The sequence below is a fragment of the Enterobacter cloacae complex sp. IR5401 genome, assembly GCF_049238425.1.
Classification (GTDB): Bacteria; Pseudomonadota; Gammaproteobacteria; order Enterobacterales; family Enterobacteriaceae; genus Enterobacter; species Enterobacter hormaechei_C.
The window spans coordinates 1-57,671 of record NZ_JBMKHN010000009.1 but is presented as its reverse complement, the minus strand read 5'-3'; the positions used below and the strand labels follow the sequence as shown (position 1 = coordinate 57,671).

Below are 57,671 nucleotides of genomic sequence, written 5' to 3'. Positions count from 1 at the left end.
TACCCGGCAGTTCGACCACGATACGGTCTGCACCCTGACGCTGTACCAGTGGCTCAGCCACGCCCAGCTGGTTTACACGGTTACGCAGAATGTTAATGTTCTGCTGAACGGCGTATTCACGTGCTTCACTCAGACGCGCGTCGGTCATTACCGCACGCAGCTGATTGCTGCCCTGAGAGGTGATAACCAGATCGCGGTGACGCTGAGACAGATAGGTCACAGCCTGATCGCGTGCCGCGCTGTCGCGGAACGTGATGCTCATGCCGTAGTTATCTTCTTTACGTACGGTGGTGTACGGAATGCCCTTATCGCGCAGATCGCTGCGCAGGCTGTCGATATTCTGTTCCTGTAGCTTGCCGAGCGCGGTATCCATATCCACTTCCATCAGGAAGTGAACGCCGCCACGCAGGTCAAGACCCAGTTTCATTGGCTCTGCGTTCAGCGCAGCCAGCCAGCGTGGGGTTGCAGGAGCAAGGTTAAGCGCCACGACATATTTATCACCCAGCACGCCCATCAGCGCTTCACGTGCGCGGAGCTGCGTGTCGGTGGTGTCGAAGCGAGCAAGAATTGCGCCCTCTTCCAGTGCCACAGACTTAGCGGTAATTTTTTCTTCTTGTAACGTTTTCTGGACCTGGATCAGCGTTTGCTCACTGGCGGCGACACCGCGCGCGCCAGTGATTTGAACGGCCGGATCCTCACCATACAGGTTGGGAAGCGCGTACAGCAGGCCGACGATAATCACGACGACCAGCATGATGTACTTCCACAAAGGATAACGGTTTAACACGGCAGTTCCCTTTGGGAAAAGTTGGGATTACAGCGCCTTCATGGTGCCTTTCGGCAGAACGGCAGCTACGAAGTCACGTTTGATAACCACTTCAGTGGTGTCGTTGAGGGCGATAGCAATGTAGCCGTTTTCCGCTACTTTGGTTACGCGACCCACCAGGCCACCATTGGTCAGGACTTCATCGCCCTTCGCGATGGAGTTCATCAGGTTTTTGTGCTCTTTAGTACGCTTCTGCTGTGGACGCAGGATCATGAAGTAGAAGATCAGACCGAACACAACCAGCATCAGAATCAGAGACATCGGGCTGCCCTGCGCTGGTGCACCCGTTGCTGCTACCGCATCAGAAATAAAAAAGCTCATTCAAATTCCCTCATTATTAAAATTAATCAACGTTCAACGGTGGAACATCCCGCCCCTGACGTTGGTAGAAATCGGTCACGAAGCTCTCTAATTTACCCTCTTCGATAGCCTTACGTAAACCAGCCATTAAGCGCTGATAATAACGAAGATTATGAATGGTATTGAGACGCGCCCCCAAAATCTCGTTGCAACGATCGAGATGATGCAGGTACGCGCGAGAATAATTGCGACAGGTATAGCAATCGCACTCGGAATCGAGCGGGCTGGTGTCACTCTTATGCTTCGCGTTACGGATTTTCACCACGCCATCGGTAACGAACAGATGACCGTTACGCGCGTTTCGGGTTGGCATAACGCAGTCGAACATATCAATGCCGCGACGTACGCCTTCCACCAGATCTTCTGGTTTACCCACACCCATCAGGTATCGTGGTTTATCCGCCGGGATTTGCGGGCAGACATGCTCCAGAATGCGGTGCATATCTTCCTTCGGCTCACCCACAGCCAAACCGCCGACAGCGTAGCCATCAAAGCCTATCTCTACCAGACCTTTAACCGAGATATCGCGTAAATCTTCGTAAACGCTGCCCTGGATAATGCCGAACAGCGCATTTTTGTTTTGCAGGGAGTCAAAACGGTCGCGGCTACGCTTCGCCCAACGCAGGGACATCTCCATAGAACGCTTGGCGTAGTCCCAGTCCGCCGGGTATGGCGTACATTCGTCGAAGATCATTACGATATCGGAGCCGAGATCGTACTGAATCTCCATGGATTTTTCTGGATCGAGGAAGATTGGATCGCCGTTGATCGGGTTACGGAAGTGTACGCCCTGCTCAGTGATCTTACGGATATCGCCCAGGCTGAAGACCTGGAAACCGCCGGAGTCGGTGAGGATGGGGCCTTTCCACTGCATGAAGTCGTGCAGATCGCCGTGGAGCTTCATGATCTCCTGGCCTGGGCGCAGCCACAGGTGGAAGGTGTTGCCGAGGATAATCTGTGCGCCAGTGGCTTCAACTTCTTCCGGCGTCATTCCTTTTACGGTGCCGTACGTGCCCACAGGCATAAACGCGGGGGTTTCTACCACGCCGCGATCAAACACCAGACGACCGCGACGCGCGCGACCATCGGTGGTATCGAGTTCAAATTTCATTTTTTCTCCGACGTCAGAAAAACAGTCCAACGTTGTAACACAGTGCCGCGGACTTATTCCCCGACACGCTCATTCAAAGCCTGCGGATTGTACGTGATAAACATCGCGTCACCGTAGCTAAAAAAGCGATATTTTTGTTCTACCGCAGACTTGTAGGCGTTCATCGTATGCTGATACCCCGCAAACGCGGAAACCAGCATAATCAGCGTCGATTCAGGCAGATGGAAGTTGGTCACCAGCGCATCAATGACTTTGTACTGATAGCCCGGGTAGATAAAAATCTGCGTATCGCCAAAGAACGGTTCAATCAGCTCGCTTTTCGCTGCCTGCGCGGCGCTCTCAAGGGAACGTACCGACGTTGTACCGACGGCCACGACGCGGCTACCGCGCGCTTTCGCCGCCAGCACCGCATCCACAACCTCCTGCGGCACTTCGGCATACTCAGAGTGCATGATGTGATCTTCGATGCTGTTCACGCGCACCGGCTGGAAGGTCCCCGCGCCGACGTGCAGCGTCACGAAGGCCATCTCAATGCCCTTGGCGCGCAGCTTTTCCAGCAGCGGTTCATCAAAGTGCAGGCCCGCCGTTGGCGCCGCCACCGCACCCGGCTTCTGGCTGTAGACGGTCTGATACAGCTCGCGGTCGGCCTCTTCGTCCGGGCGTTCAATGTACGGCGGCAGCGGCATGTGGCCGATGGCGTTGAGGATATCAAGCACCGTGCGTTCGTCGTTGAACTCCACCTCGAACAGCGCGTCGTGACGCGCGGTCATGGTCGCTTTGATGCTCTCGTCATCCCCCAGCAGCAGCTCCGCGCCCGGCTTAGGCGCTTTGGAGGCGCGAATATGTGCCAGAATACGTTTATCATCGAGCATACGTTCGACCAGCACCTCAATCTTGCCGCCGCTGGCTTTACGGCCAAACAGACGCGCCGGGATCACGCGGGTATTATTAAAGACCAGCAGATCGCCAGGGTTGAGCTTGTCGAGCAGATCGGTGAAAGTACCGTGCGTCAGCGCGCCCGTTGGCCCGTCCAGTGACAGCAAGCGACAGCTGCTACGCTCAGGCATGGGGTAGTGAGCAATCAGGGATTCAGGTAGTTCAAAGGAGAAATCGGCGACGCGCATGACGTATACTCGTGACTTAAAAACAGGCGGCATAGTCTAGTGCTCACACCCTTTTGCTGCAACAACTAGCCGCCACCGGACAACGAAAACGCATGAATTTTCTCGCTCACCTGCATCTCGCTCACCTCGCGGACAGCTCCCTCTCCGGCAATTTGCTGGCCGATTTTGTACGCGGCAACCCGGCGGAAGAGTATTCCCCTGAGGTTGTCGACGGGATTTTTATGCACCGCCGCATCGACGTGCTGACCGATAACCTGCCGGAAGTGACGGAAGCCAAAACCTGGTTCCGCCCCGAAACGCGACGGGTGGCGCCGATCACGCTCGACGTCATGTGGGATCATTTCCTGTCGCGCCACTGGCCGCAGCTGTCGCCTGATATGTCGCTGCCTGAGTTTGTGCGCTACGCCCACGCGCAGGTGTCGATCATTTTGCCGGACTCCCCGCCGCGCTTTGTGAATCTGAATAACTATCTCTGGTCTGAACGCTGGCTGGAGCGATACCGCGAGATGGATTTCATTCAGAACGTCCTGAACGGCATGGCGAGCCGTCGACCGCGTCTGGACGCGCTGCGCGACTCATGGCATGACCTGGATGAACATTACGATGCGCTGGAAACCCGCTTCTGGCAGTTCTACCCGCGTATGATGACGCAGGCGAAAAATAAAGAACTGTGATGCCGGTATGATTGATAGGTAAAAGCTGGTGGAACGATTGTTACCACCTCTTTGTCTTATTCCCGTACTGCCTCTATACTGGCCCGCGTTGCGTTCCAAATAACCTTAGTATCTACAGGAGAATCATATGGTTCTGGTAACTCGTCCGGCTCCGGATTTTACAGCTGCCGCCGTTCTGGGCAATGGTGAAATCGTTGAAAACTTCAACTTCAAACAGCATACCAACGGTAAAGCGACCGTTCTGTTCTTCTGGCCAATGGACTTCACTTTCGTTTGCCCGTCTGAGCTGATCGCGTTCGACAAACGTTACGAAGAATTCCAGAAGCGTGGCGTGGAAGTGGTTGGCGTCTCCTTCGACTCTGAATTTGTACACAACGCATGGCGTAACACCCCTGTCGAAAACGGCGGCATCGGTGCAGTGAAATACGCGATGGTTGCGGACATCAAACGCGAAATCCAGCAGGCTTACGGTATCGAACATCCGGACGCTGGCGTTGCACTGCGTGGTTCTTTCCTGATCGACGCAAACGGCATCGTTCGTCACCAGGTTGTGAACGATCTGCCGCTGGGTCGTAACATCGACGAAATGCTGCGCATGGTTGACGCGCTCCAGTTCCACGAAGAGCACGGTGAAGTGTGCCCGGCTCAGTGGGAAAAAGGTAAAGAAGGTATGGCGGCTTCCCCAGACGGCGTAGCTAAATACCTGTCTGAGAACGTATCCAGCCTGTAATCGGCACGGTTTACGAAAAAACCCGCGAATACGCGGGTTTTTTTATGGCTTATGCTGCGCCGTCTTTTTTTACCTCGCGCCAGATGCGCCATGCCATACCCGCAAGCACCATCCCCCCCGCAATCAGTACGCCCCAGACCATCAGCGTTTTCATTCTGCTTTCCTGCTCAGCCGCAGACGTCGCGGTTAAACGCGCCTCGCCACCCAGCGGGACAGGTTCCAGCGTATCCGCCATCGGCAGGGCTGCCAGATCGTAGGTTTTACGCAGTTCGGTCGGGATCAGCATATCCGTCTCCACGCTCGCCGGTTTCGCAGCCCCGTTCCCCCACGCGAGCAGGTACGGCCCCTTCCCCTGCGCGTTAAACACCAGATCGTAGCGCACGCGCTGCCCTATCACGCCTGGCAGGTTCTCGGGCAGTCGCGCATTGAGGGTCTTAATTTTTACCGCCTCGACCAGCCCGCCCGGGAGCGGAACAGGTTCAGCCGTTTTGCCGCCGAGCTGGTAGATCACCTCTTTTTTCAGCGTATGCCATCGATCCTTGTCCGCCCCCCGCCAGGCTATTTCTGCCGGGAGAACGCCGTCGCCATTCAGCATGAAGGCGATCGCACTCAGAGGCTGCGGATGTTTCCAGCGCCACACGGCTTCGCTTTCGGATAACCGCTCCCCCTCTCCCGCCAGGCTAATGTGCTCTGATTCCAGCGGCGCAGGCGCGTTAATCGCGTTGACGCCGGTTAACGTCAGGGCAGAACGTCCCGTGTTCAGCACCAGCAGCAGATAGCGATTCGCCTCAGGTGATAACACCAGATCGGTATCGATGCGGTCGAGCTTCAGGCGATCCTGTCCACTCATCACGTCCAGCACGGGCATCTCTTCGCGCAAGGTATACCAGTTTTTCAGATCCTCGCTGTAATAGACCGATGCCGTCCCCTGCCACGAGCCCTGCGGCGTGTCCCAGAAAAGCTGGAGCTGAGAGAGCGGAACCTCCGTCGCGTTTTCCGGCAGGGTCAGCAGATAGTGCTGTCCGGCAGCCGCAGCGTGTTGCCCTTCCAGTACAATTTCCACGCCGTTTCTGGCCCGTAGCATAATTTTATCGCCGCTGTTCTCTTCCCCGCCCGGCGAGGCGTTAAGCGCAAAAAGGCGCAGCGCCGTGGTGGTCGGTGCCGGCTGCGGACGCGTCGTAGTAACCAGGCTGAACGGTACAGGCTCGCCCGACTGATTAAACACGCGCACGTCGCGCAGATCGGGCGATGTGCTCTGCTGATAAATCGCCAGCGGCAGCATGACCCGATACCACGGCGAAGAGGCAGAGGTATCAAGGGACAGGCCGTAGGCATAATCCCGCGGGGATTCCGCTGGCGCGCCCTCGCTGAATGCCGGACCGGCCATGGCCAGCAGTGCTGCACAAACAACCGCATTCATCCATTTCATTTTTCTTCTCCTGCTTTAGGCGGTAGCGGCGAGAAATAGCCCACAATCAGGACCAGGATCGCCACGCCAATAAACGCGACGGCGCGCGCCAGGCCGCCACCGCCCGCGCTGTCCACCAGCATCAGTTTGAGCATCACCACCCCCAGCAGCGCCGCACCGCCAAGCCACTGCTGACGGGAGGCCTGACGGGTGGCGCGGATCATCACCACCAGCGCGCAGAACATCCAGAACAGGGCAAAGGTGGTCTGAATAAGCCGCGAATGCCACAGCGATTCCATGTTCCAGGCCACCTCGCCGTACCACGCCAGCGCACGCAGCAACGCGCCGTTGAGCCATCAGAAGCCAAGCGCCATCAGCACAACGGCGGGCCAAGGTCGGGACTGCGCAAGCGATGCCGGATAGTAGCGATCCACTGCCCGATAAAATACTACCAGCCCCAGCAGCGCGAACGCCGCCCCTTCCTCAAGCGGGTTCACCAGCGGCAGCCAGGTCTGTCGATAGACCACACCGTCCTGGAAATTGGTCACGACCAGCAATACCACCAGCGCCACAACCACAGGGATCGCGGCAAGGCAGGCGTAGAGCGCAGGCCATACCCGGAAAGGCCACCCGCGACGCCGTACGGCCGCGGAGAGCGCCATAATCACCCCACCGCCGACAGCCATCGCAATGCCGCTTCCCCAGGCCGCCATGCCCCATGGCAGGGAGCGGGCAAACCAGTAAAGCTCGGCGGCAAGGGCGAGTAAAATCATCCACAACAGCGACAGATGCAGCCCCATTGAGATGCGCGGCAGAAGTTTATCTTCGTCGCGCCGCAGCAGCATCAGGGCGGCAGGCAGCGCGATAGCCCAGGCCAGATTTGCCCAGCCGGCCGCCAGAATCTGCTGGTGCGAGACCTGATACAGCACCATCAGCAGCATCACCGGCCACAGCAGCCATTTGCTGGCATCCAGCTCCCACCATGCCAGACGAGCGGCAGCCTGCCGCCATCCCCAGGTCGACGCCGCCGTCAGCGCCAGCACGCCTGCCAGAAGCGATAACTCCTGCTTCAGGAACAACTGCGACGCGCCCAGCAACGCCACTAACCAGAACAGCAACCCACCGGCCAGCAATGCCCAGCTGCCCGGCAGCGCGATTTTCTGCCACAGCCAGGCCGCAGCCAGCCAGCAAAGACTGAGCACTGCGAAAATAAGCAGGAGGCTCAGCGAAGTGACGCCGTCCATTTGCGCCCATATCGCGCTGCCGAGCGCCAGCACCAGCAACGCCGTCCCGCTATAGCTCATGCGCCGCTGCTGCTGTTGCACGCCCAACCAAAGAATACCCAGCCCTTCCAGCGCCCAGGCCATCGCCGTCCAGCGCGCTGAAAGCGCCAGCGGAATGGCAAGCGTGGCAAACCCGCCGCCGATCGCCAGCGCCGCCATAACCAGCGGTCGTCCGATGGAGGGGTAACGCCGCAGCGCGAGAAACGCCAGCGAGAGGTAAAACGCACCATAGCCCAGCGCGCTTAGCGCCGGGCCGTACGTCCAGTGAGACGTCATGCCATACTGCATCCCAAAACCAATCAGCGGCGGAGCAAACAGCAGTACGCCGTCAATAATCTGTTTGCCTTTTTCCTGCGCCGCAGCGACAGCGCCACGCTAAACACGCCAAAAATAAGCGTATTGGCAATCAGGAACAGCTGACAAATAACATAGTCTTCCGGCTGGTAGTCGCTCAGTCCCCACACCCCGCCAACGCCAAACGTGAAGAGCAGCCCGAGCAGGTTGAGCTCGCGCCAGTGCTGCCAGATGCTGATGACGAGAATGCCGATGGACAGCAGGAGATAGAAGGAGAATAGCGCCACAAAGCTACCGCCCCCGGTAGACAGGAGCAGCGGCGCAAGATATCCGCCGAGGCTCGCCAGCATGGCAAGGCTCAGCGCCTTTTGCAGCACGGCCAGCCCGACGCTCGCCGCGCAAATCACCACCAGCAGCGCAAACGCCAGCGTCATCGGCAGCATCTGCCACAGCCGGAATGCGCCAAAGACGGTCAGATAAAGCACGCCGGTCGCTCCGCCCTAGAGGATCAGCGCGTAGATCCGCTGCCTGTGCCGCAGCCGCCATCCAACGGCCAGCAGAACCATGGCAAACAGCGCCGTGGCGGCAAGACGCAGCTCAAGCGGAAACAGTGAATGTTCAACGGTATAGCGCAGCAGGAAAGAGAGGCCGAGGAAGAGCAGTACAATCCCCAGTTTTGCCAGCGGATTGCCCTGCATAAACCAGCGCGTCAGCGAGGACAGGATGCCGCCAAAGGCGGAAGGACGTTTTGCCGCCGGTACAGGCACAGGCTCTGCTTCAGTGACGGGCGGTTCGGGACGCCAGGGATCGACAGGTGCGTTAACGGCCTCTGACACCGGCGCTGGCGTCTTCACCGGCGCGGCGGTCTGCACCTGCTCCGGTGCTTTCTCAGCCACACTACGCTGCTCGAGCGCCTCAATGCGCTGGCGAAGCCGGGCGATCTCCTGCCGCGCCGCCGTGCTTCGGTTAAAGCCTATCACCGCGAGCACGGGTGCCACGACCAGCGCAAAAACCAGGAACAAACAGCCAAGGATGTAAAGCTCGTCCATGTTTCCACCTTCACCGTAAACGATCCGTTAAGATTGACACAAATCGTTGCATTTACGCCATCTTAAAAGGTGAAAACCATTCTGCCTGCGCTTAGCTGCCGAACCAGACCGCAGCGGAGATCGCTGGCAGCGTGAGCACGCTCCCCTGGAACGTCGCTTTACCCTCTTTGCTCTTCCACATTTTACCAGCCAGCAGCGGTGAATCTTCCAGCACGACTTCACACGCCTCGCCCCGGTTGATCGCCACCAGCACGCGCTGCTGGTTATAGACGCGGACAAACACCACCACGTTATCGTGGGCGTACATCACCTGACAGCCCCCGTATCGCAGGGCCTGGCTCTGCTTGCGCAGCGTCGCCATGCGCTGGTAGAGGCTGAACAGATCCTGATCCTGCTTTTCAGGCTCCCACGGGAAGGTTTTACGGCAGAACGGATCGTTGTTGCCGTCCAGCCCGACTTCATCGCCATAGTAGATGCAGGGTACGCCCGGCCAGGTAAAGAGCCAGGTCACCGCCAGCGGCAGACGCGCCACATCCTTACCCAGCAACGATTTAAAGCGTGCGGTATCGTGGCTGTCGAGCTGGTTAAACATCCGCAGCTGCTGCTGATGCGACAGGCCAGCGCGATAGTTTTCCATCCACGCCATGCAGGTTTCGGCGTCAATATGCTGCGGATCGTAAGAGATATCGGTGTTAGCGAGGAAACCCCACAGCGGGAAGGTGAAGCCGCGATAGTTCATCGCCGCGTCTTCTGCATCAGCCTGCAACCACTGACGCGCGTCGCCAAAGTGCTCCCCGAAGACGAATGCTTCCGACCGGGCCGCTTTTGCCGACCGGGTAATGGCGGCGACATGCTGAAGGTTATTCCGCGCCCCGCCTGCTTCACCCAGCATATGCACCACGTCCAGCCGCCAGCCGTCCATGTTCCACGGCGCTTTCAGCCAGTGGCGCACGATGCTGTCGTCGCCGCCGTAGATCTCATTCACCAGCGATGGCGACTGGAAATCAAGCTTCGGCAGGCTCGGGTAGCCCAGCCAGTCCAGGGCGCGGCCATTCTCGTCAAAACTGTACCAGTCACGCTGCGGTGAGTCCGGATTATGGCATGCGCCGCCCATCGACTGATTGTGACGGTCAAACCACGCATGAGAATCACCGCTGTGATTGAACACGCCATCAAGGATCAGGCGCATACCCTCTTTTTGCGTGTTGTGCCGCAGCCGCAGCAGCGCTTCGTCACCGCCAAACTGCTCGTCAACGTGGCGGTAGTCCTGCGTATCGTATTTGTGCACGCTTGGCGCTTTAAACACCGGGTTCAGGTACAGCGCCGTCACGCCGAGCTTTTTCAGGTACGGCAGTTTTTCGCTGATACCGTCGAGATCGCCGCCGTAAAAGGTCGATCCCCCCGCCTGGGCGGTCAGCGGCTCGTCCCATTTTTTCAGAATGATGTCGTGACCGACCGCATGATGGTAATAAACCTTGTCCTGATCGACGGTGCGCTTTTCACTGCGCGCAAAGCGGTCCGGGAAAATCTGGTAAAAGACCTGATCGTTAACCCACTGCGGGCCGTTATCCGGGTGATCCACGGCAAACTGCTCCAGCCTGGCCGGAGGGAAACGGCTGAAACCCTGCGGGGTAAACCACAGCTGGCGGTTGTTCCACAGCAGCTTGAAGCCGTAGCGGCGACGCGGTTGCCCGCTGCGCAAATCGATATTTGCCCGCCACGCCGTGACGCCCGGCTGCGGCTGGCTGCGCACTTTGTGCATTTTCAGCGACGTTTCTTCGTTATCCACTTCGGCGCGCAGGGTCACACGTTCAGGCTGATTGTCCCCTGCCAGCCAGAGCGTAATCACAAGGTTGTCTTTGTTTTGCTTAACAAATGGGGCAACCGGAAGGTGCCAGGCGTTTAACATCACGAATCCCCTTTGATGAAATTGACGTCACCTTGCCACAGGGTGATTAAGGATAGCTCACCATGATGGGATTTATTGGGGGAGGAGGACGGGGGAGGAGGCATCAGTGCAGCCTGATGCCCTCACCCTAACCCTCTCCCACGGGGAGAGGGGAAAAGAATGTTACTGTGCTTCCGCCAGCTGACGATCGCGGCGACATTTAAACATCCAGCCCACCAGCAGCAGGACGATCCACGCGAAGCCCACGTACAGGGAAATACGGGTATCCGGATGATAACCAATCAGGCCAATGATGAAGACCAGGAAGATCAGACCGACAATGGTCGTTGGCACGCCGCCCGGCACTTTAAACTTCAGCGCTTTGGCCTCTTCTGGCGACAGGCGGCGACGGAACGCAATCTGCGACAGCAGGATCATGATCCACACCCACACGGTGGCGAAGGTCGCCAGTGACGCAATCACCAGGAAGACGTTCTCCGGCATGATGTAGTTCAGGTAAACCGAGAATAGCAGCGCCACGGTCATGACCAGCACCGTTACCCACGGGGTGCCGCGACGCGACGTTTTGGCAAACACCTTCGGCGCACTGCCCTGCTCCGCCATGCCGTGCAGCATACGGCCCACGCCGAACACGTCACTGTTGATGGCCGACAGCGAGGCGGTCAGCACCACAAAGTTGAGAATGCTGGCGGCAAACGCAATGCCCATATGCTGGAAAGTCAGGACAAACGGGCTGCCGTTGGTGCCCACCTGGTTCCACGGGTAGATGGACATAATCACAAACAGCGTGCCCACGTAGAACACCAGGATACGCATCGGCACCGAGTTGATGGCGCGCGGAATAGACTTCTCCGGATCTTTCGCTTCCCCGGCGGTGATGCCGATAATCTCGATTCCGCCATAGGCGAACATGACCATCTGGAGCGACATGACCATCCCGAGCCAACCGTTGCTAAAGAAGCCGCCGTTGCTCCACAGGTTATGGATGCCGGTTGGCTGCCCACCGTTGCCGATACCCCAGATGATGATGCCGAAACCGGCGAGGATCATGATGATAATGGTCGCGACCTTGAAGAAGGAGAACCAGAACTCCAGCTCGCCAAACACCTTCACGCTCATCAGGTTAACGGCGCAGATAATCAGCACCACGCTCAGCACCCAGATCCAGTGCGGCACGGCAGGGAACCAGACCCCCATATAGATGCCAAACGCCGTCACATCGGCAATGGCGACAATCAGGATTTCAAAGCAATAAGTCCAGCCAGTGATAAACCCGGCCAGCGGGCCTAAGTTCTCTTGTGCATAGCGTGAAAACGAGCTGGCAGACGGGTTGTGAACCGACATCTCCCCCAGCGCACGCATGATGATATAGGCCGCGGCACCGCCGATGATGTAGGCCAGCAGAACGCTTGGACCGGCCATTTTGATGGCATCTGCCGAGCCATAAAAAAGACCGGTGCCGATAGCCGAGCCCAGCGCCATAAAGCGGATGTGGCGGGTGCTCAATCCACGTTTAAGTTTGTTAGTGCTTTCCATTAAAATCTTGCCATTCAACACGAAAAAAACAAAAAACCACGGGGCCTTAAGCCCCGTGGTTAAACAATTTGTTGCCGTTGATTAATGGGCGTTGGATGTCACCTGACGCCCGGCCGCACGGTCCCAGATAATCGCAAGAACCAGCGCTACAACGGAAGGCATCAGCCAGGCCAGGCCCTGCTCGGACAGCGGCAGACGCTGTGTCCAGGCTGGCAGAATTTCTGCAAATGCTGATGCTTTGATCCCGTCAAGGATACCAAAAATCAGGCTGATAAACATGGCCGGCGCAATAATTCGCGTCGAGTTATGCCACCACGGGCGGGTGAAGCTCAGCACCACCAGCACGATACATGGCGGATAGATAGCCGTCAGCACCGGAATTGACACCTGGATCAGGTGGCTCAGACCGAGGTTTGAAACCGCCATGGAGAAGATGCCGAGGATAAACACCAGCGTGCGGTAAGAGAGCGGCAGATACTGAGCGAAGAACTCCGCGCAGGCGCAGGTCAGACCCACAGCCGTCACCAGACAGGCCAGGAAAATCAGCGCCGCCAGCAGCATGCTGCCTGCACCACCAAAGGTGTGCTGCACGTAAGCATGCAGGATCGCCGCGCCGTTTGCGCTCTGATCGACCAGCGTTGCGCTATCTGAACCCAGACGGAACAGCGCCAGATACAGCAGCGTCAGGCCGACACCGGCCATCAGGCCAGCCCAGATAGTGTAACGAGTCAGCAGGCGCGCTTCGGTCACCCCACGGGAACGCGCGGCGTTAACGATAACAATACCAAACACCATCGCGCCAAGCGTATCCATCGTCAGATAGCCGTTCACGAAACCGTTTGAGAACGCCGCGTTCTGGTAGGCGTCCATCGCGGAGCTGATGGGCCCCGCAGGCCAGACAATGGCCGCAACCGCCAGCACAATCAGCGCCACAATTTTCAGTGGTGCCAGGAAGTTACCTACGGTATCCAGCAGTTTGCCCGGATAGAGAGAAACCAGAATCACGATGGAGAAGTAAATGAGGCTGTAAATAAACAGTGGCATCGCGCCGTCACCGGTCAGCGGGGCGATACCCACTTCAAAGGAGACGGTCGCCGTGCGCGGGGTCGCGAACAGCGGGCCAACGGCCAGATAGCAGACGGTTGCCAGCAGAACGCCAGCCACTTTGCCAATCGGGGTGCTGAGGCTGTCCACACCGCCACCGACTTTCGCCAGCGCGATAACGGTCAGTACCGGCAGGCCCACGGCAGTAAGCAGGAAGCCAAACGCAGCCGTCCAGACGTGTTCACCCGCCTGTAAGCCAACCATTGGAGGAAAAATGATATTACCTGCGCCAACGAACAGCGCAAATGTCATAAAGCCCAGCGCGATAATGTCACGCGATTTCAAGTGATGGGTCATAAAACCTTACTGCCTGTGGATGTGGTGTTGAATACGTTGAGATTTTCGCCATCCCTGATGGGACGATACAGCGGAAAATTTGCTCAATTTCAGCGGGATATGCTCCCGTCCTGGCGTGGCGAAGAATAGTTTTTCGATTTACCACGCAAATACAGTCGGTCTGACAGTATATGGGGGGCAATTTAAACGCTTATAACGTTTAAAGGCAAGAAGGGATCGTAAAACCAGAACAATATGCCAGCATGAAAATCCAGACCAACATAATATGCCATGTATAAGAAAAACTCATGGCTAATCATGCGAACAAAAAAGCACCAGCCGTATAATATTCATCCGCGTTTCGCTTGACTGCAAAGCAAACGGGCCAGCAACGCTGGCCCGTGGAAAGGTAGCCTGACACACACGCTGTCAGGCGCTTTTTTTGGCAATTAATCGTTCCGGAATCACGAAGCTAAAGCGCGTGCCCTTACCGAGGGTGCTTTCGATATTGAGCCGGCTTTCGTGGTGGCTGACGGCATGCTTCACAATTGCCAGCCCCAGTCCGCTTCCGCCGGTCTGCCGCGAGCGCGCCTTATCCACCCGGTAGAACCGTTCAGTGAGACGCGGGAGGTGTTCAGGCCCAATCCCCGGCCCGTTGTCCTCGACGCTAAACTCAGCGCCCGCCGGGGTATGCTGCCAGCGTACCGCGATATGCGTCCCTTTCGGGGTATGATTCACGGCGTTATAGACCAGGTTTGAGATAGCGCTTCGCAGCTCATCTTCACTGCCGAGCACTTTCAGCGTGTTATCAACGTCAAAACTCAGGGTGTGCTGATTATGACTCAGCGTTTGGGCTTCGCGCTCCACCACCCGCAACATCATCGGCACATCAATGATGTCATTTAGCGCCAGCGACGGGGCTGCCTCAATTTTTGAAAGCGTCAGCAGCTGTTTGACCAGCCCTTCCATGCGGAACGTCTGCTCCCTCATGGTATGCAGCGCTTTCTCACGCGGCGCCCCCTCAAGCGTTTGCTCCTGCATCATCTCCAGGTAGCCCTGAAGCACCGTCAACGGCGTACGCAGCTCGTGGCTGACGTTGGCAAAGAAGTTACGTCTCGCGCCCTCAAGCTGGTGCATCTGGGTAACGTCCCTCGCCACCATCAGCCACTGCCGATCGCTGTAGGGCATCACGCGGATCTCCAGATGGCGACCGTTATTGAGCTTCAGATTGTGCGGGCGCGAAAAATCCCGCTTTTTCAGATACAGCGTGAACTCGGGATAACGCAGAAGGTTCAGGATGTTCTGACCATTATCATCCGGCCAGCGCAGGCCCAGCAGCTGTTGCGCGAGGCCATTACACCAGAAGATTGTCCCTTCTTCTGTCGTCAGGATCACCGCGTCCGGCAGCGACTCCGCACCGCTACGAAAGCGTTTGATCAGGCTTCCCAGCTCACGACGGCGCTTTTTATTACGCATCTGCATCTGGTGCAGGCCGTAGAGTAGCGGTTCCCAGCTCCCGCTTCCCGGCGGGGGTGTCATACTTCTGTCGACCCACAGCCACCAGGAAAGACGCAGTAAATTCCAGAAATGCCAGACGAGCAATCCCGTCACGGCCACCAGTAAAAACCACGGCAGATAGCCAAAGATAGCCCCCAGAATGAGGGCCGGAATACAGCATAAGATCAGTTCAAAGACGAGCCTTTTCCATGACAGACGTTCCAGCACGCGTCACACTCCTGTCATTGTTCAGAAACGGGTCGAGAAGCGATAACCCGTGCCGCGGACCGTCTGTACCATGCGATCGTGGCCGCTCAGTTCCAGTGCTTTACGCAGGCGGCGAATATGGACGTCAACCGTTCGGTCTTCGACATAGACGTTAGTTCCCCAGACGTTATTCAGCAACTGTTCGCGGCTGTAAACGCGCTCCGGGTGGGTCATAAAGAAGTGCAGGAGTTTAAATTCGGTCGGTCCCATATCGAGGGGATTTTCGCCGGTCATGACCCGGTGTGAGGTAGGATCCAGGCTCAGCCCCTGCATCTCAATCACCTCTTCCACCGCCATCGGTGAAATACGGCGCATCACGGCTTTGATACGCGCCACCAGCTCTTTCGGGGAGAACGGTTTGGTGATGTAATCGTCCGCGCCGGTTTCCAGACCGCGCACGCGATCCTCTTCCTCGCCGCGCGCCGTCAGCATCACCACCGGGATATCACGGGTCATCGCCTCGCGTTTGATATGCTTGATAAACTGTAATCCGGAACCGCCAGGCAGCATCCAGTCCAGCAGGATCAGATCGGGCCAGGGTTCATTCAGCTGGTTCACCGCGCTGTCATAATCTTCCGCTTCAACCGGCTGGAAGCCATTTTGTTCAAGCACGAAGCACACCATTTCACGGATCGGAGCTTCATCTTCTACGACCAGAATACGTCTCGCCATACTTTGCCCTGTCTTATCGTATTTAAGTTACAAGTCTGTAATGCGGCGTCATTATGCGTCAGATTTATGACAGATTTATGAAAAACATTACCACTATAAATGGCAAACTGTTGTTTTATTACAGCGGTTATTTTCCGTTCCACGAAAGTTTATAATCCTGCTTTCTTATTATTGCCACGGATCTTTTATGCGCATACTTCACACCTCAGACTGGCACCTGGGTCAAAATTTTTACAGCAAAAGCCGCGCCGCGGAACATGAAGCGTTCCTGAACTGGCTGCTGGAGACGGCTCAGGCTCACGAGGTGGACGCGATTATTGTGGCGGGCGACATTTTTGATACCGGATCGCCGCCGAGCTATGCGCGTGAGCTATACAACCGTTTTGTGGTCAACCTCCAGCAAACCGGTTGTCACCTGGTGATTGTCGCCGGAAATCATGACTCGGTGGCGACGCTGAATGAATCCCGCGATATTCTGGCGTTCCTCAATACCACCGTGGTGGCCAGCGCCGGGCACGCGCCGCAGATCCTGAAAAAACGCGACGGCACGCCGGGCGCGGTGCTGTGCCCAATCCCGTTTTTACGCCCGCGCGATATCGTGCAAAGCCAGGCGGGTCTGTCCGGCAGCGAAAAACAGCAGCATCTGTTGCAGGCCATCACCCGCTATTATCACCAGCAGCATACGGAAGCCTGCGCCCTGCGCGGCGATCAGGCCATTCCGATCATTGCCACCGGACACCTCACCACCGTCGGAGCCAGTAAGAGTGACGCGGTGCGCGAGATCTATATCGGTACGCTGGACGCGTTTCCGGCGCAAAACTTCCCCCCCGCCGACTACATTGCCCTCGGGCATATTCACCGGGCGCAGATCATCGGCGGCTGCGAGCATATCCGCTACTGCGGCTCGCCCATTTCGCTCAGTTTTGACGAAACGGGCAAAGCCAAATCCGTGCATCTGGTGAGCTTCACCGAAGGCAAACTTAGCGCCGTTGAGACGTTTGAGGTGCCGGTCACCCAGCCGCTGGCGGTGCTGAAAGGCGATCTGGCCGCCATTACCGCTCAGCTTGAGCAGTGGCGCGGCGCAGCGCTTAATCCCCCCGTCTGGCTCGATATCGAAATCACCACCGACGACTACCTGTACGATATGCAGCGTAAAATTCAGACGCTGACGGAAGACCTTCCCGTGGAAGTACTGCTGGTACGCCGCAGCCGCGAGCAGCGCGAGAAAATTCTGCTCAACGCCCAGCGTGAAACGCTTAGCGAACTTCGGGTTGAAGAGGTGTTCGCGCGGCGGCTTGCGCATGAAGAGGTGGACGAGGCCAGACGCACCAGGCTTAACGAGCTGTTTGCCCAGACCCTGCATTCTCTCCATGACGAGGACGAAAACGCATGAAAATTCTGAGCCTGCGTCTGAAAAATCTGAATTCGCTAAAGGGTGAATGGAAAATTGATTTCACCGCGGAGCCGTTCGCCAGCAACGGGCTGTTTGCCATCACCGGCGCAACCGGCGCGGGTAAAACCACGCTGCTGGATGCCATCTGCCTGGCGCTGTACCACGAAACGCCGCGTCTTAATAAGGTCTCTCAGGCGCAAAACGACCTGATGACGCGCGATACCGCTGAATGCCTGGCGGAAGTGGAATTTGAGGTCAAAGGCGTTGCTTATCGCGCTTTCTGGAGCCAGAACCGCGCCCGCAACCAGCCGGACGGGAACTTACAGGCACCGCGCGTAGAGCTGGCCCGCTGCGAAGACGGCAAAATTCTGGCCGACAAAGTCACGGATAAGCTGGAACAAACCGCCACACTCACCGGGCTGGACTATGGTCGCTTTACCCGCTCGATGTTGCTCTCGCAGGGGCAGTTTGCCGCCTTCCTGAATGCTAAACCGAGCGATCGCGCTGAGCTGCTGGAGGAACTGACCGGCACGGAAATTTACGGCCAGATTTCCGCCATGGTTTTTGAAAAACACAAAGCGGCACGTAACGCGCTGGAGATGTGCGAAGCGCAGGCCGCAGGGGTTGTGCTGTTGAGCGAGGAACAGCAGCATCACTTGCAGCAAAGTTTGCAGGCGCTCACTGACGAAGAGAAAATCCTGCTGGCACAGCAGCAGAGCCAACAGAAAGATTTTCAGTGGCTTACGCGTAACGACGAGCTGATACGTGAGCAGCAGCGCGCAGCCGCTTCGCAGCAGCAGGCGCAACAGGCTCTGACGGACGCCGCGCCGCAACTGGCGAAGCTCCAGCTGGCGCAACCCGCCGCCCAGCTACGTCCGCTATGGGAGCACCAGCAGGAGCAGACCGCCCGCCTGTCGCAAACCGCAGAGCGAATTGTCGAAGTAAATACTCGCTTACTCGACAGAGCGGCACAGCGCGCGCGTATCCGCAACGGTGCGCAGCGCAACCGTGAACAGTTGCAGACAGAGCACACGGCGCTGACGCAGTGGCTAACCGAACACGATCGTTTCCGTCAGCGGGGACAGGAAATTGCCGGCTGGCGGGCGCATTTTACGCAGCTGAATCGCGATAAAAATCAGCTTGTTGCCCAGGCAGCGCGCATGGCTGAGCTTCGTCAGAAGCTGGCTGAGCTGCCGGAGAGTACGCTGACGCTGACGGCTGAGGATCTCGCGACGGCAATGGAGCAACAGGCACAATCGCGGGCGCTCCGCCAGCGTCTGACTGCGCTTCACGCTCGCTATCAGCCGCTGCAAAAACGGCTGCGCCAGAATGCGGAAAGCGTGCAGAAAGCGCAGGCTGAGCAGGGTAAGCTCAATGAAACGCTGATCCTGCGGCGTCAGCAGTTCAAAGAAAAAAATCAGCACTATGCCGACCTGAAAGCGCTCTGTGAGCGTGAGGCGACAATCAAGGATCTTGAGAATTATCGTGCTCAGCTGGAAGCGGGTAAGCCTTGCCCGCTCTGCGGTTCACGCGAACACCCGGCAGTTGTGCAGTATCAGGCGCTTGAACTGACTGACAATCAGCGCCGCCGCGACGCGCTGGAGAAAGAGGTTGCCGCGCTAAAAGAGGAAGGATTGCTGGTGCTCGGGCAGGTGAATGCGCTGACCCAACAGATCCAGCGCGAGACTGAGGAAGCACAGGCTCTCTCTCAGGAAGAACAAGCACTCACTAAAGAGTGGCTGGAGGTCTGCACCTCCCTGAACATAGCGCTGAATATTCAGGATGATATAGCACTCTGGATGAGCGCACAGGAGCAGTATGAACGCCAGCTGTATCAGCTCAGCCAGCGTCTGACGCTGCAAAACCAGCTCATTGAACAGGAAGGTCAGGCGCGCCAGTACCAGCAGCAGCTGACGGCGACGCGTCAGGCGCTGGCGGCCTCGCTAGAGTCGCTGTCGCTTAGCGTGCCCGATGAAGGGGCCGAAAGCGCCTGGCTGAGCGCGCGCGAAAGCGAATATACCCTGTGGCAGGAAAAACAGGCCCAGCACGGTACGATTCAGGAACGTATTAACGCCCTGATGCCAATCCTGGAGACGCTGCCGGTTACCGATGATACAGAAGCCGACGCGGTTATACCTGAGAAGTGGCGCGGCATCCACGACGAATGCGTGTCGCTGCAAAGCCAGCTCACCACCCTCCAGCAGCAGGAGACGCTTGAGCGAGAACGGCTCCAGCAATCACAGGCTCAGTTCAACGCCGCGCTGACCGCGAGCTGCTTTGCCGATCGGGAGGCATTTCTCTCCGCCCTGCTGGATGAAGCGTCGATCCGCCAGCTTGAACAGCAAAAGCAGACGCTGGAAAACCAGCTCCAGCAGACCACGGCGCTTTCGGTGCAGGCAAGCCAGCAGCTTCAGGCGCATCAGGCACAGCGCCCCGAGGGGCTGGAAACCGATGCCGCAACGCTTCAGGCGCAGTTACATCAGCTGGCGCAACAGCTTCGGGACAACACCACGCATCAGGGGGAGATCCGCCAGCAGCTCAAACAGGACGCCGATAACCGTCTGCACCAGCAGGCGCTTATGCAGCAGATTGAGGAGGCGGCGCGTCAGGCCGACGACTGGGGCTATCTCAATGCGCTGATAGGCTCCAGCACCGGCGATAAATTCCGTAAATTCGCCCAGGGGCTAACGCTGGATAATCTGGTGTGGCTTGCCAACCAGCAGCTCAACCGTCTGCATGGCCGCTATCTGCTTCAGCGTAAAGCCAGCGACGCGCTGGAGCTGGAAGTGGTCGATACCTGGCAGGCCGATGCGATACGCGATACCCGTACCCTTTCCGGCGGGGAGAGTTTCCTGGTCAGTCTGGCGCTGGCTTTAGCGCTTTCCGATCTGGTCAGTCACAAAACGCGCATTGATTCGCTGTTCCTGGATGAAGGGTTCGGCACGCTCGACAGTGAAACGCTGGACACCGCGCTGGATGCGCTCGACGCACTGAACGCCACCGGGAAAACCATCGGCGTGATCAGCCACGTTGAGGCGATGAAAGAGCGTATTCCGGTGCAGATCAAGGTGAAGAAGATCAACGGGCTGGGGTATAGCAGGCTGGACAGGGAGTTTGCGGTGAATTGAATGGGGGACGGTGCGGTCTGATGCCCTCCCCCTGGCCCTCTCCCTGTGGGAGAGGGTACAAACATCATAAACGGCAACGCAAGTTGCCGTTTTGCGTTTATTCCGGCCACAGCCACGCCGCGCCTCGCACGCCGCTGGAGTCACCGTGGACGGCTTTGCGGATCGGCGTTTCGCACTCGCCGCCAAATACCCACTGTTTCACCAGCGTTGGCACCGTGGCGTAAAGTCGGTCGACGTTGCTCATGCCGCCGCCCAGCACAATCACGTCCGGATCGAGGATATTGATCACATGCGCCAGTGACTTAGCCAGCCGCATTTCGTAGCGGCTGAGCGCCAGTTCAGCCACCGGATCCTGCTCCTCAACCAGACGCATAATCTCGTTACCTTTCAGCGGCTGGCCGCTCAGACGATGATAATCGGTGGCAAACCCCGTACCGGAGATAAAGGTCTCTATACAGCCCTGCTTGCCACAGTAGCACGGCACTTCGGCGCGGTATTTGAGTTCATCTTCATCCATCCACGGCAGCGGGTTGTGCCCCCACTCGCCCGCGGTGCCGTTGCCGCCAATATGCGAGCGCCCTCCGAAGGCCACGCCCGCCCCGCAGCCGGTGCCGATAATTACGGCAAATACGGTCTGCGCGCCAGCCGCTGCGCCATCCACGGCCTCAGACACCGCCAGGCAGTTTGCGTCATTCGCCAGACGCACTTCCCGGTTCAGGCGTTGACTTAAGTCTTTATCAAACGGCTGACCGTTGAGCCAGGTGGAGTTGGCGTTTTTCACCACGCCGGTATACGGCGAAATGGAGCCAGGGATCCCCATCCCGACTGTGCCCGTCTCGCCCGTTGCCTGCTCTGCCATATCGACCAGGCGGGCAATCGTCTCTATGGTCTGGTGATAATCATCGCGCGGCGTAGGCAGACGGTGGCGAAACAGTTGCTCCCCCTGCTCGCTCAACGCAATGACTTCTGTTTTGGTGCCGCCCAAATCAATCCCAATACGCACAAGACACTCCTCATTATTTTGATTATCAACAGAGTAGAAGCCCGCTTCCCGATTAGCAATGCAAGCGATGCGACAATTCGTTATCATGCCCGCTGATTTAACGACAAGGCCGTGGAAATTATCATGCTGTGGTTCAAAAATTTGATGGTTTACCGTCTCAGCCGCGACGTTTCGCTGCGTGCAGAAGAGATGGAAAAACAGTTAGCCGCTTACTCCTTTACCCCTTGCGGTAGCCAGGATATGGCAAAAACCGGCTGGGTTCCGCCAATGGGTTCTCAAAGCGATGCGCTGACCCACGCCAGCAGCACGGGGCAAATCATCGTTTGCGCCCGCAAAGAAGAGAAGATCCTGCCGACGCCCGTGGTTAAGCAGGCACTCGAAGCGAAGATCTTCAAGCTGGAAGCTGAACAGGGCCGTAAGCTTAAAAAAACCGAAAAAGATTCGCTGAAGGATGAAGTGCTGCACTCGCTGCTGCCGCGCGCGTTTAGCCGCTTTAGCCAGACCATGATGTGGATCGACACCGTTAACGGGCTGATCATGGTGGACTGCGCCAGCGCCAAAAAAGCCGAAGATACGCTGGCGCTGCTGCGTAAGAGCCTTGGCTCATTACCGGTGGTACCGCTGGCGCTGGAAACGCCGATTGAGCTGACCCTGACCGAGTGGGTGCGCAGCGGGACTGCCGCGCAGGGCTTCCAGATCCTTGATGAAGCAGAGCTGAAAGCGTTGCTGGAAGATGGCGGCGTGATCCGCGCGAAGAAACAGGAACTGGTGAGCGACGAAATCGCCGTGCACATTGAAGCGGGCAAAGTGGTGACCAAACTGGCACTCGACTGGCAGCAGCGCATTCAGTTTGTGATGTGTGATGACGGCTCCGTGAAGCGCCTGAAATTCTGCGATGAACTGCGCGATCAGAACGAAGATATCGACCGCGAAGATTATGCTCAGCGCTTTGACGCAGACTTTATCCTGATGACCGGCGAGCTGGCGGCGCTGATTCAGAACCTGGTGGAAGGTCTCGGCGGCGAAGCGCAGCGCTGACAGGCAAAACGTAGGCCGGGTAAGCGAATGCGCCACCCGGCATGCTTTTATTTCAGATAGCGGCACAGATAAGAGGTTGGCTCTGCAACCTGTAAATGGAACTCGCTGTGGCCCGGCACGTTGAAGACCTGCCCGGCACTATATACTTTCCACTCCGTTTCACCCGGCAGCAGGACGTTCAGCGCGCCGCTGACCACCGTCATCTCTTCCGCTTCTGCGGTGCCAAAGGTGTATTCCCCTTCCGCCATTACGCCGACACTGGCGCGGCCAGTGCTGCTGCTGGTAAAACCAATGGATTTCACTTTACCGGAAAAGTATTCGTTACTTTGAAGCATGAACTGGCCCTTATATTTATAGAGAAAAATCCACTATAGGGGCCATGCTCATGACCTGTCACGCAAAATCTTTACACCAGTAATTCTGACGCCAGACGCGCCATCAGGACGTTAGAGAGCAGCACCGGAACATCCAGCGCCTTTTGCAATAAATCACGATGCCGCTGATGGAAGCCCAGGCAGTCGAGCATCAGGACATCCGCCCCTCTGTCGATCAATTCCTGCCCAGCCGCAATCAGCTTCGCTTCGCTGTCCCAGAACGGGTTAGCCAGCGCGTACAGCGGGGTGTGCTCCAGCGCAGCCCACTTCACCGTCTGGTTATCCAGCAGTTCCTCAACGGGAACGATGACCCCAACCTGATGACCATCAACAATAGAGGCCACCAGCGGGGGGATAATCCGCATCGGTTCGAGCAGAATGGCATTACGCGCGCTGAGTCCTTTAACGGGTGCCGTGCTCATCAGCAAAATGACGTCATAGTCCTGATTGTCGAGCACTTCGATCACGCCCTGTAGCGCGCGCTCGATTTTCTGGCGCGACACATGCGCCAGTTTACCGTCACTGAGTAACGTTGCCAGGGGATCTTCCCCCTCTCCGACCGCGTAGTCTTCCATGACCTCTTCCCGACTGAGCTTCCCTAACAGACTGAGATGCGTAATTTGTTGTTCAGAGACATGCTCGGTTAAGAGCGGTAATACTTCGCTTACAGGCACCACACCAATCGTGAGGATCGCCAACGTCGCCTTCATTTTGATCGCCTTCCGTTACTACCACAACTGCCACACAGGTGCAGGCTCACTACGCTGCACTGTTCATTTATTCAACAAAACAGCACCAAGCGTAGCAGGGGATCTCAACACCGTAGTGTAAAGATCGACTGGCCTTTCCGAATCCACCTGTAATAACTAAATATTAACTGCTGCTTAACATCAGCGATAAGTTAAAAGTGTGATTCAGGCACGGTTGTAACGAATTCGGATTCCTGTCAGGACTTCTCAGGATCCTCATAGCGCCGTTTCGCATCCAGCGCTTCCTGTTCGGTTTCATGTTCGCTGATCAGCGAATCAGGTTTAGGGTGATCGGCACGCAGCTGGTACCAGGTTACGGTTTGATCACCATTACCTTTTTCAACGGTAACGATGCGGGCTTCACGTGGATAGGGAGGTCTGGTTGGCATAGCTCATCCTTTTTTTATGTCTGAGCTATGAGTATAGACGGCTGTTAGCTGGCGCAAGCCAAACGCAGGGCGGTAATAATCTGAATCGCAACTTTTTCGGGTGACGCCGACGCATCCACAACGTGGTGTGCCGCCTCGCGGTACAGTGCATCGCGTTCGGCGAGGACCTCGCTGACCTCTTCACTCAGCGGTTTCGCGGTCAGCGCCGGGCGCTGCCCCTCTTCCGGAAACGCCTCCAGCCGCCCCACCAGCGTAGAGACCGGGGCACAGAGGTAGATCACGACACCCTTTTCGCGCATAAACTGGCGGTTATACGACGCCAGGATAATGCCCCCACCGGTCGCAATCACGGTTGACGGCGCGGTCACCGCTTCCAGCGTGGCCGTTTCACGCGCACGAAAGCTCTCCCAACCCTCATCTTCAACGATATCGGCGATAGTCTTACCCGCATTCTCCTGAAGCCAGTGGTCAGTATCGACAAACTGACTCTGGCACAAACGCGCCAGCTCCAGACCAACGGTGGTTTTCCCACAGCCGCGAGGGCCAACTAAAAAGATGGGTGGGTTCATAACCAGGTGTTCCCCTTGCTGCCGGATAACTGAAGGCTGTAAAGAAATGATTGCAGTAGATGTTGCGCTAACTTTACTGCAAAGCGGTACGGAATGACAAGCCTGTGGAAGCCACACTGTACCACAAAACCGCCTGGAGGTGGGCTACGCCGGGCGGCGCTTCACTTCCAGCAGCCATTTATCCAGCTCGGCGGCAAACTGCTGGCGATCGCGCTGCGACAGGCTGTCCGGCCCACCGGTTTGCACGCCGCTGGAACGCAGCGTATCCATAAAATCACGCATGGTGAGCTTCTCCCGGATCGTTGCCGGAGAGTAGCGCTCGCCGCGCGGGTTAAGCGCCGCGGCCCCCTTCGCCAGCACGTCGGCAGCCAGCGGGATATCCGCCGTGATCACCAGATCTCCTGCGTCACACAGGCGTACTATCTCGTTATCCGCCACGTCAAACCCGGCCGGAACGCGCAGAGATCGGATGTATCTGGAGGGCGGCACGCGGATATTCTGGTTCGCCACCAGCGTTAGCGGCATCTGCACGCGCTCGGCAGCACGAAATAAAATCTCTTTAATCACATTCGGACACGCATCCGCATCAACCCAAATCGCCATCGTCTCTCCCCATTATGATTCTGGCGACTATTGTCGCCTGCATTTCGTTGTTAAGCTATCAATGAGAGATAACAACGCATAATAACGGAGAGACGTGATGGATAAGAAAATCGGGTTTATCGGCTGCGGAAACATGGGCAAAGCTATCCTCGGCGGACTGATTGCCAGCGGGCAGGTGCTGCCGGGGCAGATTTGGGTCTATACCCCATCCCCGGATAAAGTCGCGGCGCTGCGTGATGAGTATGGTGTCAACGCTGCCGAAAGCGCGCAGGAAGTGGCTCAGGTGGCGGATATTGTCTTTGGCGCCGTTAAGCCGAATATCATGATTAAAGTCCTGGGCGAGATCACCTCCAGCCTTAACAAAGAGACCCTGGTGGTGTCGATTGCCGCAGGCGTGACCCTCGATCAGCTCGCCCGCGCGCTGGGTCACGACCGTAAGATTGTTCGCGCCATGCCAAACACCCCGTCGCTGGTGAATGCCGGTATGACCTCCGTTACCCCGAACGCGCTGGTCACATCTGAAGACGTGGCAGATGTACTGAATATCTTCCGCTGCTTCGGCGAAGCGGAAGTGATTGCCGAACCGATGATCCACCCGGTGGTCGGCGTGAGCGGCTCTGCCCCGGCGTATGTTTTTATGTTTATCGAAGCCATGGCCGATGCTGCCGTATTGGGCGGAATGCCGCGCGCGCAGGCCTACAAATTTGCAGCGCAGGCGGTGATGGGCTCGGCCAAAATGGTGCTGGAAACGGGTAAGCATCCGGGCGAATTGAAAGATATGGTGTGCTCGCCGGGGGGCACAACCATTGAAGCCGTGCGCGTGCTGGAAGATCGCGGATTCCGCTCCGCCGTGATCGAGGCGATGGAAAAATGCATGGAAAAATCAGAGAAGCTCAGTAAGTCCTGATGCGCTACGCCGGGCGTCAGGCGGCCACTTCGGTGCGGCCCCGTCCGGCATTTTTGGCTTTATAGAGGGCCACGTCCGCCGCCTTTAGCCATTCACGATAGTGGGTGAACTGCGCCCCCCAGGGGGCAACCCCAACGCTGATACACAACCTCGCCGTTGGTGCTCCGTGCAGCGGCATGTTGACCAGCCGTTCATGGACGCGCGACATCGCTGCAATCGCGCTGTCGGCAGGCGTGCCGGACATGATCACCGCGAACTCATCCCCACCAAAGCGGCCAATATAATCGCCTGAGCGCAGAGTCAGCTGAAGCTGGCGCGTGATGGCAACAATCGCTTCATCTCCCACGTCATGCCCCCAGGTGTCGTTGATCGCCTTGAAGTGATCGATATCAATGAGCAGTATCGTCGCCTGTCGATGGCTGCGACGGCAGGCCTCAAATTCGTAACGCAGCAGCGTTTCCCAGTGACGGCGATTGAACACGCCGGTCATTCCGTCGCGGGTACTCATCAGCTCAAGCCGACGCTTATGCTCTGCCAGCCGGATCGCCGTGCGGTGGCTGAGCCATGCAAACAGCATGGGGTAGACCACCAGCACGGGGAGCGTCAGCCACAACGCCAGCGGTGCAGAGGTCAACAGCACAGGAGTACCCGTGGATTGCACGGTGAGCAGAGCAGACAGGGCAAGCAGCGCCAGTCCTGTCAGAAATAAGCGACATCCCCCCGATCCCATCATATTCATGCCGATCATCATGATCAGCGCCGCCGTTGGTAGCGCATTGAACCCTGTTAGCCCCATCCAGACACCGGCAAGAATGGCATCGATTTTCAGATTAACAATTTCACTGCTGTGGGGTTCAGCCGAACGAAAAGCCAGCTGCCAGGCCAGATGGGGCCAGACAAAGACCCAGCCCACCAGCAATAACCACCAGACGCCGGAAAGAAACTGGCTCACCAGAACGCTGGCAAGCGGAACAAATATCGCCGCCAGACCAACGATGCGTGCCAGCCGTATTCGCCGGGCAAATCGCAGACCGGAACAGTATGAATCATCCTGAGAAAGCTGCTGGTGCCACGCTTCCCGAATGTTCTCGTGACTGTCATAAAACTCATCATTCATCATCTTTGGGAATATTCTGAAACATTTTCCCAAATTATAGAGAGGGGGATAGCGGGGAAAGTATGAAATTTTGGGTGAGCCACAGCCGTGACTCACCCGTTAGCACTACGCCTGTTTTTTCAGGCACGCGCTCATGAACTTGCTGCGATCGTCGCCTTTCAGCATCTGCTGTGTCGCCTGGGCATTGCACTCGCGCATTTTTTGCTGCTGCGGGGTCAGGCTTTTTTCACCGGGTTTTGTCGCACCATTTTTTAGGCAGTCGCTCATGTACGTTTTACGGGCATCCCCTTTCAGGCTTTGCGATGTCGCCTGTTGGTTACAGGTCGTCATGCGTTGCTGCTGGGGCGTCAACGTTTTCTCTTCCGCATGTGCTGATGCCATCAGACACAGGCCAGAGAGCAGGGTAATCAGTATTGTTGTTTTCATTGCACCATCCTTTATGTGAAGTTCCACGTTAAGTCTGGTTCGTTACGAAAAAAAAACCACCCTGCGCACCTGATTTTCGCCGGGCTTCGCGGTTATTTCAGCCCTGTAGCGGCACAATGATCATTATCCGGTTTCGCCGGCAGGGAGGCGGTAATTAATAGCAGAAATTATGCGGTGAAAACTGTGCTCTGTCTCAATTTAATTTACCCTGAAAAATGTGTAAAAATAAAAACAGAGCGACGCCAGGCATCCTGCATGACAATTCTGTGGCATGTCATTTCACCTCTGGCCGGTTAACTGCGAGGATGCCTCAAAAGCTTTTTTACGTATTGCTGAAGCAGCTCCGCATCCTCTGCGGGAACCTGTGAATCAGGGCGAGCTTTTTCCAGCGCGCCTTCAACGTTGTCGATCAACGCCTCCTGCTCTGGTTTTGCCATCTGTCGCAGCAGCGCCGTCACAACGATTTCCAGCGCCTCGACCTGGGCAACCAGCTCTTTCGACTCTTCTTCCTTTTGGGCAAGCTTAACCAACAACTCAGCAATGAGATTTTTCATGGTGCTATTTCCTTATGTGATTTCCCCTGAAATTAACACCCTCACTGAATAATGAAAAGCATGGATTGGCTTTATCTTATGCAAAAGTGACATCGCTGCCAAAAAAGATATTTCGGGGAGAAAGCGAAACGTTTTTCTAAAAGAAAGACGCCGCATTTCGTTATATAAAAATGCGGCGTTCATAAGAATAAATAATATATTATCGTGTTTACCGGGCCGACTTTGCCTCAGCGATTCGCCTGCGACGGCGTAAGGCAAAGGCCAGTTGAATAATATTCAGCAGTACCACCACCGCCGTCGCGGCAAATACCCAGCGGAAACCCGCCATCGCCGAGACCGAGGCGCCAATAAGCGGGCCCGCTACGTTGCCTAAATACATGAACGACTGGTTGTAGCCAAAAATGCGGCCGGTTACCTGGTCACTGGAATATTTCACCAGCAGCGTCTGAACAGCGGGCAGCATGGCGCCATCCGCGAAGCCAAGCAGGAAGCGCAGGATGCCCAACTGAAGAGGTGTGGTGACGAATGACATGGCAAAGAAAAGGATCACCGCAATGATGAGCGTTGCCATCAGAATACGTGCCGTACCGATCCTGTCGCCCAGTTTCCCCAGGCGCGGAGCAGACATCAGCGCCGACACGCCCGGCACGGCGGCAATCATCCCGCTCAGAAACGCAATGTTGCTGCTGTCCGGCGCCATCGACTTGATAAACAGCGCCAGAATCGGCCCCACCGAGCCGTTACAGAGCTGGATCACCATCGTCGTCACAAAGAGGCTAATCATCAGGCCAGGATAAGGCAGCGAGGCGAAAACCGCTTTTCCGCTCAGGCGTTCGGATTTGCTGACAACAGGCCGCCCGCCCTCTTTAATCAGAAAAAGGGTGACCAGAAAGCTAATCGTCAGCAGGATCGCAGTAATGATAAAGACCGCACGCAGCCCGACATGGTCCGCCAGGAAGCCGCCGAGCAGCGGGCCGCCAATGACCCCGCTGATCTGGGCGGTGGAAAGCGTGCTGAGCGCCCAGCCGCTTCGCTCACGCGGTACCTGTGAGGCCACCAGCGCCATGGCATTCGGAATGTACCCGGAGGTCAGCCCCATTATCGCCCGCAGAATAAACAGCTGCCAGACGTTGGTGGCGAAGGCCTGGAGCAAAATGGCTATCGCCATCCCCAGCGAGGCGCGGAGCAGCATCAACTTGCGCCCCTTGCGATCTGCCAGGCTACCCCACATCGGCGACACAATGGCGGAGACCAGAAACGTCACGCTGAACGTCAGGCCGGACCACATGGAGAGCGCTTCATGGGAAGTGACCCCCAGCTGCGACACATACAGCGGCAGGAAGGGCAATATCTGGCTGATAGCCAGTCCGGTGAAGAAGCAGCCGAACCAGACTGAAATGAGGTTAACTTTCCAGGATTCCATAACAGAAATAGTCTTCATTTTTAGGCGAATTCGCCGACAGATTAGCAAGTTACGCGCAATGACATAGCGCCAGAGATGCGGCCTTGCAGACTTTGGTGTTTTATCTTCCCAGTCATCATATTTGTGAAATAAGTCACAATTTATCCAAATTTCGGCGGAAGATTATGCTTCATCGACATAATCCATATCCGCGCATTCCCAGATGGAAATGGTTGGCATGGGCGGCATTATAGTCCGGTCCCAGACCGTTACCGTAATAACCACAGCTTGCCGAGAGCAGCGCCTGTAGCCAGGGCTGCGTCTTTTCCGCTTTCCAGCCGTTTAGAACGGTAACACGCTGTCCGTTTGCCAGCCTGAAAGCGCTGATATCCAGCGCATCCGCCGTGGCATGTTCGCTGCGCCGCGCATCCGGGCGGCTGTAGATATTGCGGCAGGCAAAGCTGCCCAGATGTTCAATACGCGCAAGCTCGCTTCCCGTCCAGGTTTTGGTGAGCGGCCGGGCCTGCTGGCTGACAAACAGCGCCGAACTTAACGCCAGCGGGCAACTGGCAAGAAAGCTGCTGTTCAGACTGACCGGGCCAAAATCACGTACGCGCACCACGTTACTCAGTGGACACTCCCCGGCGCTGTCAGCGACCGCCTGGGTACGGATAAGCCGACGTTGGTTCGCCTGCGTTAACAGGCTTTCGCACGCCTGGGGGGTTAAACGCCGAAGTTTAAACTGGGTTATTTTTCCGGGCGGATCGTCAAGCGTAAGCGGCACGAAAGGGTTGTACTGCGACGGCAACCAGCGGTAGCCCACCGTGACGATCCCGGCAATAACAATAAGAATAAACAGACCTTTTCCTTTCACGCGCCCCCCTTCAGCATCCCTCAAAACATTATGGCAGAAGGCCGCGAAACCCGCCGGGCATCGTGGTATGTTATTGGCTTTTCGTCAGACTGGAAGAGAGTGAGATGGCAAAGCAGCGCGTAGGTATTGTCTTTGGGGGAAAATCGGCAGAGCACGAGGTGTCATTGCAATCGGCTAAAAATATCGTTGATGCGATTGATAAAAGCCGTTTTGACGTGGTGCTGCTGGGCATAGATAAACAGGGCCAGTGGCATGTTAACGATGCCAGCCAGTATCTGTTACACGCTGACGATCCGGCGCACATCGCCCTTAATCCTTCTGATATCAGCGTCGCAACGGTTCCAGGCGTGGTACAGGGACAGCTTATCGATGCCGGGAACGCGCAGGCGCTGGCACAGATTGACGTGGTGTTTCCTATCGTTCACGGCACGCTGGGCGAAGACGGCTCCCTGCAAGGCATGCTGCGGATGGCGAACCTGCCGTTTGTCGGTTCCGATGTGCTGGGCTCTGCCGCCTGCATGGATAAAGACGTCACAAAACGTCTCCTGCGCGACGCCGGTCTGAATATTGCGCCGTTCGTGACGCTTACTCGTGCCAACCGCGATAAACATAGCTTCGCGCAGATCCAGGCGCAACTCGGCCTGCCGCTATTTGTGAAACCAGCAAATCAGGGCTCGTCCGTTGGCGTCAGCAAAGTCACCAGCGAAGCGCAGTTTAACGAAGCCGTTCGTCTGGCCTTTGAGTTTGACCATAAGGTGGTGGTTGAGCAGGGAATTAACGGACGCGAAATTGAGTGCGCCGTACTGGGCAACGACTTCCCGCAGGCGAGTACCTGCGGTGAAGTAGTGCTGAACAGCGACTTCTATTCCTACGACACCAAATATATTGACGACAAAGGTGCCCAGGTTGTGGTCCCCGCCGCGCTCGATCCTGACGTTAACGACAAGATCCGCGCGATCGCCGTTGAAGCCTATCAGGCGCTGGGATGCTGTGGGATGGCGCGCGTCGACGTGTTTCTGACGCCGGATAACGAGGTGGTGATTAACGAAATCAACACCCTGCCGGGCTTTACCAATATCAGCATGTACCCGAAACTGTGGCAGGCCAGCGGGATAAGCTATCCGGAACTGATCACCCGCCTGATTGAACTGGCGCTGGAGCGTCACGCCGCTGACAGCGCCCTGAAAAGCTCCGTTAACTAACGGTTAGTCGGTTTTCTCTGCCGTCGTCGTCTCATCGGGGCGACGGCGGATAATGAATCCCGCCAGCCAGAAACTGATTACCCAGGTCACCAGCCCAACCGCATAGGTTTGCCAGCCTTTCGCTTCAAATCCCAGCAGCCCGACAACACCGTTGAGAATAAAGATCAGCCCGATCGCAAAGGCGTAGTAATGCCAGTCACGGCGTAGTTTGGAAGTGAGCTTCATGACAACTCCGGCAGAAAAAAAACTATCCTCTCACAGTTTGATAAAGGCGTCTGTGGCGGATACGTAAATTCTGAAAAGCAGCGCAGTTTCACTTATGTTATCAATTTGTGACGTGATGCAGAATTCGACAATCCAGGAGAAATCCTGAACCGAATTTCCCACGATTCTGATATTGACAAATGCTATGACCTGTCACACTCACCCTGTACGACGCGTATTAAAACAGAGTGATATTTTCGGGAGGTCTTATGGCAGACTTTACATTGTCGAAACCGATTTTTGGCGGAAAACAACCAAAAACCTCCACGGCGGGGAATATTGCCTATGCCCTGTTTGTTCTGTTTTGTTTCTGGGCAGGAACCCAACTGCTGAATATGCTGGTGCATGCTCCTGGCGTGTATGAGCATCTGATGCAGGTGCAGGATACAGGCCGCCCACGCGTTGAAATCGGTTTAGGCGTGAGCACCGTATTTGGACTCATTCCCTTCCTCGCGGGCAGCATGGTTCTGGGCGTGATTGCCCTCGTCCTGCGCTGGCGCAATCGCCACTGATTACAGTCCCATACAGCGTGCCCGACGATCGTTCACGCGTTTCGCGAACCAGGCGGTCGTCAGGTTACGCGTGATCTTCGGGCTTTCCAGCTGAATCCCTGGCAGAATGGCTCTGGGTAATGCCTTTCCACTTTTCTTCTCGGCCAGCGCAAAGACCTGCTTATAGAGATCCGTTTTCTCAAACGCCAGGCTGTCGCCCTTCTCCAGCTGTCGGCGAATGTCGTTGTTGCTCATCTCCAGCTTCGTCGAGAGTTTTCGCACCGCACGTTCGGTGGTCCCAGCCTCACTGCTGCCGTATGCAATGAGATCGCCATCCAAAGCGAGCTTCACACCGCTGGCGCGGCTTACCGCATTCTGGAAGGCTGCATTTCGGCTGGCATACCAGCCCGCATTAAAGTCGGCAAAGCGATACAGCGGTTTATCGTAGTTGGCCGGATAATTCAGCAGGTGATACGTCCCAAACCACAGCCCACCGCGCAGAGAGAAGACCTCCTGACGCACCGTACCATCGATACCCCACGGATAGCCGTCGGTATGCTTTTCCGCAAATGCGATACTCACCTGCATCGGACCGCCGGTATGCACCGGATTCAGCGATCCAAACAGCTTCTGCCCCATCGGCACCATATTGATGAAATCATCGAAAATGGCGCTAAGCTGCTTCTCGGTTTTCACCGTATCCAGCCGTTCGCTATAGCTTTTACCGTTTGGCGAGGTGATTTTAAGGGCGGTATGTACCAGGAAAACCGGGATATGCATCGATTCGGCCCGGCGGTCGATCTCTTTCCAGGCGATTTTGTTCAGGCCAGGCACAACAGGATCTGACTGATACATCGATTCCTGCTGCGCCACCGCGAGCACCGAGCAGATATTCTCTTCGGTAGGCGCGATCTTCTGGCTTTTGAAGGTCGTTGCCAGCGCATCAGCCCACTCACTGCGATCCTTCACGCTGGCGGGCATCTTCTGCCGCACCACGCTCGCCACATCCACAGGCTTCTCCCCTTCTTTGAGCGGGGCAGCCCCTTTTTCGGCACAGCCCGCCAGCACGAAAGCGGCGAGTAACGTCAGAGGTAATGCACGTGGTACGGCAAATGGCATAGCAATTCCTTTTTAACCTAATGTATGGGTGACTTCCTGCACGTCCTTATCGTCCAGCTCACGCTCGAAACTGCGTAAACGTTTGTAGATGGACATCAGCTCCACAAGCGTAGTCCAGGAGCTAATCAGATACTGGAACGAACCGCGAACCTGACCAAAGACGTTGGTGATTTGGGTCATCAGACCGAGCGTAATCGTACCCGCAACGATGGACGGGAACAGCAGGAACAACCCGAAAACGTTATCAACCTGAAGATAAAGAATGCGCGCGATATTGAAATACATGTAATGGAAATAGAGGCGGAAGTAGTTACGACGTACGGCGCCAAACAGCTCACGCACGGTAGGCGGTGACGCACGGTTGGCATCGTCTTCACCATACACCAGCTCTTTACGGTAGGCCGCTTCCACGCGCTGGTTTTTAAACTCCAGCCCCGGCAACTTGATCCCTACCACCGCCAGCAGCCCCGTTCCCATCAGCGACCAGACAATCGCGGCAATCACCAGGCCGTAGGGCAGATGGCCGACAATCGGCAGCTCCGGAACGTGCGACGAGAGCGTCACCAGCACCGGCAGGAAGGCGATCAGCGTCATGATGGCGTTGATAAAGCTCACGCCCATATCTTCCAGAGTAGAGGCAAAACGCATGGTGTCTTCCTGCACACGCTGTGCGGCACCTTCGATATGTCGCAGGTGCTGCCAGTGCGCCATATAGTGTTCGTTCATCGCGGTACGCCAGCGGAACACATAGTGGCTGACGAAAAAGTTATTCATCACGCCGATCACCACGGCGATGAGGGCGATGCCGAGGAAGATCCCCACCTCATGGTAGAACTGGTTAATGGTCACTTTATGCGGCGAACTCAGCGCCGTCTGGATCAGATCGTAAAACGGCGCATACCAGGCGTTGACCGCTACGCCCACCTCAACCAGGAACCAGGTGACAAAGATGATTAACGACGTGCCGAGAATCGACCAGTATTGCCAGCGGTGAGGAGAATAGACAAACCAGAACATGGCAAAAAGCCCTACGCAGAGCACGTAATAAGCGTAGAAAAGCAGATAGCTCATGGACCAGAAGCGCGCTGCGCTAATGGGAATATCGCCCGTTGCCCCCGTAAGACGGGTCAGCCACGCGCCGCCACCGGCCTGCCAGAAAATGACAGCCAGCAGTGCCCAAATAAATGCCGACAGGAAAAAGGGCCCCGGCTTTGGGAAAAAAGACTTAAACATTGTGCTTCCTTCTTGTTGTTATGGCTGTTGCTGTGTTCAACATATCGCCACACGAAACCTTGCCTGTACCAGCCTCCCGGCTCAGGCAAAAAAGTGAGACCTGCGGGTGAATTATTAGTTCGCTTCCCAGTTTTCAAGAATCGTTTCGGTGCGTTTCATTCGCAACAGCGATCGTAGCGTCTATCATACGGTCGATGTCACAAAATGGGAGCCACGCTGCAAGTAAATTGTTCAAATTTACCCACGGTTACGTTTTTCTCGCTATCGTTATGCAAATCGGGCCATTGCCCGACGCCGATTAGTAGTATAACTACCCGTAACTTTCCTTATTCACTTGATGGATGCTTTTCGTTGAAACGTTGTCTGCTCTCTATCGCCGCGCTGTGTGCGGTGAGCCTGTCCACCGCCCAGGCAGCCCAGCCTCTGACGGCCCCGGTTCTGGCCTCTGACATTGCCGATCGCTACGCGAACCTTATTTATTACGGCAGCGGTGCGACGGGAATGGCGCTGGTCGTGATCGACGGTAACCAGCGGGTGTTTCGCAGCTTCGGTGAAACACGACCGGGAAATAACGTTCGTCCGCAGCTGGATTCCGTTATCCGTGTCGCGTCGATAACCAAGCTGATGACCAGCGAAATGCTGGTGAAACTGCTCGATCAGGGCGTGGTGAAACTCGACGATCCGCTCAGCAAATATGCGCCGCCCGGCGCTCGCGTTCCGACATATCAGGGAACGCCGATCAGACTGGTGAATCTGGCGACCCATACCAGCGCCCTGCCGCGAGAACAGCCCGGTGGCGCTGCGCATCGCCCTGTCTTTGTCTGGCCAACCCGTGAGCAACGCTGGAACTACCTGAGCACAGCAACCCTGAAATCGGCCCCGGGCTCGCAGGCTGGCTATTCTAACCTGGCGTTTGATCTGCTGGCCGACGCTTTAGCGACGGCCTCGGGTAAGCCCTACCCTCAACTGTTTGAAGAGCAGATCACGCGTCCGCTCGGGATGAAAGATACCACTTACACCCCCTCCCCGGACCAGTGCAAGCGTCTGATGGTGGCGGAAAAAGGGGCCAGCCCGTGCAATAACACGCTGGCCGCCATTGGCAGCGGTGGAGTTTACTCTACGCCTGGCGACATGATGCGCTGGATGCAACAGTTCCTCTCATCGGATTTTTACGCGCGCAGCAATCAGGCCGACCGCATGCAGACGCTCATCTACCAGCGTGCTCAGTTACGTCGCGTCATTGGCATGGATGTACCCGGTAAAGCCGATGCCCTCGGCATGGGCTGGGTGTATATGGCGCCAAAAGATGGCCGACCGGGGATTATTCAAAAAACCGGTGGAGGTGGCGGATTCATCACCTATATGGCGATGATTCCGCAATCAAACGTAGGTGCTTTTGTGGTGGTCACCCGGTCGCCAAATACACGCTTCGTGAATATGAGTGATGGCGTAAATAATCTGGTGGCCGAGCTGAGCGCCAATAAAGCGCAGGTGCTTACGGCCTCTAACTGATCTCAATAGTCCGTGGGCAAACGGTTGATACTGACCAGTTTGCCCCGGCTCATATTGATGTAGTTCCCCTGACGCAGCGCCGCCAGAACCTCCGCAACGACCGAACGAGAAATACGCGTGCTACGCTGAATATGATTCATAACACCAATTTTTGAACGTAGCGCGTCATCCCACTCGGCCATATTCAACAGCATCGCCCGAATTTGGCTATAGGAATTATTTCCAATCAGCTGTATATCACGTTTTCCCAGTAAATGGTTTAGCCATGACAGCCAGCAGAAAGCTTCTTGCCAAACATGCGCTTCTTGAATAAGTTCGCATGCAGTAGAGGCAGGCAAATAAAATCCGGTACAAGGTGTTTGTGCAATCAGAGAATATTCAAGATAGTTGTCATTTATCCATGCGCTTAAACCGTGGATATACGGTGCCCGAGCAATACCCATAAGTAATTCGTCTGATTTACGGTGGACGGCAGTCAGACCGGATTGTATGACAACGGTCAATGGTTCATCATCATTATTGCCGGTAGTTATTAATTGTTGTGGTTCGGTCTTAAATGGGGTACCGGCGATTTCCAGACACTTAATGAGCCGGCTTAATTCAGAAAGTGGTTTCGCATTAACGTTCATGCATACCTCAAGTCATCTGTATCTGTCGGTTCTTTATTATTTTTAAAGCACATAAAAAAGCGGGGGCAAAATCCCCCGCGTTTTTTTCTTACCAGGTATATTTCACACCCAGGTTTGCTCCCCAGTTCTGGTCAACATCGCCGCCGCCCAGATAAGTCGCATCAGTGTAAGCACTGAAGTTTTTCGTGAAGCTGAACTGAGTACCCAGTCCCACGCGAACCGCAGAGCCTTCTACGCCGTTATCAATGCTGTCGTTGTTGATATCAGCATTGTTGTCAGCATCGTCATACACGTAAGCCAGTTTGAAGTAAGGCGTTAATGCCTGCTCGCCGCCGTAGTTGAAGGTATAACCTGCATCCACGCCGAGTTCATAACGCATACTGTCGTAAGACTGACCATCGATACGCATGTCGTTGCTTAACTGGTAGTCATCACCGGACTGGAACAGGCCAGAAATCGCCGCGTAAGGCGTGACGTAGCCAGACAGGTTTGGTTTCCAGTCATAGCCCAGTTTCATCCCGAAACCAACGGCGTCAGTCGTGGTATTACCGTCAACATACTGACCATTGCTCATGGTGGCAGAGAGCTCGTTGTTGAAGCGGGTGTAACTCAGTGAGCTGTCGAGGAAGATATCGTTCATGAACTTCGCCGACGCGTAGATCATCGCAGTCTGGCTGTCCTGATCGACCTGACCCGTACGATCGCTGATATCACCCTTCGCGAAACCAGCCGCACCACCGACAATCCACTTCGCGTTATTACCGTCGATCTGAGTATCCAGACCTACCATAATGCCGCTTACGTCCTGATCGTAGCTAACGGTGCCATTATCCGCGTCAAAGTTGCCGCCGAAATAGCTCACCCATGCGCCGCCGTTATCTGCCAGGCCATGACGGCTGTTGGTCAGACGGGTACCCACGGTATCCTGTTGCAGATTCCAGATGTTGGTATTAGCAGAAGGAATGCTCAGCGCCATGTTGGCGTAGTCAGTCAGCTCTTCCTGCTGGAGAACAACGGTGTCGCCCTTCTGCTGCGCCTGATAGGTGTATGCACCTAAATCAGCTTTATTTGCCGCAGTAAAGCTGGCAGCGGTATCCGCGTTATTGTCATAGACGCGAATGATCTCTTTGTTTTTGTAGTCAGCTACGGAGCCTGCGCCGGTCGCATCGTCGATGCGCACTTTATAGTTACCGGCAACGTCACCGTTCACCGCCAGATGACCGTCAGAGTTCAGCGCGACAACACCATAGTCGTAGTCCGCTTTATTGCGATCGTTGGTGATATACCGTGCGTTGTTCAGGTCGCTGTTCAGCACATAATCGCGGCTGGCAACGTTGAGTACACCGCCATCGGTCAGCACCATATTGTGCGTATCAACCTGACCCAGACCCAGCGCCAGCTCTGCACCGTTGTCCACGGTAATGGTGTTGGCATACAGCTCAGCTGTCTCTTCAGTCAGTGCCGCACGGCTGTAGCTATCCAGATACAGGCTATCGGTTGCTACCGCGCCGTTGTCGCCGATGTTCAGGCTAGACGCATTGGTCAGGGTGATGGAATCCGCCAGCAGGCCGGAGTTTTCAACATTGACCTGAGACTGGTTGTTCACCGTCAGCGCGTCGATGTTGGAGATCTTACGGGTATCCCACTCGGAACCGTTATCCAGCGCCACGTTGAACAGGCCGCTCTGATAAACCTCTTCGCCTGCAACGTGACCGTTGCTATCAAAGGTAGAATCAGGCCAGATGCTGTTTGGAGAAAGTGCATGCCAGTCTACATTGCTGTAGCCTTCACCATACATCTGCGCCGTGCCGATGGCCTCAACGCTGGACTGCGCGGCACCCACCCATTTACTGCCGTTGGTCAGCGTGACATCCAGCTTGTCGGTATCATCCCAGCCGTTGGTAGTTGGGTTATAGATGCCGTCATCGGTGGTATCCGTTGCCGGATCGCCATTCTCGTAGAAGTTGTTATCAAAGGTGCTGGAGAAAAGGATGTCGCCGGTAATGGTAGAGTGATCGAAGGTAGCGGTGGTCTGCATAGCGTTATCAGACGCGCCAGCCACAACGATCAGCGCCGCATCATCCGCAGCCGTGGCGTTGGTTTCACCGTAGTCGCTCGGCTTCGCCGTTTGACCGTAGAAGCCGCTGGTACCCAGATCGCTGTACGCACCGGAGGTCAGCACAGAGTCTTTCACCACCAGCGTATCGGTAAAGACATTGCTGCTGTTAGCAACGCCTTCAACACCGTCGTATGGCGTGTTATCCAGATCCTGGTAACCCTGCGTCAGCGTGATACCCGCAACGTGGGAATTGTTCTGAATAACGATATCAGATTCAACGTCCAGCGTGATGGCGTTACCCAGATCATAGGTGTCCAGATAATGCGTTTCAGTGGTTTCGCCATTGACGACATCATACGCGTAATGCTCGTAGGTATCGTTGATGGTGGAGTTATCAACGGTCAGGCTAAAACGATCATACTGGGTATGAGCGGTGCCGTCAGTATCTACGCCATCTGCACACGTCGTGGTCATACACTCTGAGGTGATCATGCCATTAATGGTGCTGTTAGAAATACTCAACGCGTTCGCACGGCCATTGACACCATCATCCAGATAGTATGTCGAAATAACTCCGTTTACGGTTGATTTATTGACGACCGGATAAATGTCACCATCATGTGTGGCATCTGAATAATTCCAGTCAGCATAACCATAATACCAGGGCGTGGACGCAGTATTGTCATATCCAAAAGTATTATATGTCGTGCCGGATATATCTTTCGCATTGGCCTGAGAAGCGATAGCCAGTGTGCAGGCTAATGCAAGTTGTGATACAACCAGTTTCTTTTTCCATGTTTGCATTGGGTCATCCCTCCTCAGGGACGTAAGCAAGTTTGTCCATCAAATCATTTAGCAACATTAAATTGCGGAAGGAATTATGCAGTTTCACTTCGAAAAGGTTCAATGAATGATTCCATTAAGTCCGTATTCAGACAAATAAGCTTATAAACCCACGGCAATATCAATCATTATGAATAAATATTATAAATTCAACTGATTGCAAACTACTTTAGTTGCTTCGACACATATAATAAAAAGCAATTAATCATTTATATTTATAATCCCAAACCAATATAGAAGCCTCACCAATATTACACGCCACGCTGAACATCAGAATAAGATTTATAATATAGACTAAATACATGCAGCGTATATTAGTCGATTTCGAAAATCTAAAAGACAACTTTAGTAAAACACCGCTCCCTGCTTTCAGGTACACTATACCTCTTTGTTCCACAAACATCAGGCATACCATGACCGATTTAATTGCACGTCCCCGTCGCCTGCGCAAGTCACCCGCACTGCGCGCCATGTTTGAAGAGACAACACTGACCTTAAACGATCTGGTGTTGCCGATTTTTGTTGAAGAAGAGATCGATGACTACAAAGCCATCGACGCGATGCCGGGCGTGATGCGCATTCCTGAAAAGCATCTGGCCCGCGAGATCGAACGCATTGCGAATGCGGGCATCCGCTCGGTGATGACGTTCGGTATCTCCCACCACACTGACGCGACCGGCAGCGATGCCTGGAAAGAAGACGGCCTCGTGGCACGCATGTCGCGCATCTGCAAAGAGAGTGTGCCGGAGATGATCGTCATGTCCGATACCTGCTTCTGCGAATACACCTCTCATGGCCACTGTGGTGTGCTGTGCGATCACGGCGTGGACAACGATGCGACCCTGCTGAATCTGGGCAAGCAGGCGGTGGTTGCCGCCGCCGCGGGTGCGGATTTCATTGCGCCTTCTGCGGCAATGGATGGGCAGGTACAGGCGATTCGCCATGCGCTGGATGCCGCGGGCTTCACCGACACCGCCATCATGTCCTACTCCACCAAATTCGCCTCCTCTTTCTACGGTCCGTTCCGTGAAGCAGCGGGCACGGCGCTGAAAGGCGATCGTAAAACCTATCAGATGAACCCGCTGAACCGCCGCGAAGCGATTCGTGAATCTCTGCTTGATGAAGCCCAGGGCGCTGACTGTCTGATGGTGAAACCGGCTGGCGCGTACCTGGATATCCTGCGCGACATTCGCGAACGCACCGAACTGCCGCTGGGCGCCTACCAGGTGAGCGGTGAGTACGCGATGATCAAATTCGCCGCGCAGGCGGGTGCCATCGACGAAGAGAAAGTGATCCTCGAAAGCCTGGGGGCGATCAAACGTGCGGGCGCGGATCTGATCTTCAGCTATTTCGCGCTGGATCTGGCCGAGAAGAAAATTCTGCGTTAATCCGCTTTAGCGCCGGGTGGCGACTTCGCCTTACCCGCCCTGCTCTCTGCGCTAATCTTCACCAAACTGCAATACAAACGACATCTCCTCCTTCTACTGTCTGGGCAAGACGGCAGGAGGAGTGATCAATGTTTAGTCTCGACAGCGTTCTTGATGACCTTTGGCCTCAGGCGAGGCCCGCACCCTGGCAAAAAAGTCTGTTAAAAAGACTGCTTCACGAAGACGAATTTCAGCAGTTTGCTGCCAGCCACCGTCACCTGAAAGGGCTGGATATGGTGGATCAGGTTCTGGAACACCTTGATATTCACTGCTCCGTTTCCGCCCGCGATCTCGAACAAATCCCCGAACACGGCCCACTCATAGTGATAGCGAACCACCCCACTGGCACGCTGGATGGGCTGGCGTTGCTGTACGCCGTTTCCCGCGTGCGCCGCGACGTCAGGGTTGTTACCAACAGGATGCTGTCCCACCTTGAGCCCCTCAGTTCATTGTTTATTCCCGTGGATAATATGGGCGGCAGAACCGCAAAAGCTTCGCTGATACAGATGGAGCAGCACCTGCAAAACGCCGGTGTGCTGATCTTCTTTCCGGCGGGCGAAGTTTCCCGCCCAACGCGCAAAGGCATACGCGATAAAAAATGGCATCCGGGCTTTATCAAGCTGGCTGGCAAATTACGGGTGCCGCTACTTCCGGTACATATCCAGGCGCACAACAGCCTGCTGTTTTATGCCAGTACCCTGGTCTCGCCAACGGTATCCATGCTGCTGTTGATGCAACAGATGTTTCGCCGCCGTCACAGTCAGTTGCCGATCAAAATCGGCCAGCAGATTGCCTGGAATGACCGGTTTAGTTCTACCCTTTCATCGCGTGAGATGGCCGAGCAGTGTCGTCAGCACGTGATACGTCTTGGCAAGGGATTGCCTGGCGTCTTTAAAACCCAGTGCGCCATTGCCCGCCCGGAAGACAGAGCCACGCTGAAGCGAGAACTGGCGCAGGCCGAGTGTCTGGGAAAAACGAGCGATGGTAAGGCCATCTATCTTTGGCAGCGCAACGGGCAGGAAGAGGCGCCTCTGCTGCGCGAGCTGGGGCGGCTGCGCGAGATTGCCTTTCGTGCCGTGGAGGAAGGCAGCGGGAAGCGGCGGGATACGGACAGCTACGATGATGACTATCTGCACCTCATTTTGTGGGATGACGATGACCTGGAGATTGTCGGCGCGTACCGCTTTATGCCAACGGCCATGCAGGTGGAAAAGCGCGGCGTCGAGGGGTTGTACAGCTACAGCCTGTTCCACTACGACGAAAAAATGCAGGACATACTGGAGCACGGCATTGAGCTGGGGCGTAGCTTTATACAGCCGCGCTACTGGGGGCGTCGCGGTCTGGACTATCTGTGGTCAGGTATTGGCGCCTATCTGGCACGCTATCCTCATTACCGTTACCTGTTTGGCCCGGTGTCCATCTCCGGGGGGTTACCGCCTGCCGCGCGGGATCTGCTGGTCGCCTTTTACCGCCTGTGGTTCCCGGCGACGCATCCGCTAGCCGCCTCGCGCCAGCCCTATCCCGCATCCCTGCCAGACGTGCTGGCGCAATTTGGCGGGGTGGATTACGTGGATGACCTGACAAAGCTCAAATCCCTGCTCGGCAACCTGGGCTGCGGCATCCCGCCGCTCTACAAACAGTATTCCGAGCTATGCGAACCAGGCGGCGTGCAGTTTATCGATTTCGGCAGCGATCCGGCGTTCAATAACTGTATCGACGGGCTGGTGCTGGTGGATCTGTGTTATCTGAAGGCGAACCGCTATCAGCGGTATATAGAGGCGCACTTAATACCCTCCCCCCTGCCCTCTCCCTAAAAGGGAGAGGGTGAAAACCGCACCGGTCAGTCCCCTCGCCCCTTTGGGGAGAGGGTTAGGGTGAGGGGCTCAAACCGCACGGTAGAACGGCTTATCCCCCAGGATCGTCGCCCGCTGCATAATCCTTCGCTGCGGCAGGTAATCCGCATTGGCGTAATGCTGCGTGACGCGGTTATCCCAGATCGCCAGATCGTTCTCCTGCCAGCGCCAGCGCACCTGAAACTCGGGTTTCGTGATATGCGCAAACAGGAAGCTGAGCAGCGCCTCGCTCTCTTTCTCCGCTACGTCCACGATACGCGTGGTAAACCCTTCATTCACAAACAGCGCCTGCTTTCCGGTCACCGGATGCGTACGCACCACCGGGTGCAGCAGCGGGGGATGTTTTTCGACCGCATCCAGCCAGCGCTGGTGCTCCTCTTCCGTTTTACGGTACTTATATTCCTGGAATGATTTTTTGAAGTCATGCTCCGCCCGCAGGCCGCTCAGTAGGGTCTGGAGCGGCGCGGAGAGCGCCTCAAACGCTGCGATCCCGCTGGCCCACAGCGTATCGCCCCCCGTCTCAGGCAACAGCTTCGCCGCAAGAATCGCCCCGGCTGGCGGTGTGTCGATAAAGGTCACATCGGTATGCCAGTTATCGTTATCCGGCGGGTTATCGTTGTGGGTGTCGAGGACGATAATCTCCTCCACCCCTTCCGCATGCGGATAGACGGGGTGGATATGCAGGTCGCCAAAACGCAGGGCCAGCGCGCGCTGCTGATGCGGGGTAATGGCCTGTTCACGCAGGAACACCACCTGATGACGCAGCACCGCGTGGTACAGCTGCTCAAACTGGTTATCGCTCAGCGGACGGGTTACGTCCAGGCCCGACACTTGCGCGCCAATGTACGGCCCCAACGGGATAATCGTCAGACGTTCACTCATTGTATTTCTCCATGCCAGGGCGTCAGGCGACGCTGTAGCGCGCGCAGTCCCAGTTCTAATCCAAAGGCGATCGCGGCGATCACTGCGATCCCTGCCAGTACCACATCAGTCGCCAGGAACTCTCCCGCCGACTGCACCATAAACCCAAGGCCGCGCGTGGCGGCTATCAGCTCTGCCGCCACCAGCGTAGACCAACCCACCCCAAGGCCGATGCGCAGCCCGGTCAATATCTCCGGCAGCGCGCCCGGTAAAATGACGAACAGCAGGACCTGCGCGCGGCTGGCGCCGAGCGACTGCGCCGCACGTATGCGTACCTGCTGCGCACTCTTTACGCCAGCCAGGGCCGACATCGCGACCGGCGCAAAAATCGCCAGGTATATCAGTAAGATCTTTGACGTCTCGCCGATGCCAAACCAGATCACCATCAGGGGCAAGTAAGCCAGCGGCGGGACGGGACGGTAAAGCTCTATCAGCGGGTCGAGAATGCCGCGTACCGTCGGGCTCAGTCCCATCGCGATCCCCACCGGAACGCCAATAATGACCGCCGCCAGCAGCGCCACCAGAATACGCGTCAGACTGGCGCCTAAATGCTGCCAGAGCGTGGCATCCATAAAGCCCTGCGGCCCGGCGATAGTAATCAGTTTTTCCAGAACCTGGCCTGGCGGGGGCAGAAACAGCGGGCTGACCCACTGCTGCGCGGCAACCGCCCACCATACCGCCAGCAACACCACCAGCGTGCTGACGCTTAAAGTGAGCTGGCGAGAGAACGGCCAGCGTAAGGCAAGGCGCGTCCGCCGCGTTTTTTCACTGAAAACAATGCTCATGAGAACGCCTCCCGTTGCTCAAACACGCGGCTTAAGACGTATTCACGCTGTTCAATAAACAGCGGATCGGATTTGATGCTGCGTACCGGTTCTCCCGCCACATAGCGCCGGGCAAACTCAAGCGGCAGGCGCTCCAGCACGCGTCCCGGCCCCGGTGAGAGCAGCACCAGCTCCGTCGCCATAAACACGGCCTCTTCGATATCGTGGGTGATTAACAGCACCTGCTTGCCGGTTTCGTGCCACAGGCGCAGCAGCAGGGTTTGCATCTGCTCGCGGGTGAAGGCGTCCAGCGCCCCGAAAGGTTCGTCCAGCAACAGCAGCTGTGGGTTAGCCGCCAGCGCACGGGCGATCCCGACGCGCTGACGCTGCCCGCCTGAAAGCTGCCAGATAAAGCGTTTTTCAGCCCCCTCCAGCCCGACCTTTTTCAGCATATCGCGCGCCGTATTCAGGCGCTGTTCACGCGCTACACCGGCCAGTTGCAGACCAAACGCAACGTTTTCCTGAACGTTTCGCCACGGGAGTAACCCTTCGTTCTGGAAAACCACGCCGCGCTCTGCGCCCGGCCCCGTGACCCGTTTCCCTTCCAGTTGGATCGAGCCGTGCTGATACGGTACAAACCCGGCGATCAGGTTCAGCAGCGTCGTTTTCCCGCAGCCGGACGGTCCCAGCACCACCAGCAGTTCACCGCTGTCCAGCGTCAGGTTGATCGCTTCCAGGGCGGGTTTGCCGCCGTAATCGGCAGACAGGTTTGTAATGTTCAGCATTGCAGCCCCCTTATTTCACAAAGCGATCGGTCACGAACTGGCTGTAATCCGCCGCCACCGCAGGCACTTTGCCCTGCTCTTTCAGGAACGTCGCAGTGTCAACAATCGCTTTGCTTACCGGCCCGTTCAGCTGGTGGACCTGCTGATCAGGCGTCAGATAGGTGTTGCCTTTTACCAGCCCCGGCACGTCAGCTTCCGGCACGCCGCTCAGACGTGAGAGTTTCTCCAGGTTGGTGGGCTGTTTCAGCCATTCATCCGGGTTGCTGATGTATGGCTGCTGTGCGTCGATGGCGCTTTTGGCGAAGGCTTTCACCACTTCTGGGTGTTTCTCGGCAAAGTCCTTACGTACCACCCAGACATCAAGGGTTGGCGCGCCCCACTGCCCCACTTTTTCGGAGTCGGTCAGCACGGTGCCCTCTTTTTCCAGTTCGTTGACGGCGGGCGCCCAGACGTATGCTCCGTCGATGTCGCCACGCTGCCAGGCGGCAATAATCGCCGGAGGTTGCAGGTTGATGATCTGCACCTGGCCGGGCTTAATGCCCCAGTGTTTCAGCGCTGCCAGCAGGCTGTAATGCGTGGTGGAGATAAACGGCACCGCGATGCGTTTGCCGATCAAATCTTCGGGTTTCGTGATGCTTTTCTTCACCACCAGCGCTTCGGAATTTCCGAGCTGCGACGCCAGCAGGAAAACTTCAATCGGCACCTGCTGGCTGGCGGCCACCGCCAGCGGGCTGGAGCCCAGGTTGCCAATCTGCACGTCGCCCGAGGCTAACGCCCGCACAATCGCCGCGCCGCTGTCGAACTTGCGCCAGTCGACGTTCGCCCCGCTCGCTTTGGCGAAGGTGTTATCCGCCTGCGCGACTTTCGCCGGCTCAGCGGAAGTCTGATACGCGACGGTGACGTCCACCGCCTGCGCCTGAAATGCCCACAGCGCCAGTGCGCCGAGAAGTGTGATCCGCGATGAAATTGCCATAATGTCTGCTCCCTTGTTGTTATGAGGGCAGTATTTCCGGCGCGAGAATTTTGATAAAGGAATAAAAAAGAATCGCTAATGACGATTCGTTTTTAGAAAAAAAGCGGGAAAGGATAGTGAATTTTGTGCGGTTGTTTCGCCGGGTAAGGCGCAGCCGCCACCCGGCAAAGACCTCAGCGCTGAACCGTCAGCGCAGCAATATCTTTCGGCGTGGTCCGGCAACATCCCCCGATTAATTTAGCGCCAGCCGCCAGCCACTGCGGTAAATACCCCGCCAGCGTCTCGCACGCTTCACCGTGGTGATGCCAGGTTTTGCTCACCGCATCATAATGCTCGCCGGAATTCGGATAGACCACCAGCGGCAGCGATGTCAGGCTGTGCAGATGCGTCAGCGCCGAGGTGGTGTTTTCCAGCGCGATACAGTTGATCCCCAGCGCGACAACCTGCGGGTAGTTTTCCAGCGCAGAAACGACATCCCGCAGCGGCGTTCCGTCACTCAGGTGCTCGCTGTCACGCAGGGTAAATGAGAACCATGCCCGGGCGCGGGGATACGCCGTCAGCAACGCCGCCAGCGCCTTAATCTCAGTGAACGAAGGCAGCGTTTCACAGGCCAGCAAATCCGCGCCCGCATCCAATAGCGCCTCTACACGCGGGCGGTGGAAGGCGGTGAATTCTTCAGCGCTACGCACGTAATCGCCGCGATACTCGGAACCATCGGCCAGATACGCGCCGTAAGGGCCCACAGATCCCGCCACCAGCAGCGTGCCTGCATTTGCGTTCTCAGCCAGGTACGCTTCCCGCGCTTTGCGTGCCAGCTCTACGCTTTTGCCAATCAACGCCCGGGATTGCGACTCGTCCAGCCCGCGAGCGGCAAAGCCCGCGGGTGTCGCCTGATAGCTGGCGGTGATCGCCACCTGTGCCCCCGCGCGGTAGTAGTCGAGGTGTACGTCACGGATCAGCTCCGGGTTTTCCATCAGCACTTTAGCCGACCAGAGGCTGTCGGCAAGGTTACAACCGCGCGCTTCCAGCTCCGTTGCCATTGCCCCATCCAGCACGACAAACGGCTGGTTTTCAAGGAGGGCGGTAAGCGGATTATTCTGCGACATGTTCAGGCTCCTGCGTGGTCAGGTTTCGGGTCAGGTAGTACGCACCATAACACAGGGCGACAAACGGAAGCCCGCAATAAAGGGCAATACGCTGGCTGGGGTCAAACCACAGGCCGACGCAGGCCACCAGGCAGAGGATAAAGCCAAGCACGGGCACCAGCGGATACCATGGCGCGCGATACTGCAACGCCGAAAGCGGTTGCCCGGACTGCACGTGACGGCGACGAAACACAAAGTGCGACGCGCAGATGCTGATCCACACTGCCACCACCGCAAAACCGGAAATGGCTGACAGCGCCACAAACACCGTATCCGGCGCGACCACGCTGGAGAACAGCGCCAGCACGCCGCCCAGCATGGAAACGGAGAGCGCCGTCAGCGGCACGCCGTTTTTGTTGACGCGGGCAAAGCAGCGCGGCAGCGTTTTCTCGTTAGACAGAGACCACAGCATACGGCCAGAGGCGTACAGGCCCGAGTTCGCCGCCGAGAGGATCGCCGTCAGGATCACGAAGTTAAAGATATCCGCCGCATACGGAATGCCGACCTTTTCAAACACCAGCACAAACGGACTTTTCTCCACGCCAGCCTGCTGCATGGGGATCAGCGCCGCCAGCACAAACACGGTGCCAATAAAGAAGATGATGAGCCGGGCGATGGTGGTGCGAATAGCAACCGGAATAACCTTGTGTGGGTTTTCCGTTTCCCCTGCCGCGATGCCGATAAGCTCTGTACCTGAGAAGGCAAAGTTGACCGCCACCATGGTCATCAGGATCGGCAGACCGCCGTGCGGGAACCAGCCTTCGGCAGTAATGTTGCTCAAGCCCGGCGCCGGTGACCCATCCTGCATCGGGATAAAACCGAAGATCGCCGCTCCGCCGAGAATAATGAAGGCGATGATGGTGATGACTTTCACCAGCGAGAACCAGAATTCCCCTTCGGCGAAGAAACGCGTGGAAATCACGTTAAGAGCAAAAATCACTACGCAAAAGACGACGCACCACGTCCAGACGGGAACCTGCGGGAACCAGTACTGCATACAGAACCCGGCTGCGGTAAAGCTCGATCCGAGCGCCACCGTCCAGGTCAACCAGTACAGCCACGCCACGGTATACCCTGTCGCCGGGCCGAGATAACGAGCGGCGTAGACGTGGAACGCCCCGGTTTCCGGCATCGCCACGGAAAGTTCCCCCAGGCATTGCATAACCAGCCAGACCACCAGCGCACCGATAAGATACGCCAGCAGCGTGCCCGCCGCGCCAGTTGTCGAAATGATGTATCCGGTATTGAAGAATAACCCTGTGCCGATAACGCCACCCAGCGAGAGCATAATCAGGTGGCGGGTTTTCATGGTGCGCTTAAGCTGCCCGTTTTGTTGTTCTGTTTGCATATTACCTTCTAAACGTATGGACATCTAAACATCCAAAGAAGGGTGTTATACCGCGATTGTTAACAAAAAGCCACCCGGCACGACTTCGGCGCAATTATTGGTAAATCCTTAAATCAGTTCTATAGTCGACACAGTTTCTTCTTCACCAGGACTCACTATGCGATTTAACGGACTGACCAAAGGTTTCTTTATTCTCATCCTGGCCCTTGTAACCTGGGCTTTCTTTGACGTGCTGTCACCCTATTTCTCGGCGATTCTGTGGGCCGCGATCCTGACCATCATTTTCAACCCGGTGAAAAACAAGCTGCGTACCGCGCTGGGCGATCGCAACGGGCTGGCTTCCCTCCTCACACTCGGCATTATCTGCCTGATCGTGTTTATTCCGTTGATGGTGATCCTTTCCTCGCTCGCGGTGGAACTGAACATGGTTTACACCAAGCTGCAACAGAACAACACGCAGTTCCCGGAAGTCATCGCCGGTATCTTCAACCGCCTGCCGGACTGGGCCAGCGGCTTCCTGGCGGATCACAACCTGACCAACGCCGCGCAGATCCAGAAAAAGCTTTCCGATGTCGCGTTACAGGGCGGACAGTATCTGGCGGGTAGCGCGTTCCTGATTGGTAAAGGGACGTTCGGCTTTGCTATTAGCTTCGGCATTATGCTGTACCTGCTGTTTTTCCTGCTCAAAGACGGGCCCTATCTGGTGCGCCAGATCCTCGACTCGCTGCCGCTGTCTGACTTCGTCAAACAGCACCTGTTCGCGAAGTTTGTCGGCGTCTCGCGAGCTACAGTAAAAGGTACGGCGGTCGTGGCGGTGGTTCAAGGTACGCTTGGCGGTATTGCCTTTGCCATCGTCGGTATTGACGGTAGCGTACTGTGGGGAGCGCTGATGGCGTTCCTCTCCCTGGTGCCCGCCGTCGGCTCGGCTATCGTCTGGGTTCCCGCCGCCATCTTCCTGTTTGCCACTCACCAGCTGTGGCAGGGTCTGTTCATTGTGGGCTTCTTTGTCATTATCGTCGGGCTGGTGGACAACCTTTTACGTCCGCTGCTGGTGGGCAAAGACACCAAAATGCCGGACTACCTGATACTGATCACCACGCTCGGCGGTATGGAGCTGTACGGCATTAACGGCTTTGTGATTGGGCCGCTGATTGCCGCCCTGTTTATCGCCTGCTGGAACCTCTTCTCCGGCCGCGACCACGCAGGCAACGCCGAGGAGCTGGACGCAGATTTTATCGAAGAAGGAAAAAATCCTCCGGATCTCTAACTAAACGCGTTTTGACAGGCGGCCCGGTGCCGCCTTTTTTTTCGCGATAAATCAGGGGTTTTCTATAATCTTTAATGAACGCTCTTCCACATTTGTCGTAGAAGGATCCAACAGGTGCGAATCGCCACGATCACAAACTGGGCCTATGGTGTCACGGTGTGCCTGACCATTGCTTCCGGTATCGTCATGCTGATGGCTTCCCATGCCGACAACGTAGAACGTCAGGCTGTTAAGCAACGACAAATTTTTGACCAGCTTACGGAAGAGATTGAAGCAGAAACCTGGATGCTCTCCGACTTAGCGCGCCTTTACGCCATCAAAAAAGAGCCCGATGTGCTGAAAACGTACCAGGCGAAAGAAGGCGAACTGAAGAATATCGAGCGCAAGCTGGGCCAGTTAAAAGATACGGGCGCAACGGGCGAAGAGCTGGCGCTGCTGTACGAAGGGCTGAAGATTGTCGATGACCTACAGGATGAACAGCAGGCAGCAATTGCCAGCGTCGCCAGGGGTGAGGAACAACAGGCCATTGCGTTACTCTTCGGCAAAATCTACGAACTTGAAATGGAACGCGCCCAAAGCAAGATTGACCATTTTCGTGTGCTTCTGGATAAGCGCATTATCGCCGATGTCCAGGCAGCGACCAACACGTCAAAAACCCTGCGTACCGCCTCTGAAATGATGGTCGGCCTGACCGCCCTGCTCTTCTTATTCGTGATGGGTTTTATTCTCAAGCACCGCGTGCTGCGCCCGGTGGTGCGCCTCAGTGATGTGGTTCACCGGCTGGCCTCACAGGATTACGCCGTCGAAACGCCAAATTTCAACCAGGTCGATGAGATAGGCGATATGGCGCAGGCCATTCGCATTTTCCGCGAGAACGGGCTGGCAAGGCAGCGGCTTGAAAAAGAACGCGACGCAGACTGGGCCATCCGCGAGCTGCTCGCGCGAATGACCCAGCGCTTGCAGGGCTGCGAGAACGTTAGCGACGTGATTGAGGTGGCAGAGCTGTTTGCTCCCAACATTGCGCCGGGTGTCGCCGGGCGTCTGTATATTCTGGATCGAAACCCGTGGGAGATGCGCTGTGCAGCGGAATGGTTATCTCCCCAGGGAGAAAAAAATGCTTTCCACCCCGATCAATGCTGGGCCATACGCCGTGGTCAGAGCCACCCACCGGTCAACGGCGAGCCGGATATCGGTTGCCAGCATCTGCCTGAATCACAAAAAGACAGTTCACTCTGCGTGCCGCTCATTGCGCAGGGGGAAGCCATTGGTTTGCTGTCTTTTCAGAACATCACGCCTGAAACGGCACCGTCCCGCGCCTATCTCGAATTAATGGCGGAAGCCCTGGGTCTGGCGCTGGCCAACCAGCGTCTGCGGGATGCCCTGCTGGAAAAAGCGCTATTCGACCCGCTCACCGGCTTGCGTAACCGCCACCACCTTGAAGATACCCTGCGCACTCAGATAGCTCAGGCGATGCGCAATGATGAACCGGTGAGCTGCATGATGATCGACATCGATCACTTTAAAAGCATTAACGATCGCTTCGGCCATGAGGCTGGCGATCATGTGATTAAGAGCGTGGCGACAATTGTTCAGCGTGCCGTGCACGATGCCGGCCTGGCATTCCGCTTTGGTGGCGAAGAGTTTCTGGTGCTACTTACGGGTGCGGATGAGGAAGCGGCTCACGCCTGCGCAACGGAGATTTATAACGGCGTCCATACGCTGTCGCTACGTTATGGGCTTGCTGAGATTGGCCCGGTAGATGTGTCGATCGGGATCGCCAGTTACCCGCAGCACGCCCAAAGCGACGACCTGCTGCGCGCGGCAGACGTGGCGCTCTACCGGGCGAAAGAGCTGGGGCGCTCGCGGATCGTCAGTTTCAGTATGCTGGAGGCGGGTTAAGCGAAACTCAGTGCCAACGACGTCAGAGGTACGCGCACTCTCTTATTCCCTCACATTGAGGGTGCGTTATCATTCTTTGTACAAATAAATTCATCTTAACGATGCCACCATTGATAAAAAATGGGGGTGCGTAAATATATCAATAAATCAAAGCGATCATTTTTTAAACTCGGGTGGTTTATTACACTAAGTTTTTATGTTTTAAAAAACGTAAGCTTCAGCCAGCGGTCTGCAATCATGGGGCAAAATACAGCTATCATTTTGATTTTTATGATTTTAATCAAGTAGCGTTTGCAAAAAGGCGTGGCGTTCAACAAAATAGACAAACTTATAGGATAAATAACTTATAATTCTTATACTTCTGTTAAAAAGAGGAGGCCAATATGCGAATAATCCTAATGCTGTGCTGCTTTTTGGTACAAAGTTTAAGCTGGGCTGGCGAACTGCCAAAGCCTGTGGGCAAACCCATCTTAACCATTACCGGTAATATAGAAAATACGAACGAAAATGGAAATGCCGTTTTTGATATTGCCAGCCTTGAAAAACTGGGCATGGTGAGTTTCCAGACGACCTCTCCCTGGTATAATGGCCGCACGAAGTTTGAGGGTATCCCGATGCGCAAACTCATGGAGTATGTGGGTGCAAAGGGTTCTGTCCTGAATGTGATTGCACTCAATGATTACACTACCGTCATCCCTCTCAGCGACTTCCAGAAATACAACGCCATCCTGGCTTTAAAGGTCAATGGCGAATATATGCGCATCCGCGATAAAGGTCCGTCATTCATCGTCTACCCTTATGACAGTCTTCCTGAACTTAATAATCAGATTTATTACTCGCGATCGGCATGGCAGGTCAGCAAAATGAAGATTGAATAGTAGTTCAGGAGAACATAATGAACAGGATACTGGTTGGTATCATTTTTTCTCTTTTTATCACTACGGGATATATAGCATTTCTTGTTTACGATCGTCAGCAAGAGTTGCAAAAATTGACTCACTACACTGAGTCCTGGTCTGTAGCCCAACTGGTATCTGAATATTACCGATTTGAATCATGGATTGGACTGTACGCAACCGAGACTGATGACGTTACGGTAGACCAGGTTCGCATGCGCCTGGAAATCATGCTGAGCCAGAATGATTTATTGAAAGAGGGCGGCCTGGGTCGTTATATAAACAGCGAAAAAGCGCATCAGGCGCTCGCCTTACGCCTGGAAAATATACTGAACTATCTGGATGGTCATCTTGAGAAAATGAGCCGTTCAGAGTTAAAGCTCTATCTGAAAAATATGCATTCACTGGATGCCCCGCTAAGCCAGCTTTCATCCACGGCTTTAACAAAAGATGTTAATACAATCAATGAAACCAACCTTAAAATACAGGTTCTGTATTATATTTATTCGGCACTTTCGCTGTTGCTGGTTATTTTAAGCTTCATACTGGGCTTTTTGATTATCTATCAAAATAAAAATATCCTAAAAGCCCATATGCAGGTGAAAACGCTGGCTGAAGAACTTCAGCTATCCAAAGAAACCCTGCAAATCCAGAATACAAAACTGGAATACGATGTTTATCATGACTCCCTTACCGGCATGAAAAACCGTCTTTTCTTTTGGGATGATCTCAATAAACTTAATCTACAGGCTGAGAAAAAACATATTTCGGTCACGGTGATGTTATTCGATTTAGACCGATTCAAAGAGGTGAATGATACCTACGGTCATGATACCGGGGATTTACTGTTACGTGAGGTATCCACGCGCCTTAATGCTTTGGGCCGCTTTTCAGAGACATTTTATCGTTTGGGCGGCGACGAATTTGCGTTTCTCTCCAGTGGCTTAACCGAAGCCGCAGCCGTTTCACGCGCGCGAGAAATCAGTGATAGCATCAGCAAGCCCTATACAATTAATAATCAACTCATCAAAATAGCCACCTGTGTGGGTATTGTTTTATCGGATAACGAACGACGTTCAGATTACCTTTATAAATTTGCCGATCTGGCGCTCTATGAAGCCAAGAAAGAAGGTTCTCAGCAAATCAAAGTCTTCCGCCAGCGAATGCTACAGAAGTTGCAGGAAAGCAGAACCCTTGAAAATGATATGGCAAGAGCGATAGAGAATGATGAATTTGTTGTTTATTACCAGCCTATTGTGAATTCCGTCAGCAAGGAAATTTACGGCTATGAAGCGCTGATTCGCTGGATGCATCCTGTAAAGGGAATGCTTGCCCCGGATAGCTTTATTTTCGCCGCTGAAAAAACAGGCATGATCAACGAGATAGGTAAAACCGTACTTAAACTGGCCTGTAGGGAAGCGGTCTCCTGGACTGTTCCGGCCAGGATCTCCGTCAACGTCTCGCCTGTTCAATTGGGCAGCAAATCATTTATTAATACGGTGCAGTCCGTTCTGGCTGAAACCGGGCTCCCGGCTAACCGTCTTGAGTTAGAGGTCACGGAGTCATCCCTCTTCAGTGACAGAAATAACCCCATTGCGATTCTGAAAAAACTCCGCGCACTGGGCGTAAGAATCTCCATTGATGATTTTGGCACGGGCTATTCGTCGCTCTCCAGACTCAGCGAACTGAATTTTGATAAAATCAAGATCGATAAATCTTTTGTCAATCCGATATCTACGCAGGAAGATGCGCTTAATATTGTGAAGCTGATTACCGGTATGGCTAAAAGCCTTAATATGGGCGTCATAGCTGAGGGCGTTGAGACCGAAGAGCAGCTTGAGCGGCTTCAGGCTCTGGGTTGCGAGCTTGTGCAGGGATATCTTTTCAGCAAACCACAGCCTCAGGTCGACAGCAAAATTAAGAGCGGCCAGGAATGATCCCCTCTCCTCAGCCCGATACTAACCGGGATCACATTTTTCACCCCTGGGTATTCACTGACAATAACCAGGTGTTATCATTCACCCCGTAAATACCTATCAACTCAAACCGAGGCTTTGATGCTGGAGAATGTAATCATCCGATAATCAGCTTCCCGACCTTTCCAGGCCGGACTGATTATCAATGCGCCGAAATCGTATGCGGACACCGCTGTGTGTTTGCACGTTTTGCACATGATGATTAAACAGGTTTTCCAGTATGAATTTATCCCGTCAGGAACAACGTACCTTACACGTTCTCGCCAAAGGTGGCCGTATTGTGCACGTCCGCGATACCTCCGGCCGCGTCACCGCCGTTGAATGCTATAGCCGCGAAGGGCTACTGCTGGCTGACTGCACGCTCGCCGTTTTCAAAAAGCTCAAAACCAAAAAGCTGATCAAATCCGTTAACGGTCAGCCCTACCGCATTAACACCACCGGGCTGAACAACGTTCGCGCTCAGCCTGATAATCGTTAAGGAGAGGATGATGGATATCCCACGTATTTTTACTGTTAGCGAAAGCGAACACCGCATTCATAACCCCTTTACACCAGAGAAGTACGCGACGCTGGGCCGCGTGTTACGCATGAAGCCAGGCACTCGCATTCTCGATCTCGGCAGCGGCTCGGGAGAGATGCTTTGTACCTGGGCTAGGGATCACGCCATTACCGGTATCGGTATCGATATGAGCCCGCTCTTCACCGCGCAGGCCACGCGGCGCGCAGAGGAACTCGGCGTCAGCGAACGCGTCCATTTCATTCATAACGACGCGGCCGGCTACGTCGCGAATGAAAAATGTGACGTGGCGGCCTGCGTTGGCGCAACCTGGATTGCGGGGGGCGTAGCCGGGACGATGGATCTGCTGGCAAAAAGCCTCAAGCCTGGGAGAATAATGCTCATCGGCGAACCGTACTGGCGTCAGGTACCCGCGACGGCAGAGATAGCTCAGGCCTGCGGCATCTCGTCGATTGCAGACTTTCTCACTCTGCCCGGTCTGGTTGCGTCTTTCGATCAACAGGGCTATGACCTGGTTGAAATGGTGCTGGCTGACCAGGAAGGCTGGGACAGGTACGAAGCCGCAAAATGGATGACCATGCGGCGCTGGCTGGAGGAAAACCCAGATGATGACTTCGCGCAGGAGGTTCGGGCGGAGCTGACGATAGCGCCTGAACGTCATGTGACGTACACGCGGGAGTACTTTGGCTGGGGGGTGTTTGCGTTAATGGCGCGATAATATGGCGCTGGCGGTATAGCCTTTAGGGTTATGCCGCCGTTCAACAGACAGGGTTAAGCATTCAGCCAGAAAGTGCAGCATAGATGGGTTGAGTTGTTTGAAGTGGTCAACCAAAACTGGCCACGGCTTTAGAGTTTTTCCAGTATCGGTTTTCCGATTCGTTTGGGGGTAACCCACCGTTATAGTCATGCGGCCTTACCGAACTGTAATACCCGACGATATAGTCTGTGATCGCATGAGCTGCTTCGCTAAAGTTTATATAGCCTGTCACTGGCACCCACTCGTTTTTCAGACTTCTGAAGAAGCGTTCCATCGGGCTGTTATCCCAGCAGTTTCCGCGTCGGCTCATACTTTGCCTGATCCGGTAACGCCACAATAACTGCCGGACCTGCCTGCTTGTGTAGTGGCTACCCTGGTCACTGGGGAACATCACTCCCGCTGGTTTACCTCGGGTTTCCCACGCCATTTCCAGCGCTTTGATGGTTAGCTTGCTGTCCGGTGAGAATGACATTGCCCAGCCTACCTGTTTCCTGGCGAACAAATCGAGAACAATGGCGAGGTAAGCCCAGCGCCTGCCTGTCCAGATATACGTCACATCGCCGCACCACACCTGATTAGGCTCTGTCACTGCGAACTGTCGCTCAAGGTGGTCTGGGATAGCAATGTGTTCATGGCCACCACGTTTATACCGGTGGGTGGGTTGCTGACAACTAACCAGTCCCAGTTCTTTCATGAGTCTGCCGGCAAGCCAGCGTCCCATTCTGAAACCTCTCAGGGTTGCCATAATGGCGATACTCCTCGCGCCAGCAGAGCCATGGCTAATGTTATGCAGCTCCAGAACCTGGCTACGTAATACAGCCCGCTTGCCGTCTGGCTTTTCGGGGCTTTTCACCCAGTATTTGTAGCTGCTGCGATGAACCCCGAACACCTGGCAGAGTGTGACCACAGGATACTGCGCTCTGAGTTTTTCGATTAACGAGAACTGTTCAGGGAGTCTGACATCAAAAGCGCGGTAGCCTTTTTTAATATGTCGTTTTCCATTTCAATGCGTTGTAGCTTTTTCTTTAGCTCACGTATTTTGAATCGCCACGCGTTTAACAGACACCTCAGAGTCATTTAAGATGACTTAAAGAGAGGTGCCCATGAGCGGTAAGCGTTATCCTGAAGAGTTTAAAACTGAAGCA

At 55.6% G+C, this 57,671-nt stretch carries 49 protein-coding genes and 2 pseudogenes (1 of these 51 running past the window's edge); 17 read left to right on the top strand and 34 right to left on the bottom strand.

Going from position 1 to position 57,671, the window contains the following annotated elements; genetic code table 11:
• The 4 genes in view from secD to queA are tightly spaced (at most 53 nt apart) and all read right to left on the bottom strand, a layout consistent with a single transcriptional unit that may run on beyond the window.
• Positions 1-787: the beginning of a protein translocase subunit SecD gene (gene secD / locus ACOTX1_RS14635; protein WP_003859106.1), read on the bottom strand. It extends 1,061 nt beyond the left edge of the window; only the first 787 of its 1,848 coding nucleotides appear in the window; the start codon lies at positions 785-787; the stop codon falls past the left edge of the window.
• Positions 788-814: 27 nt separating this feature from the next.
• The gene (gene yajC, locus ACOTX1_RS14630; RefSeq protein ID WP_003859109.1) at positions 815-1,147 is read right to left on the bottom strand and encodes a preprotein translocase subunit YajC; all 333 of its coding nucleotides are present in this window, start codon (positions 1,145-1,147) and stop codon (positions 815-817) included.
• Positions 1,148-1,169: 22 nt separating this feature from the next.
• A complete protein-coding gene (tgt, locus tag ACOTX1_RS14625; protein WP_003859110.1) occupies positions 1,170-2,297 on the bottom strand; it encodes a tRNA guanosine(34) transglycosylase Tgt in 1,128 nt (375 codons plus the stop codon).
• A gap of 53 nt (positions 2,298-2,350) precedes the next feature.
• A complete protein-coding gene (queA, locus tag ACOTX1_RS14620) occupies positions 2,351-3,421 on the bottom strand; it encodes a tRNA preQ1(34) S-adenosylmethionine ribosyltransferase-isomerase QueA (RefSeq protein WP_023315512.1) in 1,071 nt (356 codons plus the stop codon).
• A 92-nt stretch (positions 3,422-3,513) separates the two neighbouring features.
• Here queA and acpH point away from each other — a divergent pair, with 92 nt between their 5' ends.
• Both acpH and ACOTX1_RS14610 read left to right on the top strand, forming a co-directional pair.
• Positions 3,514-4,095 carry an ACP phosphodiesterase gene (acpH, locus tag ACOTX1_RS14615; protein ID WP_023315511.1) on the top strand — a complete coding sequence of 194 codons (582 nt, stop codon included), beginning with the start codon at positions 3,514-3,516 and terminating at the stop codon, positions 4,093-4,095.
• 127 nt (positions 4,096-4,222) lie between these two features.
• Positions 4,223-4,825: a peroxiredoxin C gene (locus tag ACOTX1_RS14610; RefSeq protein ID WP_003859113.1), complete on the top strand. Its 603-nt coding sequence runs from the start codon at positions 4,223-4,225 to the stop codon at positions 4,823-4,825.
• Positions 4,826-4,874: 49 nt separating this feature from the next.
• On the opposite strand, the gene ACOTX1_RS14605 is transcribed toward ACOTX1_RS14610, so the two are convergent.
• The 7 genes and pseudogenes from ACOTX1_RS14605 to phoB form a co-directional block, all read right to left on the bottom strand.
• Positions 4,875-6,254 carry a DUF3999 family protein gene (locus ACOTX1_RS14605; RefSeq protein ID WP_023315510.1) on the bottom strand — a complete coding sequence of 460 codons (1,380 nt, stop codon included), beginning with the start codon at positions 6,252-6,254 and terminating at the stop codon, positions 4,875-4,877.
• Positions 6,251-8,859 (bottom strand): annotated as a pseudogene (locus tag ACOTX1_RS14600) (DUF2339 domain-containing protein). Before ACOTX1_RS14600 ends, ACOTX1_RS14605 begins: the two are co-directional and overlap by 4 nt.
• Before the next feature lie 91 nt (positions 8,860-8,950).
• Positions 8,951-10,768, bottom strand: a complete 1,818-nt coding sequence (gene malZ, locus ACOTX1_RS14595) for a maltodextrin glucosidase (protein ID WP_023315506.1) — start codon at positions 10,766-10,768, stop codon at positions 8,951-8,953.
• 162 nt (positions 10,769-10,930) lie between these two features.
• The gene (gene proY / locus ACOTX1_RS14590) at positions 10,931-12,304 is read right to left on the bottom strand and encodes a proline-specific permease ProY (RefSeq protein WP_003859117.1); all 1,374 of its coding nucleotides are present in this window, start codon (positions 12,302-12,304) and stop codon (positions 10,931-10,933) included.
• An 81-nt stretch (positions 12,305-12,385) separates the two neighbouring features.
• Positions 12,386-13,705: a branched-chain amino acid transporter carrier protein BrnQ gene (gene brnQ, locus ACOTX1_RS14585; RefSeq protein ID WP_150325776.1), complete on the bottom strand. Its 1,320-nt coding sequence runs from the start codon at positions 13,703-13,705 to the stop codon at positions 12,386-12,388.
• Between the two features lie 408 nt (positions 13,706-14,113).
• Complete coding sequence (gene phoR, locus ACOTX1_RS14580) at positions 14,114-15,409, bottom strand: phosphate regulon sensor histidine kinase PhoR (RefSeq protein ID WP_023315505.1); 1,296 nt, start codon at positions 15,407-15,409, stop codon at positions 14,114-14,116.
• Between the two features lie 21 nt (positions 15,410-15,430).
• A complete protein-coding gene (phoB, locus tag ACOTX1_RS14575) occupies positions 15,431-16,120 on the bottom strand; it encodes a phosphate response regulator transcription factor PhoB (protein ID WP_003859122.1) in 690 nt (229 codons plus the stop codon).
• 187 nt (positions 16,121-16,307) lie between these two features.
• Here phoB and sbcD point away from each other — a divergent pair, with 187 nt between their 5' ends.
• Positions 16,308-17,513 carry an exonuclease subunit SbcD gene (gene sbcD, locus ACOTX1_RS14570; protein ID WP_023315504.1) on the top strand — a complete coding sequence of 402 codons (1,206 nt, stop codon included), beginning with the start codon at positions 16,308-16,310 and terminating at the stop codon, positions 17,511-17,513.
• The gene (sbcC, locus tag ACOTX1_RS14565) at positions 17,510-20,641 is read left to right on the top strand and encodes an exonuclease subunit SbcC (protein ID WP_023315503.1); all 3,132 of its coding nucleotides are present in this window, start codon (positions 17,510-17,512) and stop codon (positions 20,639-20,641) included. The genes sbcD and sbcC overlap by 4 nt, the downstream gene beginning before the upstream one ends.
• A 97-nt stretch (positions 20,642-20,738) precedes the next feature.
• Here sbcC and mak read toward each other — a convergent pair whose 3' ends face one another.
• Entirely contained in the window at positions 20,739-21,644 is a 906-nt protein-coding gene (gene mak / locus ACOTX1_RS14560; protein ID WP_003859127.1) for a fructokinase, read from the bottom strand.
• A 123-nt stretch (positions 21,645-21,767) separates the two neighbouring features.
• Here mak and rdgC point away from each other — a divergent pair, with 123 nt between their 5' ends.
• The gene (gene rdgC, locus ACOTX1_RS14555) at positions 21,768-22,682 is read left to right on the top strand and encodes a recombination-associated protein RdgC (protein ID WP_003859129.1); all 915 of its coding nucleotides are present in this window, start codon (positions 21,768-21,770) and stop codon (positions 22,680-22,682) included.
• A gap of 47 nt (positions 22,683-22,729) precedes the next feature.
• Here the strand turns inward: rdgC and ppnP are convergent, their stop codons facing one another.
• The 5 genes from ppnP to ACOTX1_RS14530 form a co-directional block, all read right to left on the bottom strand.
• Entirely contained in the window at positions 22,730-23,017 is a 288-nt protein-coding gene (gene ppnP / locus ACOTX1_RS14550) for a pyrimidine/purine nucleoside phosphorylase (protein ID WP_003859131.1), read from the bottom strand.
• A gap of 71 nt (positions 23,018-23,088) precedes the next feature.
• Positions 23,089-23,766 (bottom strand): AroM family protein, encoded by a 678-nt coding sequence (locus ACOTX1_RS14545; RefSeq protein ID WP_003859133.1) that lies wholly within the window; start codon positions 23,764-23,766, stop codon positions 23,089-23,091.
• A 236-nt stretch (positions 23,767-24,002) separates the two neighbouring features.
• Positions 24,003-24,194, bottom strand: a complete 192-nt coding sequence (yaiA, locus tag ACOTX1_RS14540) for a protein YaiA (RefSeq protein ID WP_003859135.1) — start codon at positions 24,192-24,194, stop codon at positions 24,003-24,005.
• A gap of 44 nt (positions 24,195-24,238) precedes the next feature.
• On the bottom strand, positions 24,239-24,763 hold the full coding sequence (aroL, locus tag ACOTX1_RS14535) for a shikimate kinase AroL (protein WP_023315502.1): 525 nt from the start codon (positions 24,761-24,763) through the stop codon (positions 24,239-24,241).
• A 144-nt stretch (positions 24,764-24,907) separates the two neighbouring features.
• Positions 24,908-25,366 carry a YaiI/YqxD family protein gene (locus ACOTX1_RS14530; RefSeq protein WP_003859141.1) on the bottom strand — a complete coding sequence of 153 codons (459 nt, stop codon included), beginning with the start codon at positions 25,364-25,366 and terminating at the stop codon, positions 24,908-24,910.
• 97 nt (positions 25,367-25,463) lie between these two features.
• Here ACOTX1_RS14530 and proC point away from each other — a divergent pair, with 97 nt between their 5' ends.
• Positions 25,464-26,273 carry a pyrroline-5-carboxylate reductase gene (proC, locus tag ACOTX1_RS14525; RefSeq protein ID WP_023315501.1) on the top strand — a complete coding sequence of 270 codons (810 nt, stop codon included), beginning with the start codon at positions 25,464-25,466 and terminating at the stop codon, positions 26,271-26,273.
• A 16-nt stretch (positions 26,274-26,289) separates the two neighbouring features.
• On the opposite strand, the gene adrA is transcribed toward proC, so the two are convergent.
• The 5 genes from adrA to ACOTX1_RS14500 form a co-directional block, all read right to left on the bottom strand.
• Positions 26,290-27,393 (bottom strand): diguanylate cyclase AdrA, encoded by a 1,104-nt coding sequence (adrA, locus tag ACOTX1_RS14520; protein ID WP_023315500.1) that lies wholly within the window; start codon positions 27,391-27,393, stop codon positions 26,290-26,292.
• Positions 27,394-27,495: 102 nt separating this feature from the next.
• Positions 27,496-27,816: a phosphate starvation-inducible protein PsiF gene (psiF, locus tag ACOTX1_RS14515; protein WP_022650447.1), complete on the bottom strand. Its 321-nt coding sequence runs from the start codon at positions 27,814-27,816 to the stop codon at positions 27,496-27,498.
• Between the two features lie 293 nt (positions 27,817-28,109).
• Complete coding sequence (gene iraP, locus ACOTX1_RS14510) at positions 28,110-28,370, bottom strand: anti-adapter protein IraP (protein ID WP_003859148.1); 261 nt, start codon at positions 28,368-28,370, stop codon at positions 28,110-28,112.
• A 208-nt stretch (positions 28,371-28,578) separates the two neighbouring features.
• Positions 28,579-29,793: a multidrug efflux MFS transporter gene (locus ACOTX1_RS14505; protein ID WP_015571317.1), complete on the bottom strand. Its 1,215-nt coding sequence runs from the start codon at positions 29,791-29,793 to the stop codon at positions 28,579-28,581.
• 169 nt (positions 29,794-29,962) lie between these two features.
• Positions 29,963-30,646: an extensin family protein gene (locus ACOTX1_RS14500; RefSeq protein WP_003859154.1), complete on the bottom strand. Its 684-nt coding sequence runs from the start codon at positions 30,644-30,646 to the stop codon at positions 29,963-29,965.
• A 104-nt stretch (positions 30,647-30,750) separates the two neighbouring features.
• Between ACOTX1_RS14500 and ddlA the strand changes: the two genes are divergently transcribed.
• On the top strand, positions 30,751-31,848 hold the full coding sequence (gene ddlA, locus ACOTX1_RS14495; protein ID WP_003859156.1) for a D-alanine--D-alanine ligase: 1,098 nt from the start codon (positions 30,751-30,753) through the stop codon (positions 31,846-31,848).
• Between the two features lie 3 nt (positions 31,849-31,851).
• On the opposite strand, the gene ACOTX1_RS14490 is transcribed toward ddlA, so the two are convergent.
• Complete coding sequence (locus tag ACOTX1_RS14490; RefSeq protein ID WP_003859157.1) at positions 31,852-32,073, bottom strand: DUF2754 domain-containing protein; 222 nt, start codon at positions 32,071-32,073, stop codon at positions 31,852-31,854.
• Between the two features lie 248 nt (positions 32,074-32,321).
• Here ACOTX1_RS14490 and ACOTX1_RS14485 point away from each other — a divergent pair, with 248 nt between their 5' ends.
• Complete coding sequence (locus tag ACOTX1_RS14485) at positions 32,322-32,624, top strand: DUF2755 family protein (RefSeq protein WP_003859159.1); 303 nt, start codon at positions 32,322-32,324, stop codon at positions 32,622-32,624.
• Here the strand turns inward: ACOTX1_RS14485 and ACOTX1_RS14480 are convergent, their stop codons facing one another.
• Positions 32,625-33,722 (bottom strand): DUF1615 domain-containing protein, encoded by a 1,098-nt coding sequence (locus ACOTX1_RS14480; protein WP_023315499.1) that lies wholly within the window; start codon positions 33,720-33,722, stop codon positions 32,625-32,627.
• Between the two features lie 12 nt (positions 33,723-33,734).
• Entirely contained in the window at positions 33,735-34,955 is a 1,221-nt protein-coding gene (gene sbmA / locus ACOTX1_RS14475) for a peptide antibiotic transporter SbmA (protein ID WP_003859162.1), read from the bottom strand.
• A gap of 351 nt (positions 34,956-35,306) precedes the next feature.
• On the opposite strand from sbmA, the gene ampH reads away from it, so the two are divergent.
• Positions 35,307-36,467, top strand: coding sequence for a D-alanyl-D-alanine-carboxypeptidase/endopeptidase AmpH (gene ampH, locus ACOTX1_RS14470; RefSeq protein ID WP_003859164.1), 1,161 nt, complete (start codon positions 35,307-35,309; stop codon positions 36,465-36,467).
• A 2-nt stretch (positions 36,468-36,469) separates the two neighbouring features.
• Here ampH and ACOTX1_RS14465 read toward each other — a convergent pair whose 3' ends face one another.
• Together ACOTX1_RS14465 and ACOTX1_RS14460 are read right to left on the bottom strand one after the other, a co-directional pair.
• Complete coding sequence (locus ACOTX1_RS14465; protein WP_003859165.1) at positions 36,470-37,096, bottom strand: helix-turn-helix domain-containing protein; 627 nt, start codon at positions 37,094-37,096, stop codon at positions 36,470-36,472.
• 88 nt (positions 37,097-37,184) lie between these two features.
• Positions 37,185-39,959: an autotransporter outer membrane beta-barrel domain-containing protein gene (locus ACOTX1_RS14460; protein WP_023315498.1), complete on the bottom strand. Its 2,775-nt coding sequence runs from the start codon at positions 39,957-39,959 to the stop codon at positions 37,185-37,187.
• Positions 39,960-40,411: 452 nt separating this feature from the next.
• On the opposite strand from ACOTX1_RS14460, the gene hemB reads away from it, so the two are divergent.
• On the top strand, positions 40,412-41,386 hold the full coding sequence (gene hemB / locus ACOTX1_RS14455) for a porphobilinogen synthase (RefSeq protein ID WP_003859169.1): 975 nt from the start codon (positions 40,412-40,414) through the stop codon (positions 41,384-41,386).
• Between the two features lie 128 nt (positions 41,387-41,514).
• Complete coding sequence (locus ACOTX1_RS14450; protein ID WP_023315497.1) at positions 41,515-43,239, top strand: lysophospholipid acyltransferase family protein; 1,725 nt, start codon at positions 41,515-41,517, stop codon at positions 43,237-43,239.
• Between the two features lie 69 nt (positions 43,240-43,308).
• On the opposite strand, the gene tauD is transcribed toward ACOTX1_RS14450, so the two are convergent.
• From tauD to mmuP, 6 genes are all read right to left on the bottom strand, one after another.
• Positions 43,309-44,160: a taurine dioxygenase gene (tauD, locus tag ACOTX1_RS14445; RefSeq protein WP_022650444.1), complete on the bottom strand. Its 852-nt coding sequence runs from the start codon at positions 44,158-44,160 to the stop codon at positions 43,309-43,311.
• Complete coding sequence (tauC, locus tag ACOTX1_RS14440) at positions 44,157-44,984, bottom strand: taurine ABC transporter permease TauC (RefSeq protein WP_003863170.1); 828 nt, start codon at positions 44,982-44,984, stop codon at positions 44,157-44,159. The genes tauD and tauC overlap by 4 nt, the downstream gene beginning before the upstream one ends.
• Positions 44,981-45,748 (bottom strand): taurine ABC transporter ATP-binding subunit, encoded by a 768-nt coding sequence (gene tauB, locus ACOTX1_RS14435; RefSeq protein WP_003863171.1) that lies wholly within the window; start codon positions 45,746-45,748, stop codon positions 44,981-44,983. The genes tauC and tauB overlap by 4 nt, the downstream gene beginning before the upstream one ends.
• A 10-nt stretch (positions 45,749-45,758) precedes the next feature.
• Positions 45,759-46,721 (bottom strand): taurine ABC transporter substrate-binding protein, encoded by a 963-nt coding sequence (tauA, locus tag ACOTX1_RS14430; protein WP_023315495.1) that lies wholly within the window; start codon positions 46,719-46,721, stop codon positions 45,759-45,761.
• Positions 46,722-46,894: 173 nt separating this feature from the next.
• Positions 46,895-47,827 carry a homocysteine S-methyltransferase gene (gene mmuM, locus ACOTX1_RS14425; protein ID WP_022650442.1) on the bottom strand — a complete coding sequence of 311 codons (933 nt, stop codon included), beginning with the start codon at positions 47,825-47,827 and terminating at the stop codon, positions 46,895-46,897.
• On the bottom strand, positions 47,814-49,214 hold the full coding sequence (gene mmuP, locus ACOTX1_RS14420) for an S-methylmethionine permease (protein ID WP_017383140.1): 1,401 nt from the start codon (positions 49,212-49,214) through the stop codon (positions 47,814-47,816). The genes mmuM and mmuP overlap by 14 nt, the downstream gene beginning before the upstream one ends.
• A 157-nt stretch (positions 49,215-49,371) precedes the next feature.
• Here mmuP and ACOTX1_RS14415 point away from each other — a divergent pair, with 157 nt between their 5' ends.
• The 6 genes from ACOTX1_RS14415 (at position 49,372) to ACOTX1_RS14390 (ending at position 56,487) form a co-directional block, all read left to right on the top strand.
• On the top strand, positions 49,372-50,481 hold the full coding sequence (locus tag ACOTX1_RS14415) for an AI-2E family transporter (protein WP_003863175.1): 1,110 nt from the start codon (positions 49,372-49,374) through the stop codon (positions 50,479-50,481).
• Between the two features lie 114 nt (positions 50,482-50,595).
• Positions 50,596-52,380: a diguanylate cyclase gene (locus ACOTX1_RS14410; protein WP_032608617.1), complete on the top strand. Its 1,785-nt coding sequence runs from the start codon at positions 50,596-50,598 to the stop codon at positions 52,378-52,380.
• A 383-nt stretch (positions 52,381-52,763) separates the two neighbouring features.
• Complete coding sequence (locus ACOTX1_RS14405) at positions 52,764-53,258, top strand: molybdopterin-dependent oxidoreductase (RefSeq protein WP_022650440.1); 495 nt, start codon at positions 52,764-52,766, stop codon at positions 53,256-53,258.
• A 17-nt stretch (positions 53,259-53,275) separates the two neighbouring features.
• Positions 53,276-55,213: a putative bifunctional diguanylate cyclase/phosphodiesterase gene (locus tag ACOTX1_RS14400; protein ID WP_022650439.1), complete on the top strand. Its 1,938-nt coding sequence runs from the start codon at positions 53,276-53,278 to the stop codon at positions 55,211-55,213.
• Positions 55,214-55,472: 259 nt separating this feature from the next.
• Positions 55,473-55,730, top strand: coding sequence for a YjhX family toxin (locus tag ACOTX1_RS14395; RefSeq protein ID WP_003863178.1), 258 nt, complete (start codon positions 55,473-55,475; stop codon positions 55,728-55,730).
• A gap of 10 nt (positions 55,731-55,740) precedes the next feature.
• Positions 55,741-56,487 carry an SAM-dependent methyltransferase gene (locus tag ACOTX1_RS14390; protein ID WP_032608613.1) on the top strand — a complete coding sequence of 249 codons (747 nt, stop codon included), beginning with the start codon at positions 55,741-55,743 and terminating at the stop codon, positions 56,485-56,487.
• A gap of 106 nt (positions 56,488-56,593) precedes the next feature.
• On the opposite strand, the pseudogene ACOTX1_RS14385 reads toward ACOTX1_RS14390, so the two are convergent.
• Positions 56,594-57,573 (bottom strand): annotated as a pseudogene (locus ACOTX1_RS14385) (IS3 family transposase); the annotation flags it as partial.
• Positions 57,574-57,671: the final 98 nt, after the last annotated feature.

Excerpts from the sequence above, each read along its gene's own strand:
- yajC (WP_003859109.1), bottom strand. The coding sequence starts at position 1,147 with ATGAGCTTTTTTATTTCTGATGCGGTAGCAGCAACGGGTGCACCAGCG.
- tgt (WP_003859110.1), bottom strand. The coding sequence starts at position 2,297 with ATGAAATTTGAACTCGATACCACCGATGGTCGCGCGCGTCGCGGTCGT.
- queA (WP_023315512.1), bottom strand. The coding sequence starts at position 3,421 with ATGCGCGTCGCCGATTTCTCCTTTGAACTACCTGAATCCCTGATTGCT.
- acpH (WP_023315511.1), top strand. The coding sequence starts at position 3,514 with ATGAATTTTCTCGCTCACCTGCATCTCGCTCACCTCGCGGACAGCTCC.
- ACOTX1_RS14610 (WP_003859113.1), top strand. The coding sequence starts at position 4,223 with ATGGTTCTGGTAACTCGTCCGGCTCCGGATTTTACAGCTGCCGCCGTT.
- ACOTX1_RS14605 (WP_023315510.1), bottom strand. The coding sequence starts at position 6,254 with ATGAAATGGATGAATGCGGTTGTTTGTGCAGCACTGCTGGCCATGGCC.
- malZ (WP_023315506.1), bottom strand. The coding sequence starts at position 10,768 with ATGTTAAACGCCTGGCACCTTCCGGTTGCCCCATTTGTTAAGCAAAAC.
- proY (WP_003859117.1), bottom strand. The coding sequence starts at position 12,304 with ATGGAAAGCACTAACAAACTTAAACGTGGATTGAGCACCCGCCACATC.
- brnQ (WP_150325776.1), bottom strand. The coding sequence starts at position 13,705 with ATGACCCATCACTTGAAATCGCGTGACATTATCGCGCTGGGCTTTATG.
- phoB (WP_003859122.1), bottom strand. The coding sequence starts at position 16,120 with ATGGCGAGACGTATTCTGGTCGTAGAAGATGAAGCTCCGATCCGTGAA.
- sbcD (WP_023315504.1), top strand. The coding sequence starts at position 16,308 with ATGCGCATACTTCACACCTCAGACTGGCACCTGGGTCAAAATTTTTAC.
- sbcC (WP_023315503.1), top strand. The coding sequence starts at position 17,510 with ATGAAAATTCTGAGCCTGCGTCTGAAAAATCTGAATTCGCTAAAGGGT.
- rdgC (WP_003859129.1), top strand. The coding sequence starts at position 21,768 with ATGCTGTGGTTCAAAAATTTGATGGTTTACCGTCTCAGCCGCGACGTT.
- ppnP (WP_003859131.1), bottom strand. The coding sequence starts at position 23,017 with ATGCTTCAAAGTAACGAATACTTTTCCGGTAAAGTGAAATCCATTGGT.
- ACOTX1_RS14545 (WP_003859133.1), bottom strand. The coding sequence starts at position 23,766 with ATGAAGGCGACGTTGGCGATCCTCACGATTGGTGTGGTGCCTGTAAGC.
- yaiA (WP_003859135.1), bottom strand. The coding sequence starts at position 24,194 with ATGCCAACCAGACCTCCCTATCCACGTGAAGCCCGCATCGTTACCGTT.
- aroL (WP_023315502.1), bottom strand. The coding sequence starts at position 24,763 with ATGAACCCACCCATCTTTTTAGTTGGCCCTCGCGGCTGTGGGAAAACC.
- ACOTX1_RS14530 (WP_003859141.1), bottom strand. The coding sequence starts at position 25,366 with ATGGCGATTTGGGTTGATGCGGATGCGTGTCCGAATGTGATTAAAGAG.
- proC (WP_023315501.1), top strand. The coding sequence starts at position 25,464 with ATGGATAAGAAAATCGGGTTTATCGGCTGCGGAAACATGGGCAAAGCT.
- adrA (WP_023315500.1), bottom strand. The coding sequence starts at position 27,393 with ATGATGAATGATGAGTTTTATGACAGTCACGAGAACATTCGGGAAGCG.
- psiF (WP_022650447.1), bottom strand. The coding sequence starts at position 27,816 with ATGAAAACAACAATACTGATTACCCTGCTCTCTGGCCTGTGTCTGATG.
- iraP (WP_003859148.1), bottom strand. The coding sequence starts at position 28,370 with ATGAAAAATCTCATTGCTGAGTTGTTGGTTAAGCTTGCCCAAAAGGAA.
- ACOTX1_RS14505 (WP_015571317.1), bottom strand. The coding sequence starts at position 29,793 with ATGGAATCCTGGAAAGTTAACCTCATTTCAGTCTGGTTCGGCTGCTTC.
- ddlA (WP_003859156.1), top strand. The coding sequence starts at position 30,751 with ATGGCAAAGCAGCGCGTAGGTATTGTCTTTGGGGGAAAATCGGCAGAG.
- ACOTX1_RS14490 (WP_003859157.1), bottom strand. The coding sequence starts at position 32,073 with ATGAAGCTCACTTCCAAACTACGCCGTGACTGGCATTACTACGCCTTT.
- ACOTX1_RS14485 (WP_003859159.1), top strand. The coding sequence starts at position 32,322 with ATGGCAGACTTTACATTGTCGAAACCGATTTTTGGCGGAAAACAACCA.
- ACOTX1_RS14480 (WP_023315499.1), bottom strand. The coding sequence starts at position 33,722 with ATGCCATTTGCCGTACCACGTGCATTACCTCTGACGTTACTCGCCGCT.
- sbmA (WP_003859162.1), bottom strand. The coding sequence starts at position 34,955 with ATGTTTAAGTCTTTTTTCCCAAAGCCGGGGCCCTTTTTCCTGTCGGCA.
- ACOTX1_RS14465 (WP_003859165.1), bottom strand. The coding sequence starts at position 37,096 with ATGAACGTTAATGCGAAACCACTTTCTGAATTAAGCCGGCTCATTAAG.
- ACOTX1_RS14460 (WP_023315498.1), bottom strand. The coding sequence starts at position 39,959 with ATGCAAACATGGAAAAAGAAACTGGTTGTATCACAACTTGCATTAGCC.
- hemB (WP_003859169.1), top strand. The coding sequence starts at position 40,412 with ATGACCGATTTAATTGCACGTCCCCGTCGCCTGCGCAAGTCACCCGCA.
- ACOTX1_RS14450 (WP_023315497.1), top strand. The coding sequence starts at position 41,515 with ATGTTTAGTCTCGACAGCGTTCTTGATGACCTTTGGCCTCAGGCGAGG.
- tauD (WP_022650444.1), bottom strand. The coding sequence starts at position 44,160 with ATGAGTGAACGTCTGACGATTATCCCGTTGGGGCCGTACATTGGCGCG.
- tauC (WP_003863170.1), bottom strand. The coding sequence starts at position 44,984 with ATGAGCATTGTTTTCAGTGAAAAAACGCGGCGGACGCGCCTTGCCTTA.
- tauB (WP_003863171.1), bottom strand. The coding sequence starts at position 45,748 with ATGCTGAACATTACAAACCTGTCTGCCGATTACGGCGGCAAACCCGCC.
- tauA (WP_023315495.1), bottom strand. The coding sequence starts at position 46,721 with ATGGCAATTTCATCGCGGATCACACTTCTCGGCGCACTGGCGCTGTGG.
- mmuM (WP_022650442.1), bottom strand. The coding sequence starts at position 47,827 with ATGTCGCAGAATAATCCGCTTACCGCCCTCCTTGAAAACCAGCCGTTT.
- mmuP (WP_017383140.1), bottom strand. The coding sequence starts at position 49,214 with ATGCAAACAGAACAACAAAACGGGCAGCTTAAGCGCACCATGAAAACC.
- ACOTX1_RS14415 (WP_003863175.1), top strand. The coding sequence starts at position 49,372 with ATGCGATTTAACGGACTGACCAAAGGTTTCTTTATTCTCATCCTGGCC.
- ACOTX1_RS14405 (WP_022650440.1), top strand. The coding sequence starts at position 52,764 with ATGCGAATAATCCTAATGCTGTGCTGCTTTTTGGTACAAAGTTTAAGC.
- ACOTX1_RS14400 (WP_022650439.1), top strand. The coding sequence starts at position 53,276 with ATGAACAGGATACTGGTTGGTATCATTTTTTCTCTTTTTATCACTACG.
- ACOTX1_RS14395 (WP_003863178.1), top strand. The coding sequence starts at position 55,473 with ATGAATTTATCCCGTCAGGAACAACGTACCTTACACGTTCTCGCCAAA.
- ACOTX1_RS14390 (WP_032608613.1), top strand. The coding sequence starts at position 55,741 with ATGGATATCCCACGTATTTTTACTGTTAGCGAAAGCGAACACCGCATT.